Source organism: Petroclostridium sp. X23 (genome assembly GCF_030013905.1).
Classification (GTDB): domain Bacteria; phylum Bacillota; class Clostridia; order SK-Y3; family SK-Y3; genus X23.
In genome coordinates this window covers 5,072,643-5,130,313 of sequence record NZ_CP124862.1, presented here as the reverse complement: position 1 = coordinate 5,130,313, position 57,671 = coordinate 5,072,643, and the positions used below count along the sequence as shown (strand labels likewise).

General features: G+C 39.3%; 59 protein-coding genes and 2 riboswitches (1 of these 61 only partly in view). Of the genes, 6 read left to right on the top strand and 53 right to left on the bottom strand.

All coding sequences use genetic code 11. The annotated features are described in order from the left end of the window. The 18 genes from QKW49_RS24025 to QKW49_RS23940 form a co-directional block, all read right to left on the bottom strand. Positions 1-271 carry the 5' portion of a family 2B encapsulin nanocompartment shell protein gene (locus QKW49_RS24025; protein ID WP_282865162.1) on the bottom strand. 1,157 nt of this gene lie to the left of the window's left edge, so only the first 271 of its 1,428 coding nucleotides appear in the window; the start codon lies at positions 269-271; the stop codon falls past the left edge of the window. Between the two features lie 164 nt (positions 272-435). Continuing rightward, positions 436-651: a hypothetical protein gene (locus tag QKW49_RS24020; RefSeq protein ID WP_282865161.1), complete on the bottom strand. Its 216-nt coding sequence runs from the start codon at positions 649-651 to the stop codon at positions 436-438. A gap of 17 nt (positions 652-668) precedes the next feature. Continuing rightward, on the bottom strand, positions 669-1,415 hold the full coding sequence (locus tag QKW49_RS24015) for a hypothetical protein (RefSeq protein ID WP_282865160.1): 747 nt from the start codon (positions 1,413-1,415) through the stop codon (positions 669-671). A gap of 24 nt (positions 1,416-1,439) precedes the next feature. Beyond that, on the bottom strand, positions 1,440-2,552 hold the full coding sequence (locus QKW49_RS24010; RefSeq protein WP_282865159.1) for an ABC transporter substrate-binding protein: 1,113 nt from the start codon (positions 2,550-2,552) through the stop codon (positions 1,440-1,442). Between the two features lie 22 nt (positions 2,553-2,574). After that, entirely contained in the window at positions 2,575-3,387 is an 813-nt protein-coding gene (locus QKW49_RS24005) for an ABC transporter ATP-binding protein (RefSeq protein ID WP_282865158.1), read from the bottom strand. A 5-nt stretch (positions 3,388-3,392) separates the two neighbouring features. After that, complete coding sequence (locus QKW49_RS24000; RefSeq protein WP_282865157.1) at positions 3,393-4,409, bottom strand: iron ABC transporter permease; 1,017 nt, start codon at positions 4,407-4,409, stop codon at positions 3,393-3,395. Between the two features lie 29 nt (positions 4,410-4,438). Continuing rightward, positions 4,439-4,909 carry a molybdopterin-dependent oxidoreductase gene (locus QKW49_RS23995; protein ID WP_282865156.1) on the bottom strand — a complete coding sequence of 157 codons (471 nt, stop codon included), beginning with the start codon at positions 4,907-4,909 and terminating at the stop codon, positions 4,439-4,441. Positions 4,910-5,102: 193 nt separating this feature from the next. Next, positions 5,103-5,222, bottom strand: a riboswitch (molybdenum cofactor riboswitch). Between the two features lie 73 nt (positions 5,223-5,295). Continuing rightward, on the bottom strand, positions 5,296-5,976 hold the full coding sequence (locus QKW49_RS23990; RefSeq protein ID WP_282865155.1) for a HesA/MoeB/ThiF family protein: 681 nt from the start codon (positions 5,974-5,976) through the stop codon (positions 5,296-5,298). Positions 5,977-5,978: 2 nt separating this feature from the next. Further along, the gene (locus tag QKW49_RS23985) at positions 5,979-6,203 is read right to left on the bottom strand and encodes a MoaD/ThiS family protein (protein ID WP_282865154.1); all 225 of its coding nucleotides are present in this window, start codon (positions 6,201-6,203) and stop codon (positions 5,979-5,981) included. A gap of 380 nt (positions 6,204-6,583) precedes the next feature. Next, on the bottom strand, positions 6,584-8,542 hold the full coding sequence (locus tag QKW49_RS23980; protein ID WP_282865153.1) for a sigma 54-interacting transcriptional regulator: 1,959 nt from the start codon (positions 8,540-8,542) through the stop codon (positions 6,584-6,586). 117 nt (positions 8,543-8,659) lie between these two features. Beyond that, entirely contained in the window at positions 8,660-9,100 is a 441-nt protein-coding gene (locus tag QKW49_RS23975; protein ID WP_282865152.1) for an MOSC domain-containing protein, read from the bottom strand. A gap of 34 nt (positions 9,101-9,134) precedes the next feature. Continuing rightward, the gene (gene moaC / locus QKW49_RS23970; RefSeq protein ID WP_282865151.1) at positions 9,135-9,614 is read right to left on the bottom strand and encodes a cyclic pyranopterin monophosphate synthase MoaC; all 480 of its coding nucleotides are present in this window, start codon (positions 9,612-9,614) and stop codon (positions 9,135-9,137) included. A 1-nt stretch (position 9,615) separates the two neighbouring features. Next, complete coding sequence (moaA, locus tag QKW49_RS23965) at positions 9,616-10,575, bottom strand: GTP 3',8-cyclase MoaA (RefSeq protein ID WP_282865150.1); 960 nt, start codon at positions 10,573-10,575, stop codon at positions 9,616-9,618. A 4-nt stretch (positions 10,576-10,579) separates the two neighbouring features. Next, on the bottom strand, positions 10,580-12,499 hold the full coding sequence (locus QKW49_RS23960) for a molybdopterin biosynthesis protein (RefSeq protein WP_282865149.1): 1,920 nt from the start codon (positions 12,497-12,499) through the stop codon (positions 10,580-10,582). A gap of 55 nt (positions 12,500-12,554) precedes the next feature. Continuing rightward, positions 12,555-13,778, bottom strand: a complete 1,224-nt coding sequence (glp, locus tag QKW49_RS23955) for a gephyrin-like molybdotransferase Glp (RefSeq protein WP_282865148.1) — start codon at positions 13,776-13,778, stop codon at positions 12,555-12,557. Between the two features lie 6 nt (positions 13,779-13,784). Continuing rightward, complete coding sequence (locus tag QKW49_RS23950) at positions 13,785-14,486, bottom strand: ATP-binding cassette domain-containing protein (RefSeq protein WP_282865147.1); 702 nt, start codon at positions 14,484-14,486, stop codon at positions 13,785-13,787. Continuing rightward, on the bottom strand, positions 14,483-15,172 hold the full coding sequence (locus QKW49_RS23945; RefSeq protein ID WP_282865146.1) for an ABC transporter permease: 690 nt from the start codon (positions 15,170-15,172) through the stop codon (positions 14,483-14,485). The genes QKW49_RS23950 and QKW49_RS23945 overlap by 4 nt, the downstream gene beginning before the upstream one ends. 148 nt (positions 15,173-15,320) lie before the next feature. Next, positions 15,321-16,277 (bottom strand): substrate-binding domain-containing protein, encoded by a 957-nt coding sequence (locus QKW49_RS23940; RefSeq protein ID WP_282865145.1) that lies wholly within the window; start codon positions 16,275-16,277, stop codon positions 15,321-15,323. After that, a riboswitch (molybdenum cofactor riboswitch) is annotated at positions 16,270-16,391 on the bottom strand. (Overlaps the previous gene by 8 nt.) A gap of 168 nt (positions 16,392-16,559) precedes the next feature. Between QKW49_RS23940 and QKW49_RS23935 the strand changes: the two genes are divergently transcribed. After that, on the top strand, positions 16,560-17,051 hold the full coding sequence (locus QKW49_RS23935) for a MogA/MoaB family molybdenum cofactor biosynthesis protein (protein WP_282868229.1): 492 nt from the start codon (positions 16,560-16,562) through the stop codon (positions 17,049-17,051). Positions 17,052-17,244: 193 nt separating this feature from the next. Here the strand turns inward: QKW49_RS23935 and QKW49_RS23930 are convergent, their stop codons facing one another. After that, entirely contained in the window at positions 17,245-18,564 is a 1,320-nt protein-coding gene (locus QKW49_RS23930; RefSeq protein WP_282865144.1) for an ATP-binding protein, read from the bottom strand. Positions 18,565-19,142: 578 nt separating this feature from the next. On the opposite strand from QKW49_RS23930, the gene QKW49_RS23925 reads away from it, so the two are divergent. Next, complete coding sequence (locus QKW49_RS23925; protein WP_282865143.1) at positions 19,143-20,927, top strand: methyl-accepting chemotaxis protein; 1,785 nt, start codon at positions 19,143-19,145, stop codon at positions 20,925-20,927. A 159-nt stretch (positions 20,928-21,086) separates the two neighbouring features. On the opposite strand, the gene QKW49_RS23920 is transcribed toward QKW49_RS23925, so the two are convergent. Beyond that, on the bottom strand, positions 21,087-23,051 hold the full coding sequence (locus QKW49_RS23920; protein ID WP_282865142.1) for an HD domain-containing phosphohydrolase: 1,965 nt from the start codon (positions 23,049-23,051) through the stop codon (positions 21,087-21,089). Positions 23,052-23,303: 252 nt separating this feature from the next. Here QKW49_RS23920 and QKW49_RS23915 point away from each other — a divergent pair, with 252 nt between their 5' ends. Continuing rightward, complete coding sequence (locus QKW49_RS23915) at positions 23,304-24,248, top strand: ketopantoate reductase family protein (protein ID WP_282865141.1); 945 nt, start codon at positions 23,304-23,306, stop codon at positions 24,246-24,248. Further along, positions 24,248-24,643 (top strand): PaaI family thioesterase, encoded by a 396-nt coding sequence (locus tag QKW49_RS23910; protein WP_282865140.1) that lies wholly within the window; start codon positions 24,248-24,250, stop codon positions 24,641-24,643. The genes QKW49_RS23915 and QKW49_RS23910 overlap by 1 nt, the downstream gene beginning before the upstream one ends. 133 nt (positions 24,644-24,776) lie before the next feature. On the opposite strand, the gene QKW49_RS23905 is transcribed toward QKW49_RS23910, so the two are convergent. The 9 genes from QKW49_RS23905 to QKW49_RS23865 form a co-directional block, all read right to left on the bottom strand. Continuing rightward, a complete protein-coding gene (locus tag QKW49_RS23905; RefSeq protein WP_282865139.1) occupies positions 24,777-25,604 on the bottom strand; it encodes a sugar phosphate isomerase/epimerase family protein in 828 nt (275 codons plus the stop codon). Between the two features lie 129 nt (positions 25,605-25,733). Further along, positions 25,734-26,777 (bottom strand): transaldolase family protein, encoded by a 1,044-nt coding sequence (locus QKW49_RS23900; protein WP_282865138.1) that lies wholly within the window; start codon positions 26,775-26,777, stop codon positions 25,734-25,736. Positions 26,778-27,244: 467 nt separating this feature from the next. Further along, the gene (locus QKW49_RS23895; RefSeq protein ID WP_282865137.1) at positions 27,245-27,673 is read right to left on the bottom strand and encodes a hypothetical protein; all 429 of its coding nucleotides are present in this window, start codon (positions 27,671-27,673) and stop codon (positions 27,245-27,247) included. Positions 27,674-27,688: 15 nt separating this feature from the next. Further along, complete coding sequence (locus QKW49_RS23890; protein WP_282865136.1) at positions 27,689-28,621, bottom strand: bile acid:sodium symporter family protein; 933 nt, start codon at positions 28,619-28,621, stop codon at positions 27,689-27,691. Between the two features lie 170 nt (positions 28,622-28,791). Beyond that, positions 28,792-29,520 (bottom strand): QueT transporter family protein, encoded by a 729-nt coding sequence (locus tag QKW49_RS23885; RefSeq protein WP_282865135.1) that lies wholly within the window; start codon positions 29,518-29,520, stop codon positions 28,792-28,794. Beyond that, on the bottom strand, positions 29,495-30,412 hold the full coding sequence (locus tag QKW49_RS23880) for a DMT family transporter (protein WP_282865134.1): 918 nt from the start codon (positions 30,410-30,412) through the stop codon (positions 29,495-29,497). The genes QKW49_RS23885 and QKW49_RS23880 overlap by 26 nt, the downstream gene beginning before the upstream one ends. Continuing rightward, positions 30,409-30,831, bottom strand: a complete 423-nt coding sequence (locus QKW49_RS23875) for a DUF3574 domain-containing protein (RefSeq protein WP_282865133.1) — start codon at positions 30,829-30,831, stop codon at positions 30,409-30,411. The genes QKW49_RS23880 and QKW49_RS23875 overlap by 4 nt, the downstream gene beginning before the upstream one ends. Positions 30,832-30,877: 46 nt before the next feature. Next, positions 30,878-32,284, bottom strand: a complete 1,407-nt coding sequence (locus QKW49_RS23870) for a DUF3298 and DUF4163 domain-containing protein (RefSeq protein WP_282865131.1) — start codon at positions 32,282-32,284, stop codon at positions 30,878-30,880. 90 nt (positions 32,285-32,374) lie between these two features. Then, entirely contained in the window at positions 32,375-32,896 is a 522-nt protein-coding gene (locus tag QKW49_RS23865) for an RNA polymerase sigma factor (protein ID WP_282865130.1), read from the bottom strand. A 223-nt stretch (positions 32,897-33,119) separates the two neighbouring features. Here QKW49_RS23865 and QKW49_RS23860 point away from each other — a divergent pair, with 223 nt between their 5' ends. Further along, a complete protein-coding gene (locus QKW49_RS23860) occupies positions 33,120-33,818 on the top strand; it encodes a response regulator transcription factor (RefSeq protein WP_282865129.1) in 699 nt (232 codons plus the stop codon). 82 nt (positions 33,819-33,900) lie between these two features. Here QKW49_RS23860 and QKW49_RS23855 read toward each other — a convergent pair whose 3' ends face one another. From QKW49_RS23855 to QKW49_RS23840, 4 genes are all read right to left on the bottom strand, one after another. Further along, on the bottom strand, positions 33,901-34,155 hold the full coding sequence (locus QKW49_RS23855) for a hypothetical protein (RefSeq protein WP_282865128.1): 255 nt from the start codon (positions 34,153-34,155) through the stop codon (positions 33,901-33,903). Positions 34,156-34,170: 15 nt separating this feature from the next. Next, positions 34,171-34,524: a hypothetical protein gene (locus QKW49_RS23850; RefSeq protein WP_282865127.1), complete on the bottom strand. Its 354-nt coding sequence runs from the start codon at positions 34,522-34,524 to the stop codon at positions 34,171-34,173. Positions 34,525-34,716: 192 nt separating this feature from the next. Further along, positions 34,717-35,124: a Nif11-like leader peptide family natural product precursor gene (locus QKW49_RS23845; RefSeq protein ID WP_282865126.1), complete on the bottom strand. Its 408-nt coding sequence runs from the start codon at positions 35,122-35,124 to the stop codon at positions 34,717-34,719. Between the two features lie 77 nt (positions 35,125-35,201). Next, the gene (locus QKW49_RS23840) at positions 35,202-35,594 is read right to left on the bottom strand and encodes a Nif11-like leader peptide family natural product precursor (RefSeq protein WP_282865125.1); all 393 of its coding nucleotides are present in this window, start codon (positions 35,592-35,594) and stop codon (positions 35,202-35,204) included. 154 nt (positions 35,595-35,748) lie between these two features. Between QKW49_RS23840 and QKW49_RS23835 the strand changes: the two genes are divergently transcribed. Continuing rightward, positions 35,749-37,104, top strand: coding sequence for an IS4 family transposase (locus QKW49_RS23835; RefSeq protein ID WP_282863409.1), 1,356 nt, complete (start codon positions 35,749-35,751; stop codon positions 37,102-37,104). A gap of 152 nt (positions 37,105-37,256) precedes the next feature. Here QKW49_RS23835 and QKW49_RS23830 read toward each other — a convergent pair whose 3' ends face one another. The 20 genes from QKW49_RS23830 to QKW49_RS23735 all read right to left on the bottom strand — a co-directional run bounded on the left by QKW49_RS23830 (position 37,257) and on the right by QKW49_RS23735 (position 57,557). Next, positions 37,257-37,655: a Nif11-like leader peptide family natural product precursor gene (locus QKW49_RS23830; RefSeq protein ID WP_282865124.1), complete on the bottom strand. Its 399-nt coding sequence runs from the start codon at positions 37,653-37,655 to the stop codon at positions 37,257-37,259. Positions 37,656-37,701: 46 nt separating this feature from the next. After that, the gene (locus tag QKW49_RS23825; RefSeq protein WP_282865123.1) at positions 37,702-38,100 is read right to left on the bottom strand and encodes a Nif11-like leader peptide family RiPP precursor; all 399 of its coding nucleotides are present in this window, start codon (positions 38,098-38,100) and stop codon (positions 37,702-37,704) included. Positions 38,101-38,183: 83 nt separating this feature from the next. Next, positions 38,184-39,308 (bottom strand): ABC transporter substrate-binding protein, encoded by a 1,125-nt coding sequence (locus QKW49_RS23820; RefSeq protein WP_282865122.1) that lies wholly within the window; start codon positions 39,306-39,308, stop codon positions 38,184-38,186. A 16-nt stretch (positions 39,309-39,324) separates the two neighbouring features. Next, positions 39,325-41,514, bottom strand: a complete 2,190-nt coding sequence (locus QKW49_RS23815) for an NHLP bacteriocin export ABC transporter permease/ATPase subunit (protein ID WP_282865121.1) — start codon at positions 41,512-41,514, stop codon at positions 39,325-39,327. 26 nt (positions 41,515-41,540) lie between these two features. Beyond that, a complete protein-coding gene (locus QKW49_RS23810; RefSeq protein ID WP_282865120.1) occupies positions 41,541-43,688 on the bottom strand; it encodes an NHLP family bacteriocin export ABC transporter peptidase/permease/ATPase subunit in 2,148 nt (715 codons plus the stop codon). Between the two features lie 32 nt (positions 43,689-43,720). Further along, on the bottom strand, positions 43,721-44,614 hold the full coding sequence (locus QKW49_RS23805) for a biotin/lipoyl-binding protein (RefSeq protein WP_282865119.1): 894 nt from the start codon (positions 44,612-44,614) through the stop codon (positions 43,721-43,723). Positions 44,615-45,005: 391 nt separating this feature from the next. Next, positions 45,006-47,021: a proton-conducting transporter membrane subunit gene (locus QKW49_RS23800; RefSeq protein WP_282865118.1), complete on the bottom strand. Its 2,016-nt coding sequence runs from the start codon at positions 47,019-47,021 to the stop codon at positions 45,006-45,008. A 20-nt stretch (positions 47,022-47,041) separates the two neighbouring features. Continuing rightward, on the bottom strand, positions 47,042-48,499 hold the full coding sequence (locus QKW49_RS23795) for a monovalent cation/H+ antiporter subunit D family protein (RefSeq protein WP_282865117.1): 1,458 nt from the start codon (positions 48,497-48,499) through the stop codon (positions 47,042-47,044). Between the two features lie 13 nt (positions 48,500-48,512). Beyond that, positions 48,513-49,985 (bottom strand): proton-conducting transporter membrane subunit, encoded by a 1,473-nt coding sequence (locus QKW49_RS23790; protein ID WP_282865116.1) that lies wholly within the window; start codon positions 49,983-49,985, stop codon positions 48,513-48,515. Then, on the bottom strand, positions 49,933-50,349 hold the full coding sequence (locus tag QKW49_RS23785) for a cation:proton antiporter subunit C (protein WP_282865115.1): 417 nt from the start codon (positions 50,347-50,349) through the stop codon (positions 49,933-49,935). Before QKW49_RS23785 ends, QKW49_RS23790 begins: the two co-directional genes overlap by 53 nt. 1 nt (position 50,350) lies before the next feature. Next, positions 50,351-50,770 (bottom strand): MnhB domain-containing protein, encoded by a 420-nt coding sequence (locus QKW49_RS23780; protein ID WP_282865114.1) that lies wholly within the window; start codon positions 50,768-50,770, stop codon positions 50,351-50,353. A gap of 6 nt (positions 50,771-50,776) precedes the next feature. Then, on the bottom strand, positions 50,777-51,058 hold the full coding sequence (gene mbhE / locus QKW49_RS23775) for a hydrogen gas-evolving membrane-bound hydrogenase subunit E (protein WP_282865113.1): 282 nt from the start codon (positions 51,056-51,058) through the stop codon (positions 50,777-50,779). Continuing rightward, on the bottom strand, positions 51,055-51,294 hold the full coding sequence (locus QKW49_RS23770) for a hydrogenase subunit MbhD domain-containing protein (protein WP_282865112.1): 240 nt from the start codon (positions 51,292-51,294) through the stop codon (positions 51,055-51,057). Before QKW49_RS23770 ends, mbhE begins: the two co-directional genes overlap by 4 nt. A 6-nt stretch (positions 51,295-51,300) precedes the next feature. Beyond that, positions 51,301-51,600 carry a monovalent cation/H(+) antiporter subunit G gene (gene mnhG / locus QKW49_RS23765; protein WP_282865111.1) on the bottom strand — a complete coding sequence of 100 codons (300 nt, stop codon included), beginning with the start codon at positions 51,598-51,600 and terminating at the stop codon, positions 51,301-51,303. Next, entirely contained in the window at positions 51,597-51,869 is a 273-nt protein-coding gene (locus QKW49_RS23760) for a monovalent cation/H+ antiporter complex subunit F (RefSeq protein WP_282865110.1), read from the bottom strand. The genes mnhG and QKW49_RS23760 overlap by 4 nt, the downstream gene beginning before the upstream one ends. A gap of 4 nt (positions 51,870-51,873) precedes the next feature. Further along, positions 51,874-52,347: a Na+/H+ antiporter subunit E gene (locus tag QKW49_RS23755; protein ID WP_282865109.1), complete on the bottom strand. Its 474-nt coding sequence runs from the start codon at positions 52,345-52,347 to the stop codon at positions 51,874-51,876. Positions 52,348-52,575: 228 nt separating this feature from the next. Next, positions 52,576-54,588, bottom strand: coding sequence for a sigma 54-interacting transcriptional regulator (locus QKW49_RS23750; protein ID WP_282865108.1), 2,013 nt, complete (start codon positions 54,586-54,588; stop codon positions 52,576-52,578). A gap of 288 nt (positions 54,589-54,876) precedes the next feature. Beyond that, positions 54,877-55,263, bottom strand: coding sequence for a Nif11-like leader peptide family RiPP precursor (locus tag QKW49_RS23745; RefSeq protein WP_282865107.1), 387 nt, complete (start codon positions 55,261-55,263; stop codon positions 54,877-54,879). Between the two features lie 140 nt (positions 55,264-55,403). Then, positions 55,404-56,042, bottom strand: a complete 639-nt coding sequence (locus QKW49_RS23740) for a hypothetical protein (protein WP_282865106.1) — start codon at positions 56,040-56,042, stop codon at positions 55,404-55,406. Between the two features lie 159 nt (positions 56,043-56,201). Further along, the gene (locus tag QKW49_RS23735) at positions 56,202-57,557 is read right to left on the bottom strand and encodes an IS4 family transposase (RefSeq protein ID WP_282863409.1); all 1,356 of its coding nucleotides are present in this window, start codon (positions 57,555-57,557) and stop codon (positions 56,202-56,204) included. Positions 57,558-57,671 lie beyond the last annotated feature (114 nt).

Genomic DNA, 57,671 nt, shown 5'->3' with positions numbered 1-57,671 from the left:
CCTTAAAAAGAGGAATTTTGCATAGTTGTCCCGGGCCAACTGCTGTACAGTCCCGGTTATCAAATGGAACATTCTTTGAATCAACATAGCATTTCTTTCTTTTGTTTACACGATACACCCCTGCTTCTACCGGTACCCAGGGTAATAATGTCAGAAGCCATCGCGGTGTGATCTCTTCCATCATAGGCACCGATATGGTGGAATGAGACAAAACCTGCGCAGTATCCGGATGCAAACTGCGCTGAGTAATGATATCATTGTTGCTCTCCATCTAAAATCCTCACCCCTAAAAATATATTAAGTCTACTTTAATATATGTTATGTAAGTATGTGAGGTGAGCAATTTTATTTAAACTGTCTACAAAATAAAGTTTTGCGAATTGAGTTACTTACAACGTATATACTTTGCTTCTTTATAAAAAACACCAAAAGTCACTAACGCTTACAACATATAAATGATTGCATGGTCCAGCGCCGATACCGGCAGTTATAGCATGACCTGCTCTCATCTGCCACCCATTCATCTTCATCATCAGCAGAAAAGTTAGAGCAATTACCGGCCACTTGCGCTGCCTTTTCCCAGTCATTTTTACCCCCTGCAAACTCCTTCTTGCCTTTATTACCAATACACCAAATATTACTATTTCCCATTTCAGCCTCCTAAAGAATTAATACGCTCTCAATAGCTGCTTACTGCAGGTTTTCCATAAAGCTTTGCCGGATGCGTCTTCGGAAGGTATGACAAGCAGTGTTGACTTGCCATTCAATAGCACTGCCTTTAAATGTTCTCCTAGTATCACTGCTTCGTTATCATCCAATATTGTTCCATCTAGAGTTTTTACTACCTCAACATCCGATTGAGCATAGATGTCTTTTACTAATATAATGTTATTATCCGACTCTAATCGAAGCTTGCCTTTATAACGTCCGTCGTTTCCGCCGAGCCTTAAGCCTGTACCGGCAAGTGCGCCTATTACTCCTTGCCCTGTACCGCCATGCTCCGACAGATGTATATTCATCTCACTGGCAAAAGCATAGGCTTCCGCTTTGGTAAGAACCATTTCTTTAGCTTTTTTCCCAAAAGCGACCAACCTCTCAGGAGCCGGAAGCAAGTGAGGTACAACCACACACAATCCCGGATCGGAACCTTCGGCACTATTGGTTTTAAGCATTTCGCATGCACAGCTAATCAACGCTTCCAGACACAACTCATCAATATCTGCCTCAAAACACATGGCACTATTATGAGAAGTATAAGGAATATCCGGATGCACCAGCAATTGGTGCCTTGTAATTCCCCGGCACTTTCCCCATCCTTTCAATTGGATCTCTTTAGAGATTAAAGCCGCCAGTTCACCTGTCCCCATACTATCCAAATTATCGGTATCATCAATACATACAAGAACTTTCATCATGTGCTACCTCCTCTAGCTTTTACCCTATTTCGGGGCCCTCATGCCTTTGCCGTTTAATATTTGAATAATCTCATCATTGGTCAAAGAAAGGTCAAAAAATTCTCGGTAGTAATTTTTCACTTCTTCATTCATATTAATATCTTGGAAAGACTCCGGATATAAAGTTTTAGCCGTCCACAAAACTGCCAGCGGCGTTTCCAATGATCCCGGGTGCCCCCATCTTGAAATGCCTATAGGCATTTGAAAAACTTTTTGGTTTTTTACCGCCCCAAGTGCGGACCACTGCTTGTTGCTTTGAATATACTTTACCGCCTTTGGCTCATTGGCGATAATCATATCGGGATTCCATAGGAATATTTGTTCCAAGCTTGCAAAATACTTATCCTCAATCAACTTTAAATCCTCATCAAGTGAAACATTTATTGCTCCTGCAATCTGCAGCCAATCTGCCGGTAGGGTATTCTTCTCATCCGTTCTTGTAGCTTCGTTGACCGAATGATATATTCTGACTCTCTTGTCCAAAGGGATTTGATCTATTTTCTCTCGCACACGCTCAAGACAGCGTTGATAGTATTCGTTGTATTTCCTCGCACGCTCACCGGCCCCAATCGCTTTTCCAATGACTTCTATCGCATATTGCTGTTCTTCGATATTTTTGTAGTCGATCACAATATAGGGAATTTTACTCTTATTTATTTTATCTACTTCCCCGGCTTGATTTGCTGTTTCGCTTCTTATAAATATGATATCAGGTTTTGCTTTTATAAGTTCCTCAATATTTATTGCCCCGGCTTTTTGAGGTACCGCTGACTTGCTAATATTTGGGACCAATTGGTTCATAATCTTATCGCGTTTCAAACCCTCTACTACAGCAACAATCTGTAAACCTCTGCCAAGCATTGCTGTGACATGTCCGGAAAACGCATACAGACAACCAATCCTTTGAACATTTGCAGGTACGGATACTTCTCTTCCGGCATAATCGATGACTGTAACAGTCTCTACATCAGCTTCAGCACTATTCGTTGGCTTGATAGCGGTGTTTTGAGACGCACAACCTGAAAATAGTAAAGCCATTGTCAAAGACAAAATCGCAGTTACATGTATTTTTTTCAATAAATCTGATATTTTTGGCACAGGTTAATCTCTCCTATCTTTACTATTTTGAAGCGGCACTAATGGGAATAATCTGATTCAGCATTCTTCCTGTTTTAGATTTTAAAGAAATAATGGTAGACTGTATATTGTAGATGGATTGAATATTGTTTTGGGTCAAAACTGCAGAGGGCTGTCCTGCAATGGAAATGTCCTTGTTATCCATTAATGCGATGGTTGTAGGAATATCGTTGTTTTCAAAGTAAAAAGCATGATTTAAAAAATGTGTTGCCATGACAACAGAAATACCTGACTCCTTCACAAGCCGGACAATCATCTCCAAAACTGTTAACTCATGTTTAAAATCGAGATGTGCCGTAGGTTCATCCATGATGATTACTTTACTGTTTTGTGCAAGCGCCCGTGCTATAAGTACCATCTGTCCTTCTCCACCGCTTAATTGCGTATAAGGTCTATGCTTATATTTTGCTAAACCGACAGTTTCGATTGCTTGTTCTGCAATTTTCCGGTCCTCTCCGGAAGGCGACGAAAAGATACCCGTTTGGAACGCTCTGCCCATTAATACAATTTCCATCACCGTATAAGGAAATGTCTTTTCATGGGCTTGGGGTACATAAGCTACATAGCCGGCAATGTCCCGGGGCTTTAAACAGTTTATGTTCTTTCCATTGATCGACACTTTCCCGCTTTGAAGTTTTTTGACACCCAGCATACAATCAAGCAGTGTGGTTTTCCCACAACCATTAGGGCCTGCTATACAAAATACTTCTGCTGCACCAACCTGTAAGCCGATATGACTGAATACTGGTTGTTTTTCATAACTGAAAGACGCATCATGAACGCTTATCATTGCCATATGATTTACCATGCACTCCCTTTTGTTTTTTTTAGAAGATAAACAAAGAACGGTCCTCCAACCAGTGCTGTCAAAATACCTAAAGGTATCTCAGAACCGGTGATTATTCGCCCTATATTATCTACCAATATAAGAAAACAAGCACCAAGAGACAAACTTGCGGGTAAAAGTACTTTGTTATCGTTGCCAAACAACATTCTCCCAATATGTGGAATAACCAATCCAACCCAACCGATCATTCCGCTGATGCAAACAGCCCCTGCTGTCGCAAGGGTTGAACAGAAAATTACTAATCCCTTGTTAAAGGCCATATTGATTCCGAGGGCCTGGGCTTCTTTATCTCCCATAGAGAGTATATTAATTCTCCAACGGATGGCTACCAATCCCAAGATCCCGAGGATCATAGGAATACTTGCCGCTATCATATCCTGATAGCGGAGAGATGCAAGACTTCCCATCAGCCAAAACACAATGGTAGGAAGTTGGTCATAAGGATCGGCTACATACTTGGCAAAAGAAATCAACGCTGAAAAAACCGATGATACAACGGTCCCCCCTAGAACCAACATCACTGTCGGCGTAGTATTATAAACCCTACCGATCATATAACTCAGTAAAACAGCTATCCCGCCAAATACAAAAGCGAAAATATATGAAAATGCTGTTGACTTAAAAATTAAAATAGACAATGCTGCACCAAATCCTGCTCCCGAGCTAACGCCAAGGATCCCGGAACTTACAAGAGGATTTCTGAATACCCCCTGAAAAGAAGCGCCGCTAATCGCAAGGGAGCCTCCAACCAACGCGCCCATCACAGCTCTTGGAAAGCGCACATCCCATACGATGGTTTTGATTGTATCAGGGATTTCTTCACCGCCGATCCCGGTGATTTTTGCCAATATTACCTTAGCCATCATCCCAAAGCTTATCGGATATCTTCCCATAAACAGTGATACGGTTATAAAAAGTAAGGGAATCAATACTAACAGCAGCTTGTGTATATGAATACTACGAATCTTCATAAATAGTTACTCCATTCAAAACGATATCCTCATTTTTTCACAATGATTTTGGCAACATTCGGTATCCACCAATTTTTCCCTTTCCCATCCACAACCAACTTAACAGGCCCTTCTTTTTCATCAAGTGACTTCCCTTCCACCTTAACACCAAGAATTGTGCCTTCACTATCTACAAGCTCCGGAACATATTCTTTTGATTGTCCGTCTTTTGATTCTACAATAACGGATGAATACGCTTTCACACCTAGTGACTCCAGTACTGTTTTCAAAGGGATTCCCGTCCAACTTTGTGCCGGTTCACTGCTGTCCTTGTTCTTCATCGCTGCTTTAATTTCTACTGCTTCCATGTTGTTGAAGTCAGAACTTGTGAATGAAACCGCTCCATCCTTCACACCCTCTACCATTATTGTCCAAGCCGGGGTATTCTCTTTACTGCTGCACCCTACGAACATGACTGTTAATAAAACAGCTCCGATCATCATCATTATCCACTTTCTCATACTTTTGACCTCCTATATAATAACTATTTTTTTGTTTTAACTCCGACACCGATATGTTCAGGGCATTCGTCTTATGATCTAATCAGACAATAAAACAGCCTCTCTCCATGTGTTGGAAAGAGGCCAAAAAGCTGTACACTACTTTTAATAATTATCTACAAGATAATGATTACACCAGCAGCATATTCACTCTATGCTTGAAAAACAAACCCCTTTCCACATGGGAGGCACAACTGTTTCCAACTGTACCCTATCGGCTTATGGTTCATTAGCAACTACCTTTAGAACTATAAGCTCGGAGCTTTAACTTATTATTTTAATATTAATAGTTGATCATAAATAAATCAACATTTTTCATTACGATTGTCCATACTAAAAGATTATGTTTATAAACTCACCACTTCATATTCCTGCCTTAATAAATCTACAAAAAGCACTTTATTTCTCAACAATTCTCCTCTGCCGATCAGCAGCTTTAATGTTTCACTCACTTGAATGGACGCAACAAAGGCCGGCGTAAAGGATGGATTTCCCAATTCTTTTTCAATCCCGTCCGATTTATTTCTTCCATATAGGAATTTCAAGGTTGCATCCCCCGGTAAGACAGTTGTAACTTGTCCGTACCAACCGGCGATAGCACCATGAACCATCGGTATTCCCAACTTTGCAGCCCAATGCTGTAAAAGCAGACGGGTGTCCGTATTATCCACTGCATCTATCACAACATCATTTGCTTTCAAGATTTCAATTGCATTTTCTGCATTAAGCTTTTGGGATACAGGCACTACATTGATCAAAGGGTTCACAGAAAGCATTCTATTCTTTGCGGTTTCGGCTTTGCTCTTTCCAATTACACCGGTATCGGATAGCAACTGTCTGTTCAAATTGCTTTCATCGAATACATCCCCATCTACTGCCGTGATATTTCCTACGCCCAGCCTTCCCAGCATCTCAATCACATATCCTCCGAGCCCTCCGCAGCCTATTACACACACCTTGGAATCCCCGAGCTTCTGAATTTCCGTTTGAGAAAGCATATTCATATTCTTTTGATATCTGCTGTGCATTCTCATCCACCTCCTACCGGTGGAGATAATGAAATGGTGTCACCATGGGAAAGCAGTGTATCAAATTTTCCGTCTCTACCATTGATCAGCAAAATAGCTGCATTCCGTTGTTTTATTCGAATCATTTCCAAAACATTCAGTACTGTAGAACCTTCACTGAATTGATATTCAAGTTCCTTTCCTCTTCCATCTCTAAAAGTGGCAAATAACCTCACCTTTATTTTCATTCCCTATCACCTCCTAAGGGCATACGATGATTCACACTTATTGGTAAGTTCATAGAGGAAATCGGACTTGGGGACTGTCCGAAACCACTGATAAAGTCGGAATTTCTTGAGCAGAAGAAATCAGACTAGGGGACTGGTCTGCTGTCAGGCCTGGTTTTTGGCCGGACTGCGGCCCTGGGCCCCGCCCTTGTGTGATTTCTGACCAATTAAGCACTTTTCCAGTGATTTCGGACTGTCCCTGCTGTTTGACCGTTATGGATTATATTAAGCAAAAACTGTGCCAAAATGAAAAACCCTCTCAAAGAGAGAGAGTTCAATCATTACACGTTGTAATTTTCATTACCGTTCCATTTTTGATCGCTTAGTGATGTATTTTCGTGTTACATATTAGAACATTGATCCATTTCAGAACAGTCGATGCCATAGTTTTGCATCTTCCTATACAAGGTATTCCTGCCTATGCCTAAGGCTTTGGCACTCAAAGTGATATTCCTCTCATATAGACTCAATACTTTTAGTATATGAAGTTTTTCCATGCGTTCTAATTTAAGATCTTCGTCCGGCTCTCCATAAGCAATGATTCCATTAAAATTATTAACGTTTATGTTCGTTTTAGGAGTAACACCCGACCCGCGCTTTTCAAGACTATCGGGAATGGATTCGGTATTGACTATCAATTCAATCAGATTCTCCAATTCTCTTATATTGCCCGGCCATTCGTATTCTAAAAGCTGCTGCATAAATTCCTCCGGAATTTTCACACTTCTTTTATTTAATTTCTTAGTGATTCTATCCATAAAATATTGAATCAACAGAATAATATCCCTTTTTCGCTCCCTTAAAGGAGGCAGCCTGATGGGTAAAACATTCAGCCTGTAAAATAAATCTTTTCGGAAATTTCCTTTCCTGACTTCTTCATTTAAATCCTTGTTAGTAGCTGCAATAACCCTTACATTTACAACAATCTCTTTAATGCTACCTATCCTGCTTACCGTCCCTTCTTCAATGACACGAAGCAACCGGGTTTGCATATCTAACGGCATTTCCCCAATTTCATCAAGAAAAATCGTTCCTCCATCAGCGATTTCAAATTTCCCGGGCTGGCCGCTGGTTTTTGCTCCAGTAAATGCACCCTCTTCATAACCAAATAATTCAGATTCTATTAGGTTTCTGGGTATCGCACCACAGTTCAGGGCTACAAAAGGCTCCTCGCATCTGCTGCTGTAATTGTGTATCGCCTGTGCAAAAAGCTCTTTACCTGTACCGCTTTCACCCATAATTAAAATATTGGATCTGCTGTCTGCGACCTTTTTTGCAAATTCGATCACACGTAAAAAATTCTCGTCTTTGCCTACGATTTTATCAAAAGTGTAAATGGCTTGCCGACCCATAATTTTATTTGCCAGTTTTCTGACTTTTTTGACTTCTTTAAAAAGAAAAATAATATTCCTTATATTTTGCTGCTCGTCAAAGATAGGATACGTACTCAAGTTAAATTGAAGCTTATTTTTCCTCGCGTTAACAAAAACCTCTTCATCTGTTACACTCTTTTTATTGATAACAGCTGCTCTCACCCGGTTCCATCCTTCAAACAGCTCCCATATTTTCATCTTTTTCATTTCATTTTCATCATAGCCAAACATATCGGCCACATAGTGATTAATGGTTACTATATTTCCATCCATGTCAGAGGTGAGTATCCCTGCGATGATAGAGTCTATAACCGTTTCATTATATTTCTTGGCCAAAGACAGCTCGTCGGCATATTTTTTGATTTCCAGCATTTTTTCTATAGCATTTGCGGCAGCTACTACCATTCCAAGGGTATGGGAATGAACATATTCGCTGTAACCGGTTAAATCGAGAGATCCGATGATCTCACCTTCTGCATTCCTGATAGGTGAAGCAGAGCAGGTCCAGCGATGGTAAACCTTGATGTAATGTTCCTTTCCCGATACTTGTACCGGCCTGCCTTCCACCAGTGCCGTCCCCATGGCATTTGTTCCGATATCACGTTCATTCATAGATGCTCCGGAAATCATTTTGAAAGAAAACGCTTCGGATAATATTTCTTCATCTCCGATTACATTCAAAATACAACCTTCTTCATCGGTAAGTATGGAGAAAAAGTTTGACCCTTTTACAAAGTCATATAATTGGTTCATGAAAGGCGCTGCCGTTATAATTAATTCCTGCTTGGCTTCCAGCTTGCTGAAAAGCTCGTTTTCATCAATGATTCTGTTACTGAATACCCGCTCGGTGTCAACATTGTATTTTTTACATCTTTCGTGGGAATTTATGATATAATCCTTTATTTCCGATAACTTGTTTCTGTCCATTTAATACCCTCCCCTCCTTAAAAATATCAATCCGTACTAATAAGTAGGTATATATTTATTATATCATATGATGTGGTGTTATAGCTCAAAGATTCCCATAAAAAACAAAATAATGATTTACTCTGCAGGTATCACGGTGATTTCATCATTTGTGCGTACGATTCCGCCTTTTAAGACTTTTGCAAAAATACCCTCTTTGGGCATGACACAGTCTCCTACCAGTTTAAAAATCGCACATTTTTGATGACATTCTTTTCCGATTTGAGTCACTTCAAAAACAACCCCGTTAATATCGAATTTTGTGCCTATAGGAAGAGTGTATAGTTCTATACCCTCAGTAGTGATATTCTCAGCAAACTTGCCGGTGCATAGACCTTCTACCCCCAATGCCTTAACCTTATCAATACTTTCCTGCCCCAAAAAACTTACCTGCCTATGCCAGTTACCTCCGTGTGCATCTCCTTTGAGTCCGAAATCCACGATAAATTCACCCTCATTTATTGTTGTTTTTGGGATACCTTTCTTCTCACTTATATTGATAGCAGTTACTCTTGCCATAATTCGACCACCTTTTCATTTTATATTTATATGTTTAAACATCCTTTTTTATATATTCACCCGACTTGCCGCCTGTCTTTTTTATCAGCGTGATATCCCCGATTACCATTTCCTTATCTATCGCTTTGCACATATCATAAACTGTCAGTGCAGCAACCGACACTGCAGTAAGTGCCTCCATCTCTATCCCTGTTTTCCAAGCGCATCGTGCAGTTGCAGTAATATCTACGCAGCCCTCCTGCGGATTAGAAGCTAGCTCCACTTTGACAGCATCCAGCGGAACATTATGACACATCGGTATTAATTCCTGCGTTCGCTTTGCGGCCATAATCCCTGCTATTCTTGCGGTTGAAAATACGTCTCCTTTAGGCATACTGCCATCCATAATACTTGCCAGCGTACCGGGTTTCATATATACCTTTCCCGCAGCAACCGCTTCTCTTAAAGTGATGTCTTTTTGTGAGACATCTACCATACGTGCGTTTCCATTTTCATCAATATGCGTAAGACCCATATTATCCTCCAATCATACTCATATTCCTCGCGGAAGAGAAATCTTGTTCAAAATGATGACGCATTGGCTTTTCATAGATAATCCTCTGTATGAATTCATCCAGATGCTCAGGATTATTCCTCAATATTTCCATTACGTCCTCTTCTCCATTGCTTCCAAGGCAGGGTTTTATCTTTCCATCAGAGGTCAATCTGATCCTATTGCAGCGGTCGCAGAATTTATGACTCATAGGACTTATAAAACCTATTTTCCCTTTATATCCTTCAATCGTATAATAGGTAGCAGGATGTCCCTTGGTACTATCTTCACAGAAAATCAGCTCAGGCCGGGCATTGATGATCTCCGAGTTGTAGATGATTTTATCTGAATTTTGCTCACCGTACTTGCCAATGGGCATCAATTCAATAAATCTCACCTCCAAAGGCCTGGCTTTTGCCAACTTTATAAAATCATCAATCTCATCATCGTTAACACCCTTTATCAATACCGTATTGATTTTAACGGGATTCAAGCCCACATCCAGTGCTTTTTCTATACCTTTCAACGTATTCTCAAGCTTTCCTCCCCCGGTAATATATTCAAACTTATCTTCTTTTAATGAGTCCAAACTAATATTCAGCCTATTCAAGCCGGCCTCTTTTAGTTTTTCCGCCATCTTGTCAAGATTTATACCGTTGGTGGTCATCATCAAGTCCTCAATACCATTTATTCCGGCAATCCGTTGGATGATTTCGCATATATCCGCTCTGGTAAGCGGCTCTCCTCCGGTGACCCTTACCTTTTTAATTCCAACCCTGGCCATGGACCTTACAATTTGCTCGATCTCTTCAGGGGTCAGATAACTCGTGTACTCATGGACGCAACCACTCCCCCCCGGAGAACAATATATGCATTTGAGATTACAATTTTGTGTAATAGAAATTCTTAAATACTCGATTTCCCTTCCAAATCTGTCTCTCATATAATTATCCCACCTCCATTTTTCGTATCTCGCCTACATGCTCTACCTTATAGCCGCCCATGCATTCAAGCTGCTGTTTAAACTCTTCCGACTTTAGTATCTGAATAAAATGTTTCACAACCCCGTGCTCCAAGAAACGTTCGGGAATTATAAAATCATATTGCTCTTCGCATACCGGTATAAAGTCCAATCCATAAACTTTTGCCGCAGCATATATTCCCATTCCTACATCCCCACTTCCTGAAGCAACAAGCGCTGCAACCGCCATATGGGTGAATTCTTCCCGGTCATATCCGTAAATATCCTTGGTTGGAATATTACTTTTTCTTAACAGATAATCCAATAAGATTCTTGTGCCCGACCCCTTTTGCCGATTGACATACTTAAGCCCGTCTTTCCCAATATCGTTAAGACCCTTGATATTTTTAGGATTTCCCGGTGCCACCATAAGCCCCTGTACTCTTTTCACTCCATTCAGCAAAACAATGCTCTCATTACCAAGGTATCTTCGTATAAAGCTTGTATTATATTCTCCGGTTTGCTCATCCAATAGATGTATGCCGGCTAAATGCGCTTCCCCTCTCTTGATGGCCATAATCCCCCCCATACTTCCCACGTGTGCGGAGGATAAAAACTTGTCTGCAGCCCTCTTTCTGAGCAAATCCCAAACAATATCAATAAGCGGGTCATGGCTGCCTATCAATACCAACGTATTTCGAATTTCGTTCTCATCTTTCAAGAGCTCAACCTCTATCTCCTGACCCGCTTCATATCCTTCAGAGTTAATAGGGATTTCCAATATCCCGTCCGCTTTTGCAAAGGAGGTCACAACTCCGGCACCACGGTTTAAAGGTGTGGCAATCATCTTTCCGTCAACAATTCCCAACTTGGTCCGTATAAACTCTTTATATTTTAAAGATGATATGATCTTTCTGGAGAGCAATGCTTTAGCCTTTTTTCTGCTACCACAGTGAACATGTGTAAGGCTCTCCAATACTTTCTTAAATAGCTTCTCCATTACGATAATACCTGAAACCGGATATCCTGGTACACCCATGATCGGACGATTGTTGACCACCCCCAAAATAGTGGGTTTGCCCGGCCGTATCGCAATGCCATGTGCGATCACCTTGCCAACTTCACCTATTGCCTTTGAGGAAAAATCCTCTCTTCCTGCCGACGATCCGGCATTAAGGATAACCATATCACACTCGTCAGCTGCTTTTTTAATTGCATTTCTAATTAGGTCTAATTGATCGGGAACAATACCGTAAATTTTAGGAACAGCTCCCCATTCTTTAAGCATTGCTGAAAAAATGGAAGAATTGAATTCGATGATTTCTCCTTCCTTTGGACATCCGGTAGGACTGACAATTTCATCTCCGGTAGGGATGATGCCTACAACCGGCTTTTTCCATGCTTTTATATTTAAAACACCACCGGCAAGCATTGCCCCGATCGCTGCAGGTTCTATTCTTGTATTGGAAGGAAGGATCATTTCGGACGCGCATAAATCTTCACCAATTTGTCTCACATGCTGCCATGGAACCGCAGCATTTAAAAGCTTTATCTTGTCCCCTTCCAATCGGATAACATCTTCAATCATGACAACAGCATCAAAACGATCGGGTAGAGGATCTCCCGTATCGACTCTCTCAAAATCCTTACCTTCAGTGAGTACAACCGGTGTAGTATCGGTGGCTCCGAAAGTATTTTTTGCAAGCAGTGCAATGCCATCCATTGCGCACGCATTGTAATGAGGAGAAGAAATATTGGCATAAACAGCTTGCGCAGTGATCCGTCCCAGGCAGTCCTTCACAGGTACTTCTTCCTCTGCCAGTATCGTTCCTATGGATTGAATGGTATGAATATAATTGTTCAGCGCTTCCTCTAACTCTATATTTTCCAGATATGCGTACTCCATAATTACCTCCCTTGCATCATTTTTGCTATGTTAAAATTTATAAAATCATTCTCTGCTAAACCAGTATGACATCTATTTGAGCACCTTTATTAATTCCTTCACTTCCTCTGCTTATATGAACATAGCCTATAGCAGAAGTCAGCATGGATATCAGCCCTGATTTTCCAAAAACCGGATAAGCATACAACTTGCCGTCCACTTCCTCCAGTTTTACAGGCAAGAATTCCTCTCTACCGTTATTGGAAGGGTAATTACAAACCATTTCCGCTCTGATGGAGGGTTTTAGGGTTTGGTGTTTACCGCTTATTGCATTTAAAAGATGACATACAAAGACATTGAATATTGCATAAGCCGATGCCGGATGCCCTGGAAGACCGACGACCGCCTTATTGCCTACCTTTCCCAAAATGGTAGGTTTCCCCGGCTTCACCGCAATCCCATGAATGAGTACCCCGGGAAGGCCTAATGAATTAATTACTTTGTAGGTTTGATCTTTTATTCCCACTGAACTGCCTCCGGATATTATTACGACATCCGATTGGATCAATGCCTCTTCTACCGTTTGTTTAATACTTTCATAATCATCTTTAATAATCCCGTATCGTTTTGGCGACGCACCATTGCTGATTAATGCGGCATATAGCGCATAAGAGTTTATATCTCTGACTTGCGATCCCGTTGGCTGCTGATAAATATCTATGACTTCATCTCCGGTAGAGATGATACCTACACGGATTTTCCTTTTAACCGGAACTTGCGTATATCCCATTGCAGCCATCATCCCTATATCCTGAGGTCTTAAACAAGTTCCGGCTTTTATCACCGCTTTTCCCGATTTTACATCATCGCCTCTAAACACTACATGATTTCCCGGTGCGGAAGACTTATTTATATAAATATATCCATCATCGAAATTTTCCGTGTACTCTATCATTACCATCGCATCAGCATTGGCCGGCAATTGACCGCCGGTGGGAACATATGTTGATTGTCCCGCCTTAAGAAAAAACAGAGGTTTTTCTCCCATTTTCACCTCACCAATCAATTCCAGCTGCGCCGGGAGTGATTCGGAAGCTCCGAACGTATCGGATGAGATCACCGCGTAACCATCCACCGATGACCGGTCAAATCCCGGTATATCCTCAGGAGCTGTCAAATCAACAGCCGCAATTCTTCCAATCGCCTCCTCGATGCCCACAACCTCATCTTCTAACGGATAATCTGAGAAGTTACTATTAATGATTTGCATCGTATCATTTACACTTTTCACATCAAACATATGCGTCTATATCCTCCAGTTTTTTATAAAATCTTTTGTTTCTTTTTGCTGCGGTGAATGAAATACACTGGAAGGATTGCCCTTCTCTATAATCCTGCCCCGGTACATAAAAATAATTTGATCAGCTATTCGTACCGCCTGGGAAGGATTGTGGGTAGTAAAAACAATGGTTGACCTGCTTTGTTGGTTTACTTTTTTTATATAGTTTTCTATCAGTTCCATCCCTAAGATATCCGTGGCTGATGCAGGCTCATCCAGCAGTACAATGGATTTCCCCAGTACTAAGGTTCTCGCCACGGCTACCCTTTGTGCCTCTCCACCGGAGAGAGAGCGGGCTTTTGCATTGATAAAACTACCCATCCCTACACTATCAAGCGCCTCCTGTGCGCAATCTTTAGCATCACTTTGACTCACACCATGTTTCTGAATACCTAGCATTGCATTTTGCAAAACCGACATATCAAACATATATATGCTTTGCGGCATATATGCGATATGGCTGCTTTGTTCTCTTTCGACGCCATTATAGAGGATTTCACCCTCTCCCCCTCTATCAACGCCTGAAATAATACGGAGCATGGTTGTTTTTCCTGATCCGTTTGGCCCTAGTACAGCATAAATCTTACCACTTTCCAATTCAAGCCTATCTATATCAAGAATAACTTTACTGTTGAATATTCTTTTTACATTAAGCAGTTCTACCTTCATATTCCCTCCTGGATATACTGGATCATCCAATTAATAATAAAAGATATGGCAAGAAGTATAGCTCCTAATGCAAGCGCCTTATCGTAGTTTCCTTTTCCCGTTTCAAGTACGATGGCCGTGGTCATCACCCGGGTATTGTACTGTATATTTCCTCCTACCAGCATGATAGCACCTACTTCTGAAATTGCTCTTCCATAGCCGGCAATTATCGCTGATATAATGGGATATCTGCATTCATGAAACAACATGGCAAGGGTCTTTGTACTTCCAATTCCCAATCCCCTACAAGTTTCCTGAACAGGCCCCACTTTCAGCTTAACTGCTCCAATGGTCAATCCTGTTATAATCGGAACAACAATCACTACTTGGGCGATCACCATCGCACTGGGTGTAAAGAGCAGCTCTAACCTGCCCAGAGGCCCTTTCCGGGATAATAGCAGGTAAACTACCAATCCCGCAACTACAGGCGGGAACCCCATAAATGTGCTAATTAATCTTACCAATATGCTTTTTCCCTTAAATTCCTTGCTGCTGATAAGAATACCGGAAGGAACCGCTAAAACAGCAGAAATTACTGTGCTCATGATGGTTACCATTAGAGAAAGAATGATAATTCCGTATATTTCTTTATCAAATGAAATAATCAGTTTATACGCTTCTAAAAGGCTGTTTAGTATTTCTTTCAATTGTTTTGTACCACCTGTTCCGTTTTATAATAAATATGTGATATCATCCCTATAAAAATATACGCTTTCAAACCGTTATGTCTAGTTTTTAAAAGCGTACTTTATAAGTGCGACCCTTTATCACTTGTTTAAAGGATGCGATCCATCTTTAATTCTTTTTATAATTCACCTTAAATAAACTATCACCATACTTGTCCTTACCAAAGTCATCTATCATTTTTAGTACCTTTTCCGATGTCATCCACTTGGTAAAAGCATCTGCGCCTTCTTTATTTATTCCTTCATGCTTGTCAGGATTTACTTGTATGATGGTATACTGGTTAAACAAGTCATCCGAAGCGTCAACAACAATCTGAAGATCCAATTTATCCTTCATAGACAGATACGTAGCTTTATCGGTGAGGGTATATGCCTTTTTCTCACTTGCCATCGACAATACCGCACCCATACCTTTCCCGGCCGAAATATACCAGTTGTCTGCAGGTTCAATCTTTGTATTCTTCCAGATACTCAACTCTTTTTTATGCGTTCCGGAATCGTCTCCCCTTGATACAAAGTTTGATTTGGTTTGTGATATTTTTTCAAATGTTTGTGCAGCAGTATACTTTTCCCCAGAAGAGTTTAATATACCGGCAGGATCATCCTTCGGCCCTACGATGACAAAGTAGTTGTACATTAATTCAATACGTTCCAACCCAAAGCCATCGGCCACAAACTTTTCCTCAGCACTTTTGGAATGAATCAACAGAACATCTGCATTCCCATCTTCACCGGTTTTAATAGCTTGTCCGGTTCCTTGAGAAATTACTTTAAGGGTTATACCCGTATCCTTCTCGAATTCAGGTCTTAGATAATCCAGCAATCCCGTATCATTTACACTTGTAGTGGTTGCAAGCGTCAATGCTTTTTTTGTTTGATCCTTATTTTCTGTCTCAACAGCTGCTGTTTCTTTGGGTGCATCGGTTTTAGGCGCTGATGTCTCTTTGGTTTCGCCGGCTCCGCAGCCGGTAAAGGAAAATAATAAAATAGAAATAACGACCGCTAAAAAGCTCTTTTTTCGTAGAAAAGATACTACAGAATTAGTTAAATGAATATACTTTGACATGATAATTCCCCCTTTTCAAAATGGAAGGTAAGGCTGTTTCCGGCCTTGCCCTATCGGTCTGGAATCCATTGCACTAAAGCATCAGGCTTTCCAGACTCGGAGTTAATTTGTTACTATTCTATAACTTTTTTAATTGAAAGTCAATCATCTATATACAAATCCAATAACTATTTGATATTTTTTTCACTAACTTTAATGATTTCCATATTTATTAAATCTCTTTATTGTGCTAGAATAATGTTATTATTAATAACAAAAATATACCTTAAAGGAGGTCATCCAATGATAAAAGCCGGTATTATTACCGCAAGTGATAAAGGCTATGCAGGTGAACGAATTGACGAGAGCGGCAAAGTGATCGCAGAGCGTATGGGTGAAATAAATGCGGAAGTTGTTCGTTATATCGTCTCCCCGGATGAACGTGATGTACTATCGTCTCATTTGAAACACATGGCGGATGAATTAAGCATCGACCTAATCTTCACTACAGGTGGCACCGGATTTTCCCCAAGAGATATCACCCCCGAAGCGACATTGGATGTAATAGACCGTCATGTTCCCGGCATCCCCGAGGCGATGAGGGCAAAAAGCCTGGAAATCACCTCCCGGGCCATGCTTTCCAGGGCTGTATCAGGGATCCGTAACAAAACACTTATTATTAACCTGCCAGGTAGTCCAAAGGGAGTCAGTGAATGTCTGGATATCATACTTCCAGTTCTCCCCCATGCCATACAAATTTTAAAAGGTCAAACCGGAGAATGTGCCAGAAAATAGCTTATTAAGAGCTTAGAGATTGCTTCAGAGCGAAAGAAAGGTAACTTCCAAAGTTTCAGAGAAGCGAGTTTTGATGCATTTATCAGGGACATTCCTCCACTAGAGAGAGGTGTGTCCCCTAAACTTAAACGTAAGCAATATAAACGCTTAGACATGAGGTACCAGTTCATAGGATACTATTATAATTCTCAGATTAATTTTGACTATGTTCTTCATCCTTTGGCAATGATATATAAAATGTTGTTCCACCTTTCTTGCCTGACTGAAACCATATTTTTCCCCTATGCAAACAAGTAATCACCTGAAACACCATAAATAGGCCTAAACCCGTTCCACCATCGCGTCTAAAGGTAAATGCATTGAAAATCTCTCCTGTTAGCTCTTTTGGTATACCAGGGCCGGTATCACTAATGGAAATCAAGATATGATCATCCGTTTCTTCAGCCTTCACACTGATTTTCCCTCCATCAGGCATTACTTTAATCGAATTGTCCAGAATATTTTGTATTGCTCGCCTAAACAACTTTTCATAAAGAATTATCTTCGTGCTATTGTCCCCTTTAAATTTAATACTAATATTTTGTTGAATACACACAGGCTCTATATCGCTGATAATTTGTTGAATAACTCTTGATGGACTTCCCTTAGAGGATTGCTGCGGCCTAAAAATGTCCAAAAGGTCTATAAGCATTCGATTTAATAGATCCACTTGGTTGATTATCCTATTAAAATACTCTGAGCCTTTATTGGAATTTGATGTTAGTCTTCCCAATTCACTTAAGCCTCGGATAACAGCAACAGGGTTCTTAAGGTCATGAACTGCTGTGGCAATTAAGTCTGAGGTTGCCATAAGCATTGGCATATTATCTTTAGACATTTCCTTTTCTCTAAAATCAGAAATAGCCTGCTCAATAGAACTCACACACGCCTCAACAATGGTCATGCGTACAGGGTGAGCATGTTTGCTTTCTATTGTAATATTGAGAGCTCCGATAATTTCATTGTCTTTTTTTATGGGTACTCCTAAACAAGCATTATTCTTATATGAGCTAACATAATGTTCGATGCCATATACTAAAACAGGTTTTTGGACAATCAATGCGGTGCCGATACCATTATTACCGATTATTTTCTCATTCCAACTGGATCCCACACATAAACCTGCATCTCTTCCTCCCAGCATATCTGGCGTTCCATTAAGGCAAAGAACCCATCCGTCACTATCGGATAATACTATCAAATGCGGGATACCTGTAAGACTTAAAGAAAGATGCTTCATATACGGTTTCGCTGCCTTTATCAGATAGTCATATGCTTTTAGCTTATCTTTCAGTTCCTGACCTGTCAAAAATGAGCATTTTAATTGATCAGGTTGAATATTCCTCTTCTTGCATCTCTTCCATGCTTCAGCGGTTATAGGCCTTAATGTGGGTCTTCTGTCTACCTCTTGTTTAAAAAGATCCCAATCTTCAATCGGATCAATAACCTTTTGTGTATATTCGATCGGCTTCACTAGCATCCTTCCCCTCTTAATATAAGAATGAATTTGATACGGCGTTCACAGACCTTAAAATCAAATAACTTTTCCATATTATTAATAGCAGTAAATATTTTTGTCATTGGAGCTAATCTTTCAAACAGCAAAAGTAAACATTTTTATTGTTTTATGCTTTAATAAACATAAACGTATTTTTAAAAATATTATATATGAATATTAATGATTTGTCCAAACGTAAAAATCAACGCTTTAATTGAGATAGCATATGTCTTATCCAAGAAATCTACGTACCGAATTCATCCTAAAGCTATTGAATTATCTTATTTCATAGCTCATTTACACTATACTAATAGATATGTTCAAAAGCCGTAAAGAAGGAATAATTAAAAAATTGTTATATTTGATTGTATTAAATAAAATTATCTTACCTAATTTGTTTATTTTTTAACATAACTTTATTGATAATTCCTTTTTAAGTGGTATAATTTACATGTACAAGCTTTTTCTATCGTGGACTCATACATATTTGCCATTATTATTGTATCACAACCCTTTAGCCCAACAACATTCAATATCACAAGGAGGTAATTAACTTGAAAAGAATCCGTACACAAATTTTACTTAATTTTTTAGCTGCAGTTATCATAATTATTACAGTAATGGGCGCATATAATATTTTTAATATGGTGCAGCAGAACCAACGGAACTTGCGCTATATTGAGAATACACTTTTTAACGATTATGATCAAATGATTAAAAGTGAAGTGGAAACGGCCGCCTCTATCGCAAAATTATACTATCAAACATATAAAAGTGGTAAACTCTCAGAATATCAAGCAAAAGAAATGGCCAAGGAGGCCGTCAAAAACCTCAGATACGGGGAAGAAGGATACTTTTGGGTGGATGACACCAAAGGAATACTGGTGGCTCACCCTATGATTCCCGACCAAGAAGGAAACAACCGTATTGATATCGCAGACCCTAATGGTGTAAAACTAATCCAAGAAATTATTTCTGCTGCCCAAGATGGGAAGGATAACGGTTATACCAATTATATGTGGGAGAAACCGGAAGATGTAGGAACGGGTAACCTTAGCCCCAAGAGAGCCTATTCTACATTATTTGAAGAATGGGAATGGATTATCAGTACAGGGAACTATGTAGATAGTTTGCATCAAGCTGTCAATGATAAGAAAGAAGAGTTAAGCCAAGATTTATTTAATAGTATCATTCATACAGCTCTCTTTATGCTTCTGGCTGTCATTATATTCACAATAATAGGTCTATTTGTGAGCAAAAGAATATCCGGTCCTATTCATACTATGGTTAAAAGTATTGAAGAAGATGAAAATGGGCAAATTACCATCCAAACCATTGATATTAAATCTAAGGATGAAGTAGGCCAGTTGGGAAATGCTTTAAATAAATTAACATCTCAATTCAGAACTTTTATTGAAGAAGTAAATAAAAGTTCTGAAGGTCTGACGAAAAGTGCATATAGCCTGAATGAACTGGCTAATACCGTTGAAAACAGTTCAAAAATAACAACAGACGGAACAAGCGAAATAAGCGATGCAATTGAAGGAATTTCAAAAGCATTCCAAGAAATTTCAGCCGTAATGATAGAAGTCGAAAATGCTGTAAACTCAATAGCACGCCAAACAGAAGAAGGCGCTCTGTTATCCAACGAAGTCAGCACCCGCGCACAAGAATTGACAGAGAGGTCCACTGCTTCAAAAGAAAAGACAATAAATATCTATAATGAAGTAAAAGATGAGATTGAGAGTATTATGGAAGAAGTAAAAAAAATCGAGCAAATTACTGTTCTCTCGCATCAAATTGATCAAATATCAAAGCAAACCAATTTACTAGCGCTAAATGCCTCTATCGAAAGTGCCCGAGCAGGTGAAGCAGGCAAAGGATTTGCAGTTGTAGCCGAAGAAATAAGAAAGCTGGCGGAAAGTTCCGCTTCAGCAGTAAGTGATATTCAAGTGATCGCGCACCATGCTGCGTCATCAGTAAGTAATTTGGTAGCCAGCACCGACAAGATCTTTGAATTTATAGATCAGGATATTTTAAAAGAATATGATAATCTGGTTGAGGCAGGAAGACAATATTCAAAAGATGCAAAAAATATGAATAATATCGTATTGGAGCTAAGCTCCGTATCACAGCAGATCAGTGCTTCTACCAATGAAGTTGCAAATGAAACCAATCAAGTAACAAGTAATCTATTACAAAGTAACCAGCACCTGCATGGTATTGCACAGCAAGCCCTATTTACTTTAGAAAGTATAAAACAAATTCAAGAACACTCAAATAAGAATAAAAAGAGTGCAGCGAATCTTGAACAATTTGTGAAAAAGTTCAAACTTTAAGTAACCCCTTCTAAAAAATCCACAGTATAGAAAATTATTTTTCCATACTGTGGATTTTTCTTTTTGATCAGTTGTATTATTTAAATGCTTGCTAGAATATAATCCATTGTCCATTGTACACTGTACATTATTCACTATTCATTATTCACTGTTCACTATTTATGCTCGCCCATTATTTCTAAATTTCATATATAACTTATATATCCGGTTTCTATTCAATTCAAACACTCTCACAATTTCAGGATCAAAATGTTTTCTACTTCCATTGATAATAATATCAAAGGATTCTTTAAAAGGAAATGGCTCCTTATAAGGCCGCTTACTGGTTAGCGCATCAAACACATCGGCTACTGCAACGATTCTTGCACTAAGGGGGATTTCTTTACCGCTTTTCCCATAGGGATATCCCGATCCATCCCACTTTTCATGATGGCTTTCGGCGATTTCTACACCCATTTGAAACATGCGCCTTTTCTTTCTTGAAATACTTGATTCTGCTGCCTTTAGCACTTCTGCGCCATACGAGGCATGTTTCTTCATTTCTTCGAATTCATCAGCATCCAATTTTCCGGGTTTTAAGAGTATTCCGTCTCTCACGCCCACTTTTCCGATATCGTGCATCGGACTGAACCTCTCTATATCATTAATGTATTCAGGATTAATCATATCGCTGTATTTGCTGTCCTCGTATAAAAACTGTGCGATTGTCTTTGAGTAAATCTTCATACGTTCCAAGTGATCTCCGGTATCCTCATCCCTTGCCTCCGCCAATTTAACCAGGGCTAGAACACTGCTGTAAATCAGTTCTTCGGTAAAAACATTCTTTTCAAAGCTGATTGCAATACTATTTGCCAGCGTTTTTAAAAATTTTACATGTTCTTCAACATAAGCATTTTTTTCACGGCTTGAAAAAAATATGATACCTACAGGTTCGCCGTTTAGCTTTAACGGCAGTGTCAATGAAGACTTTATTCCCGCACCCAGTATAGCTTTGTTATAGTCTTTGGAAGGCTTGTCTGCTACATATGCTTCCAAATCATTAATGATTCTTGCATTGCCTGAATCAATCACTTTGCCAAGACTGGTATCCTTTATATAATATTTTTTCCCTATCAATTGCGCAGGCAGTCCTGTAATAGAGCCATCAGAGATTCCGTAAGATGCCTCCAGTACATTTCGGTTTTCTTTTATTAACGCAATTCCGATATAGGAATACGGCATAAAGCAAGAAAATTCATTGTAAATATACGTTAAGATTTCACTAAAAGATGAATTCATGTTAATATTCTCAATTAGTGCAATAAGCTTGTTAATTTTACCCAATATTCCATTTATCTCCACAATCACAGGCTTTACTTCCTTTTTTGTCGGCGTTGTCTTTTCATTGATAAGGTAGTTCAAGCCGATTCCTGAAATGCCCCGGTAAAATTCATTAAGAGGGTTAATAATATACTTGTATAGATTATGCAACATTATAATAATAACCGCTGATGAAATTCCCACCAAAACAATAGAAATATTCCTACTTCTTTCACTATTTTTCTCACCATATTTCAAGACTGATTGGGTAATGATATCACTATCATGTAGAAGCTGTTCATTGTTCGCATTAATATATATGATGGCCTTGGCAGTGTTTTCATTAATCTCTGATGCTTCTAGCAGATGGGTCACTGCTGTTTCAAAATTAATCCATATACTGTCGATATTTTGTAGATATCCAGCACTTTTTTCTATCACATTCTTAAAATTAATAATTTCAGTACCATTTTGGATATACCCATCATGCATAGCTTCCAATGTATTATTAAAGCTTTCTCTTGCTAGAGACAGATTATTCTTGGTATCAGCAATCTTATCCCTCAGAGATTGTTCGTCATCAACCATTGGACCAGTTTTAAGGGCCTGCATAAGAACATAAAGCCTATTTGCATCTTTGGCCATCTTCTGGGTAAGCATTCTTTGCTTACCGAATAAATTAACAATTACTTTCTCCTGATACTCGTACTTGCTAGACTGATAAAATAAATATGCAAAACAAAAAATAATAGCTAAAATCATGCACAAAATTAAAATAATGATTCTCATAACCGGGGATATAATCCCTGTTTTCTCTGACCTCACAAACATTCACCGCCTTTATTACATCTCTATTGCATACTATTTCACGATATTTCAAATTAAAAATCATTCATATCAAGAATTTATTTATACTGATTATATCATATAATTTTACATAATTTTCATCATGTAATATAAATCTTTTTGTATTTTTGTTTTCTTTTTTACAAAATTTGATATAAAATAGATAAAGATGACTAATCTAAAAAAGTATTAAAAATTATTATAAAAAAACTTAAGAAAGGGGAAACATCATTGAAAAAAATCAAAAAAATCTCCCTTGTAGGATTAGGTGCGATCGGATCAGCTTATGGAAGCTATTTGCACCAAGCTGCTCCGAACTGTCTTCAAGTAATTGCGAATAAAGAGCGCATTGAGCGCTTTAAAACGAACGGGTGCATAGTAAATGGAAAGAATTATGACTTTAATTATATTCAACCTGAAGTTGAAACCATACCCTCCGATCTGATTATCGTATCGGTAAAATACCATCACCTTGCGCAGGCTATCGAGGATATGCGAAATCATGTAGGCCCGGAAACTATCATTCTATCGCTCATGAATGGAATATCTACCGAAGAAATCATCGGAAGAGAATATGGAATGGAAAAATTATTATATTCATACAGCGTTGCAATCGACGCTATTCGCGAGGGAAATCATACCCGTTATACTAACATAGGAAAGATTGTATTTGGCGAAAAAAACAATACCTCTTTGTCTCCACGGGTTAATGCTGTGAAGGAGCTTTTTGAGAATGCAAAAATTCCTTACGAAATACCGGAAGATATGCTTAGGTCACTATGGTGGAAATTTATGATTAATGTCGGAATAAACCAGACATCGGCAGTGCTAAGAGCTCCTTACGGTGTATTCCAGCAGATGAAAGAAGCTAATGGTTTAATGAGACTTACCATGGAAGAAGCTATTTGTCTAGCGAATCGTTTAGAAATCGATTTAAGAAAAGAAGATATCGATAGCTTCCAAGAAGTGCTGCATACGCTTTCTCCAAATGGAAAAACTTCTATGCTGCAAGACATTGAAGCAGGCAGGAAAACAGAAGTTGAAATATTTGCCGGTACAATATCAGAGCTTGGACAAAAACACGGGGTTGCAACACCCGCCAATGATATTCTTAAAAGAATCATCCATGCGATGGAGCAAATCAACGCTGAAAATGAAAAAAGAGGACAATGCTGATGAATACAGATATAATCAAAATTTTTGAAAAAGATAAATTTGCCGCTTATATCGGGGCAAAACTTATTGAGGTTGAACCCGGATATGCTGTCGTACAAATGGAAATCAACGACTGTCATCTCAACGGAGTGAATTTGGTCCAGGGGGGCGCTATATTTACACTGGCAGATTTCGCTTTCGCTGCCGCTTCAAATTCCAAAGGATGTGTGACCTTAGGGGTAAACGCAAATATATCATATTTCAAATCACCCCAAGGGAAAGTGCTAACTGCTAAAGCAACCGAAATATCGTCGCATAAAAAGCTATGCGGATACAATGTAGATGTTTTTGATGAAAATGAAGATCTGGTTGCCCGATTCTTCGCAACCGGATATATCAAGAATCAAAGATTGTAATTTTGATTGCAATACATTCCATTTAAGAACTTTAATATGTCTAATAAAAATAAAATGCCGGAGATGATACCACCTCCGGCATTTTTCCTCTACTCAAAAATGAGTGTTTTCTATATGCTGCTATATTGATATTTTATGCTCCCCAGATGCTGCGCATCCATTCTATACCATACACTGCCGCCTGCTCCCCACTTGGATAAGGTACAACTTCAAGCGAAACAGCTCTGTCGTATCCGATCTCTTTAAGGACATCTCCCACTTTTGTGTAATCTACATTACCGCCCCCTGGGTATTGACGGTTACTGTCCGAGATATGCAGATGCGCAATTTTCCCTTTGCACATTCTAAAGGACTCAAACATATCCTTATCTTCAATAAACATATGGTGTGTATCCAGTAGCAGTTGAATTGTTTCCAAACCTGGTCTCTCCAAAAACTCTAGCGTTTCCTCTGTTGTATTTAATAAATTTGTGAGATAAAATACGATGGGTTCAAGACCAAGGATTACACCTCGTTCTGCCGCATAGGCTGCAATTGGGATGAACTCTTGTGCAAGCCTATCCAAGTATTCTTTACGCGCAGCGTAACTCGGTGCTTTACCACGTAATAATCCCAGGAACACTACCGCATTAAAATTTGCTGCAAAATCGATATGCTCTTTTAGACGTGCAGACATTTTCTCTCTCAAGCTTTTATCAGGTGAAGTAATGTTAAGACCATTTAACCCATACTCCAATCCTGTACCTACTGCCGCGATACGTATATTCTTTTGGTTTGATATGTCCAAAAGTTTTTGTACATCAAATTGTCCAGGTTCACGGATATGAAGCTCTGCACTGTCAAAACCCAGTTCGGACGCACGGATCATTGCTTTTTCTACACCACCCTGCAATAAGACCGGTGCACCTTCCCCCAATACCTCTTCAGAAATTGCTAAACCATAACTAACTTTTCTGCTCATATACTGCCCTCCATTAATACCAGTGAATAGTGAATAATGAATAATGAATAGTGAAGAGTAAAAAGTGGGAAGTGAGGAGTTTTTTACGTTCTCCCCACTATCCACTCCTCACTCCCCACTAGTGCATTATTAAAGTGTAAGAAGCTTCTGCCAGCCCGTTACATCAAAACCTTCCAAAGTCATTACAGTAGCTCCAAAAGTATCAAAGTCCTTAACGGCAAGGCCATCAGGTTCATAGGCAAGGGTGAATTCCGGTAATGCCTTACTTACACGTTCTAGCGCGTCTGCATCAACAGGTTTGTCTATTGATATCTCACGACGGATAGTCCCCTCTTCTTCAGCTTTTTTAACTGCTTCTTGATATTTAGGATGTATGGTCATCACCACATTGCTTCCTACCATCTCAGATACATGACGTGCACAGCGGAATGCGGCAGGCATCAATACAGTCTTGAAGCCACGTTCTTTGAGTATTTGATAGGAGCGTTTCGCAACCGCTAACGAAGCACATTCAAGATCATATGTTGAAACTCCGGCATTACGCTCTTTATTTAATGCTGCAAGATAGTCTTGGAGTCTTCCCATAACAATGGCGGCTGTGGATGGTGCCGGCTCTATACCTGCTTCAATGGCACGTTTGACACCACGTTCATGAGCTTCCGCCGCAGCAACAATTTGTGAAACACTTACGCAAACGGTTGGATTTGTCGGTATTCCCAATGCCGCAAGCTCTTCCAGTACCTCGATGCCTGCTGCTGTGCCCGGGATTTTTACCATGATATTTTTGCCCCATGATGCAAAAGTTTTGCCCATTCTAAGCATCGCCTCTGCGTTTGCAGAATCTTTAGGTTTAACCTGAGCACGGATATATCCTTTCAGTCCTCCCTCTTTTTCAAACATATCTGATAACATATTTGAAATATGTTTTACTACAGCACCAATTAACTCTACTACTCTGTCGTCTCCGGTAAGATCTGCCGGAATTTTCTCAACTGCTTCTTTAAAAATTTCTGATGTTTCTGTTAGTGCCTGATAAGAAAGAGGAGGATTTGACGTACATCCGATCGCTCCAATACTTAATGCGGCTTTCAGGTCCTCCACTAATGCCGAATCATTACACCACTGGGTATCTGTATTTTCTGCCATCCATTTTAAATATGTGTTTTCACTCATTTTTACACATTCCTTTCTGTTGATAGATTATTATTTTTAGAATTTACTATACCCGTGTCCATGTGAAATTAACCATTCTCCTCCTTTCAAAACGCTTGTTTAACGTTTAACATGGACACATCACAAGACCTCAAGTTAACTTGCTGTGCCGGTTTAGATATAAGAAAGAGCTGCTTGAGTATAATGCCTTAAGCTTAAGACTTTCCAACGCAAGCACATCATTAAATCGGCGCAACACGTTAAAATAACTTCAAGTGTATTACTCAAACTTTTCTTTAGTTATAGTTAGTTTAACGTTTAATATAAATATACTACAAAAATCTTAAATATCCTTCTTTTTTTCGAAAAATATTTAAGATTTTTTTATTTTTAATAATTTATTCACTTTTAAAAACAAATATAACCATGTTATAAAAGCTTAAAAGCACTGATATCTCTTGCTTTTGACGGCCAATGGAACATATTTATTAAACCGTTCGGTATCCCATCTTGGTACAACGTCTAAGCAACTGTGGATCTTGTTCAAAAGATATGTAATGTTCACACACATAACATTCTGCTTTATAATGTGCAAAAAAAAGACCGGAATTAAGCCTTGTAAATCCATTGGGACAACCCTCGACCGGATAATATGAGCTCCCCCAGCCTCCTGTCACCAGATCGAGCTCAGCATCAGATAATTTTTCATTATCCATTAAACACTCTTTTACATCTATTTTATACTGTGAATAATCTCTTATCTCGTTCAGCAGCCATTGAATCTCTGTAAATTCCAGCTTCACCTGTTTCTCTGCTAAATGCTTTTCGAGTTTTTCTGCAGTATTCATGGATGTGATGCTCTCTAACCACGTACTATCTTGCCCTGCTGCTTTCTTGATTTTCTCTAAAATTTCCACGATGAATATTCCCCCTTATTCTTCTAGGACTTTTTTTGACCAATAGGATGCCAGTCCGGGGCCTGAGATATTATGCCATACACTAAACAGCGCTGCGGGTACTGCAGTATTAGGATCAAAATAGTTACTAGCCAGAGACGCAGCCAATCCGGAATTCTGCATACCCAACTCTATGGATATTGCCCGCCTTTTTGCTTCACTGACATGAAACAGCTTACCGATAAAAAACCCCAGCAATAATCCCATGCAGTTATGCAATATGACACCGGCAAATACGACCGGTGCTGTGTCAAATATTTTCTCTGCACTAGCACCGACGACAGCACCTACAATCAGCGTAACAGATAGAACCGAAATGATAGGAAATACTTCCAGAACCTTTTCTGTTGTATCTTTTAGCAACTTTTTTACTATGATGCCTATCATAATAGGTATAAGAATGGTGTTAAATATGGATAAAAACATATCTTTAGCGGGTACATCAACCCATTGATGTGCCAGCAGCAATGTAATGACCGGTGTAACAATCGGCGAGATGAGTGTCGAAACGGATGTCATTCCTACAGATAATGCTACATCACCTTTCGCAAAATATGTAATCACATTTGAAGCCGTCCCTCCCGGACATGCTCCAAGCAGAACAAATCCAACCGCCAGCTCTTGAGGGAGCTTAAAAATGAGACTGATCGCGTACGCCAGCAGCGGCATAATTGTAAACTGAGCCGCACATCCGAGTATGACTTCACCGGGTCTTAGAAATATTATTTTAAAATCTTCTGCTTTTATGGTCATGCCCATCCCCAGCATGATCACTCCCAGCAAAAGTGATATATGCGGCATCACCCATTCAAATTGTTCAGGCTTAAATAAGCCTATTCCTAAAGCAATGATTACAATCACAGCAAAATAACGCCCCATGATTGTACTGATATTTTTTATGATATTCATTGGTTTTACGCTCACTTATTATATATATTTTGCATCAGCAATTATTAAGTGAGGAGTGGATAGTGGGGAGTGGGGATCCTTTATACGCTCCTCACTATCCACTCCCCACTCCTCACTGCAGCAATAGATCTCCTGTAACATCTTTAATGCATTTAATATAGACTTGCTTGTTACCCTATGATGATAGCAATCAATGATACCACAAAGATTATTCCTGCTATTATCATAAGCAAAGATGCGGACATTACAAAACCCAGTGTAATCATAATACTTATTAATAACGAACTGCATATCAACATGGACAAAGCCGCCCATTTTATCTGTCTATGTCTTGAAGGAACTGCAGGCATGGTCATATCTATATGTATATCATCACATGTAAGTACAATAAATACCGGAAGACCCAAAAATATCGGAAAACCTAAATTATTAAACAATATGATATAATAAATCTGTCTTGACCAGAAATTCAAAAATATATCTAACGAACAAGCGATCAATATAGCCACAGCGAGGGATGAAATGGCTGACAGTATTACATATCTAAAAATATTTTTATATGTTTTTACATTGGGTCTTTCGCCCTTACTCCATAAATGCCAAAGTTTATAGGGAAGATATGCAGCAATAAAATTGCCGAAAAACCCAAAGATAGAACCGTAGCTGAATGTGCCGAACAAGTCGCTGATGATATTTCCGAATGCACATCCCCATGCCCCTGCAGGGCCAAAGATAAGACCGGCTACAACCGGTACGGCATTTACCGGACGCACCTCGGTAAAGCCTTCAACCAGTACCATTACTTTAAAGGGTATCGCCATTCCGATAAAAGCAAGGGCGCACACAAGAATTTGCAGCAGTGTTTGTTTTGATCTAAGCGGAGATAGTATCTCTTGCATAAGATGCTGCCTCCTTTTTATCCAAAAAGTTTGTACCGGCGCAGATAGCACCCATTACAATAACGGCCGCACCTACTATCTTAATAAACGTTAATGCTTCTGTTTGTCCGAATGTATTGGGGATAAGCACCGCAAGCACCATCGTTACTACAGGCTCTGTAGAGGCAATCACCGTAACGCTGATAGGATTTGCGTATTTCTGAGAGTACATTAACATGATATACGCATAAGCTTTCGAAAAAAAAGCCAATAAAAAGATGTTTGCAAGCATTTCATTTGAATATTGAACAGAAAAAAATGTACTAGGCTCTTCAATAAACCATAGGATGAAAGAAAAAATCGCTGTAAAAAACATCTGCCCCACACCTAATAGCAGCGGATCTGCCTGCTTTGTAAATATGTCGGTTATAACAATGTACACAGCCATTAATATACAACCTATCACCATATATAAAATACCCGGATTCATTCCTTCTCCAATATTTACTCTGCTGGTCAGTGTGAGCCCGGTAAGAATAAGCATAATGCCTAAATAGTTATTTTTCGTAGGTTTCTTTTTAAGAAATAGTAGAATAATAGGTACAAATACAACAGTCAAAGATGTAATAAAACTCGCCATTGATGCAGGTATTTTAGATATCCCTGCCCTCTCAATCAAGAGCATTCCACAAACAAGAGTGGCCATAACAGCACTTTTTATGAGAGTATTTCGGCCAAATTCCCGCAGCTTTCTAAAAAAGATAATGACAAGAATAACACTTGCAATTCCGGCAGTAATTGTAAGATACGCAAATGTAGACAACGTATCCGGAAGATTTTTTATAAATATATAAGATGACGCCCAGCAAAGTGTGATTGAGAATAGTACAATATTAGATTCTGCATGTGTCATGGCTCTGCTCCTTCATAAAATTCATAATTTACATCGTTTTTTTCAACCAGAATTGCATTTTGATTAAGTTCTTTAAGAATTTCATCCATGATTGCCTTGATTTGCTCTTCGGAAGCAAAATAAAAAGAATAGATAAGGCTGTTTTCCTTAGTTATAATTTCTTTTTTATCTTTATATGCGCCCTCACCATACGCAACGGTATACCCATCAACATACTTAAGACAAATGTTTGATATTTTTTCTTTTGCCGTTTCGGTGTCAAATGTCTGTTTATATCCGTCTTGGTCATTCAGACCGATATAAAGTGTGTATTTAACTGCTTTACTCTTTACCAGGCTTTTTTGATTTTGTCTGTTACACCCGGCAGATACCACAAGCAGGGTTACAATTAAAAAAGATACCAGAATACGCTTGTGCAAATTCTCACCAGCTTTCAAACTTGTATATTCAACATCTTAGGCATGGTTAATACACCATTTTATCCAACAGCCATAACCCGTCTTCTTTAATCATTTTCATGGATAAGGAAGTGTCTTTAAGGGTATTTGTACCCATATCTTCTTCTTTGAGATAAACTGTCAGCTTCGCGCTGTCTTCGGTAATATCGGATAACTCAAACATGTAAGTATCCCATTTTTTATAATATCCTACACCCCCGCTTTTACTGATATCCACATGGAGTTTTCCATCTTTGTCCATGTACTGCGGGCCTCCCCAAGTCTTGCCGGAAAGCAGTGCATCGGCTTCCTCTTTTCCATACGTATTTCTTACATATCCTTCAAGCTCTGCAAATGTTGTGAAACGCTTATCTTTAACCGGATAAATAGTATTTCCATCGACTAGGCCGCCTTCCGGCATATCAGCGGGTAAAGTATTTAGATAAAACATCTCGGAAAAAGCGATATAGTTGCACCCAATGAGTTCTCTTGCTGCGTATCTGAGATCTTGATCCGCATTGTACACATGGGCATTGGAAATATCAACATCCAATATGTCTTTTACACTGTCATATGGTAATAAAAACTCAGGGAAACCTGCGGCATAAGGTGCCAGTGTATACAACTGATAAAAAACATTGATCCCCTTTTCAGTTAAGATAAAATCCGTATCCTCATAGTATTCTTTTACCGCTGTTTTATAATCATCGTTATAAACATTCTCCTTTTTTTGTTGATTTTGCTCAATCTGCTTAAAAACAGCTTCATATATGTGCGCTAACACCTCTTCTTTTGGGATGCTAAAAATATCGGTAAGCGCCATCTTCTTTCCGCTTCTGATATCAAACGTTTCAGCACTCCAAAATGTATTCGGATGGGCCCCTCCGGTATATGCGTACTGTACATTTAATACCGAAAGTAGATTATTACTATTATAATGAATATGGAATTTGCGGTCAAACATATGCGTATTAAAATCGTAACCATTCTTTTTGGCATCTTCATAATTTTCCGCAGCCGCAGCAAACCCTTCCCCCTTGACTTCTTCAAAAAAAGTTTCAACTTCATTCTTATAATATTTGTTTATTTTTTCAATTTCAGGTTGATTCTTCGGATTTTTTAGTTTGGGTATGATGATGCTGGCTTCAACCAGAACAGTCCCATCATTTTCATCTACTAACTTATTAGTATAAACTGTATCAATAATTTCAATAGGTACGGAAGTTTCTTCTTTTTTAGAAGAGTTCGTTGTTTTATTAGTATCTTCCTTTGAAGGCTCTTTTTGATTTTCCGCTTGTTTGTGACTACCGGATGAACTCTCATTGCTATTCTCGGACCGCACGGGTGTTTCAGTCTTACCGCATGCCCCAAACAAAAAAGTAGTAATCATAAAAACTGCAATGACTGCAATGAATTGCTTAAATATTTTTTTCATGCCTAATACCTCCTGATAAACTTATTCCAAAACGATTTTATTTTCCTATCTATAATATACGAACAACATTAAAAACCAGCTCAGTAGGCTTCAAGAAACTTCCATTCCTATCAAGAGCTCCTTCATCTTCTTTTTTCCCCTCACAAAGATGGTGGATACCGTACTTTCATTGATTCCGGTCACCTTAGATATTTCTCTATTGTTCAACTCTCCAAAATATTTGAGGTACAAGACCTGCCTGGTACGGTCATCGAGCTGAGAAAGTGCCTTGTAAAGAATTTTTCTATCTTCGTTTACAATTTCTTTATATTGTTCTTCGAAATCCACCGTAATAAGCACGCTATTGGTGCTATCATCCAACGATACGCACTTTTTCTGTCTCCGAAAGTAATCTGTAAGTGTATTTTTAGCAATCACGAAGATCCATGTATTAAAAGAAGCTTTGGACGCATCAAAAGAAAATATTTTTTGTGTAACTTTTAAGAAAATTTCGCTGACCAAATCCTCAGTCTGCTCCTTGTTCAGCAAACGGAAAAAGATATAATTGTATATCTTTGGAAAATATTCTTCATACATCTTCTCAAAATCCGAAAAATTTTTAAAGTCACACATTGAATCACCTTTCCACTATATAAATTAAAGTTTTTTACTCGTAAATCCTTTGCTATTCCCCAAAATTAGTTTGAATTATTCATAATTTTACAGTATAATTGTAATAGCCGTTCGGTATTTTGTAATGATAATGTTAAGGAATGTAAAAAATATATGACAATTTGTTGAATCGTGGGACAACATACTTCTTTGCAGCACATTCATTAAAGGGGGGCTATAACATTTGATTAAAAAAAGCATTCTACTTGTAGATGATGACCCTTCTATACATAAACTATTAAAAGCGGCTTTAGAAAAAAACTTATATACCGCCATCTCGTGTAATTCCGGCGAAGAAGCCCTTGAAGCCCTTGACCGATATCCTATCAGTGCAATCATCCTTGATGTAATTTTACCTGGTATGGACGGACTGGAAACGCTAAAAAGAATTAGAAATCATCCGTTACATCACCATATTCCTATCATCATGCTTACTTGTAAGAATAGCGAAATCGAGACGGTTGTAGGATTAGAAATGGGAGCTGATGATTACCTTGGCAAACCGGTTAGATACTATGAACTTCTAACAAGACTTAAAATGATATTTAAGAGAAGACCTCATCAAACCGGAGATGAACCTAAAACATTATCGATGCACGGTATAGAAGTGGATGTTGATACACGTACCGCATATATTAATAAATTACCGGTAGTATTGACTTACAGAGAATTTGAGCTTTTAACACTCCTGGTGAGAAATCCCGGAAGAGTTTTTTCAAGAGATATGCTGCTTGATGAAGTGTGGTATGACGAACAGTTTTTGGAGACCCGTACGGTAGACGTTCATATCCGGGGACTTAGAAAAAAAATACAACATCACGGTTTGAATCCTAACATTATAGAAACCATAAGGAGCGTCGGCTACCGCATGACATTACCGTAGGCATTTTAATCGCTCAATATGTTCTATTTGTGTTTGAAATAAAAACCGCAACCCAATTATTTGCATTCTAATACCACCTACATTACTTTTGATCCTTTATATATCCTGCTGTACAGCGGCCAAACGTATATTCATTGCATAATTCGCAGGATTTGTCCGGAGTCGGACATTTTTCACCGTTGGAATCATTTCCCGCAGCTGCTACCATATCCAGATCATCATCTGCAAGAGGCATGGCTTGACCTCTTGCTTTCTTATGTTCTGATTTCAATCTTTCTAAAAGCTTGTATTTCAGCTCCGATTCCAGTGAAAAATCATATTTTTTCGTATCAAACATATCGAACACTCCTATTCACACCTTACCTTGCCTATTTTTTGCGCAGTCAAAAGCTCCGGCAAACATAAGGATAATGCTGAGGGCTGTCAATAAAACCGTAATCTCCATTGAAAGCAGCATAAACATCATAAGTAAGAAATAAAGTAAAGTTATCACTCCTGCAATTATAAATAACACCTTTGCTCCTTTAGGCTGATTTATTGCAACGATTGCAGCAATCACCGACAGCAGCATGCCAAGTGCAAGCAGAATAAACAATGTAATAAGCGCCGCATTCCAGCCGGCCGGACTTTGGAAAATCATTAATACACCGGGAATAAGAATTACTGCCGCAGATACTCCCGATATGAAGCTTATATATTTTTTCATGATGGTCCTCCTATCTTAGCATCAAATTCAACCCGGAACTATGGTCTCTTTATTGATTCCATTATATATACGGAACACTTTGAAAAGTAGCTCAAAAAATTTAGCCCTGTATAAAAAACATATTTTATACACGACTTTGATAAAAATACTAAAAACTTATCCATTGTGATGCGTTCCAGTCATACACAACAGTTAGTGCCCCGCACCTTGTAGCGTATATTGCTCTCTCCATGGGGTTTTGCAGTGATCGCAATATCTTACATATATACTGTTACCTTTTCCGTCAGGTCCCTTATATTCTTTACGAAAGTGAGGACATATCGCAATAAGGGTGAGTTCGCACAGGAAAAAATTATACCTGTTCTCGCAAAGGTCAATACCAAAAAGATTCCCTCCTGTTATTCCGTCAAGCTCATCATCTGTCAACTTTACACCTTCCTGCTTCCGGATCTCTTTCAATTCATCAAGATCAAACTCAAAGCCTGCTTCTTTGGCAATCGAGGCAACTTCTTCGTATGTTTTTGCCTGATAGAGTTTTGCTTTTAGCGCTTCATCTTGTTTAAATGTTGATAAAAACATCTGTATGCTTTCATTTGACATACTTTTCTTCCCTCCCATTTCATCAACCGTCTGCCGGCATTTTTATATATTTTTATATATAATATACGTTCAACAGCCTATTCATCTTGCCCATCCCAGAACCCCTTGCAGCAGTACTCATAGCTTCCAATGGGAGTTCTATAAACAGGATGGTACATTGTCTTTTTCTTTACATTCGGACAGTAGCTCAACTTGCACAAAAGCCAGTCATATCTTTCAGGACATTTAGTGATTCCAAATAGTCCTCCCCCCGATATATTATCAAGCTCGTCATCGGTCAGCTCCTTCTTTTCCTTTCTCATATCATTCAAATACTTGCTCCATTCTTCCGCAGTAAACCCAAATCCCGCCTCATTGGCAATTTTGATGAATTCTCTCTCATCCTCCTTTTTTATTGATTTTAGTTTATGCTGCAAATCCGGGTTTGCTTTGATCTCATTTAGGAAAAATACTATTTGCTCTTTTGACATTTCTGTTCCCTCCTTTACTTCTTCCGGTTTTTCTTTATATAAATATCATACGCGTTAAGCTAAGCCATGTTATGGTAAACCAATAATTGCATTTGCAAAAAAGAAAAAAACATGAGAACCTCAAAGTAATAGAGAAATGAAAGGTGAGGTTCCCATGTTTCAAGTTCCCATATCACTAATTATAAGCTTTATTTGCTTTTTAGGAAAGACAAAAATACTGGAAATTTCTAAGGACACAGGGTTTACGGTGCGCCGCTCTAAGCTGCTGCCAGATACTATAGTAAAAGTATTTACATTCGGCTTATGGGACACCCCTAATCCATCCTTACGTCAAACTGCTTCTAAATGCGAAAATATTCAACGCGGACTTAGTATAACACGCGAAGGACTTTTTCAACGTTTGGCTACAAGTGCTTTATTGCTAAAACAAGTATTCCAGTCAGCAGTTGAGTATTCTGCCAAGAGAGCAATAACTGTCCAGAATCTCGATGTGCTCCAAGCTTTTACTGATGTAAAAATATGTGATAGCTCTAAAGTTACTCTTCCGGACAAATTAGCAGATGTCTGGAAAGGTCTTGGTGGCAATAATGCAAAAGCTGCTCTAAAAATCCAGACTATATATAGCCTTAAGTCCAGAACTATCACAAATATGGAGTTGACAAAGGCGCCTGGTCCAGATGCCGGCTATAAAGATGAACTTCTAAAACACATTCATCATGGTGAGCTGTTAATTACTGACTTAGGATATTACAGTAAAGATTTGTTTAGGAAAATAATATCCAAAGGTGCATATTTTCTTAGCCGAATTAAATCAAATACTGTTTTTCAAATACAAAATTCTGACACTAAATCTTTTAAAGCCTTAGACCTTTTAAGTGTTTTAAAAAACAGCTCCAGTGTTGATATAGATGTATACTTTGGCACCAAGTATTCTAAATTACTACAATGTCGGCTGATTGGTGTACGTTTACCTGATGAAGTCGCTAATGAACGTAGGCGCAAAGCAAATAAAAAAGCAAAGTCACAAGGCAAAACACTGAGTGACTATGACTTAGAGTTATTAGGATGGAACCTTCTAATTACTAACGCCCCAGCACATATGCTTACTCCAAAGGCAGCCTGTGAATTGTACAGAGCTAGATGGCAGATAGAGCTTTTATTTAAGGCTTGCAAAAGCTATCTAAACCTTGGCAAAGTAGGCAACTGTGGTAAAGAGCAATTAGAGTGTCTTCTATATGGAAGGTTAATTGCCATTATACTAATTTTCACAGTCTACTCAGCACTGTATGCCCTCATGTACCAACAAAAAAACAGATGCATTAGTATGATGTCGTTTATCAAACTAATTGCGACAAAGGTGGAAAAAATATTTTCAAGCCTTTATGCAACCACTGAAGCAATATCGGAACTGCGACTGATTCTTAAAAGAGCGGCCGAACAAAGCTTACATGATAAACGTAATCGCAAAACCACGGTTGAGCGATTGCAGGAACACTATTTGCTCAATTAAATTGGTAAAAAATAGCTTAACTTAACGCGTATGATATAAATATATACGAACTGCCATCAAAAGTGGCTCAAAAGAAGAGCCATGTACAAAAAAATGAATTTCATACACGGCTCTTTTATGTGCGGTATTTTATTTTTATTCTAATAGAGCAGCTAGCGGTGATGCCTACTCTTACTTACTGTGTACTTCTGTTCCCATGGCGGGTTGCAGTGATTGCAATAGCGTTTGTATGTTTTCGAAAAAAGATCAGATGTTATCAAATCCACTTGGTAGTGCGGACAGAAAGATAATTGGCAGAATATCAACGAGTAGGCATTCTGACAAAGATCCCCAAATATGTTTCCTCCCGATACCCCGTCTAGTTCATCATCAGTCAGTTCCACGCCTTCCTGCTCTCGAAGCGCTTTCAACTCATCAAAGTCAAGCTCAAAACCCGCTTCTTTTATAACTCCCATAACCTCATCTTCTGTCTTCACTTTATGAAGCTTTTCTTTTAGTGCATCATCTTGTTTCAAGACAGATAAAAACATTTGTAGACTTTCCTTCGACATAGATTCTCCTCCATTCTGCCGACGTTTTTAATCCCAGTATATGGAATTAATGAGCCAGAGGACTTTTGGTATATGTTTCTTTCCATGGTGGATTAGAGTTATCGCAATAGCGTTTATATGTTCTATTGCCATGTATATCCCTATCTATCAGCTCCTTGCGGAAGTGTGAACAGAAAGATAGCTCGCATAATATATAGGAATATGTATTCTGACAAAGATCAATACCAAAAAGGCCCCCTCCAGATACGTCGTCCAGTTCGTCATCTGTCAGTTTTACGCCTTCCCGCTTCCAAATTTCTTTTAATTCATCAAACATCAAATCAAAACCCGCTTCTTTTATAACTCCCATAACCTCATCTTCTGTCTTCACTTTATTAAGCTTTGCTTTTAACGCTTCATCTTGTTTAAAGACAGACAAAAACATCTTTACACTTTCCTTTGACATTTGTTTTCTACCTCCGTTTCTCAACGATCTATCGACATTTATATATACGCATATTAACGAAAGGTAGCCCAATATGATACGTTTTATTTTTCTTTAAACTTCCCATCGCGGCAGATCAGCATGGGCAGCCGGGATATATCCACTTTTAACGCGCCGCCTTTCTCAAAGGCAATATGCCGTCCCACACCGCTATATCCTTTTTCATCATGCAGTGCCGCTGCAATTTCCATCGGATCGTTTGTGTTAAGCCGTACTGCCGTATCTACCAGCATCCGCATCATATCATACCCCTGCACTGCCCATACATCCGGCATACTTCCGTATTGCGTCCTGTATCGAGATTTGAATTGGTCAAGCTTTTCACTTTCTTCCAATACCAGTGTAGAAGGGACGACTAAACCTTCCGCAAGATCTTTCTTTTCATTCAAAATGCTCGCTGAATTAAGAATCGCTTCTCCTATGATAGGTATATTTTTATTCTTTTCTCTGATCATCTGCACAATTTCATAAGAACGTTCCAAACCATACTGCGCAATCACAATACAATCAGCCGAAAGTGCTTCCCAGCGGCTGTAATATCTATCGAAATCGTTTTGTGATGCAATAACCGGCACATAATCAATCACTTTGGCACCTCTTCCCTGGAGCGCAAGCTCCAAGGCAGAAACCAACGTATCCTGTGCTTCTGTTCCATTCACATAGACCGCAATGCGTTTATAGCCTTTTGCAACAACATAGTCTGCCATTACCTTTCCAACATCGGTAGACGAAGGAAATGGACAAAATATATAGGGATTATCTTGTTCCATTAAAGCATCATAGGCGCCATAAGGTAAAATAACCAGCTTTCCGCTGTCGGTCAGCATATCCGCCGTTGTGTTTGAGACATCAAAATTCTGAAGATTAAAAACTGCGGTAACCGCTTTATCTCGGGATAGTTTATCTGCTAATTCGACACCCGCTTCATAAATATCCTGGTCATCCTCCACGCCTGTTCTTACAATAAAACCTTTTTCACCATATTCATTATTCAAATCCTCTACTGCCAGTGTCACACCATTTAGAAATGCAGCATCTTCATGAATCCACTGGGCATCCCCCAAGATTGGAACATAGATTTCTTTCATCTGCGCCGATTCCGCACCGCTACACCCGTATAAAAACATAAACAATACCGCATAAATGCTCAAAAATAATCTTTGTTTCACATACTTCACCCCCATACTATGCTATCTGTCTGCTTGCAAACTCAAAGAAAAGCCCTCTTTTTTCCATGAGTTCTTCAAAACGTCCTTCTTCAACAATCTCTCCTTTATCCAGTACAATAATCCTGTCACAGTTTTTTATGGTAGATAGTCTATGAGCAATGACAAGACGTGTACAATTCAAGTTTGCGATTGAATCAGCAACATGCTTTTGCGTAATATTATCCAGTGCGCTGGTTGCTTCATCAAAATATAGAATCTTAGGCTTGGATATGATTGCTCTTGCAATCAGCATCCGCTGCCGCTGTCCTCCCGATATGCCGCCGCTTCCCTCGGAAATCATGGTATGCATCCCCATCGGCATCGCTTTGATATCCTCTTCAACGCCTGCCATACGTGCGGCTTCCCACGCATCATTCAGAGTTTTCCAAGGAGCCGTGATGATGATGTTGGAATAGATATCCCCTGAAAATAGTTTTCCATTTTGTAAAGCCACACCGATACATTGACGTACCGAGCGTACGTCCAAGCCTTCCAGGTCTTCTCCGTCGTAATAGACCGCCCCCGATTCGGGTTTTTCAAAACCCAGCAGCAGCCTCATCAGCGTGGATTTCCCGCAGCCTGTTCTACCCACTACCGCCACATATTCACCGGGCTTTATCTTAAGACTGACATTATTTAAAACCGTCGGCCCCTCTTTGGTATACCGGAAAGTGAGATTGCTCACCTCAATATCGCCCGAAAGGGAAGTCACCATCTTTTTACTTTCATCTACCTCTGGAACTTCTTCCAGGATCGGTTTTACCATTTCAAGCAATGGCTTTATATTTGCCGCAGTCATCGCCACACCGGAAAGAGACATAATGGCGCCGCTTACCGAACCGTATGCCGTATTGAATGCGATATAATCGGATATTGCAATTTTGTTTACCGCTGCAAAATAATATAGAATCAGGCTGCCTCCTAATGAAAGAGCGCCTGATAATGCCGAATTTATACGCAGAATAAACGGTGGAGAATAGGTCAGCCGACCGCTCTCTTTGTAAGATGCTGCCCATTTTGCAAAAGCTCTCTTTTCCGCTCCGGCCAGTTTAATTTTCTGAATACCGCCAAAAAGTCCGAATATCAGACCGCTCAGCTTGGCTGAAAGCTTCATTTGTTTCCTTGATATGCTGAGTTGAAGAAACGTCATTGTGATTGAAAATATAAGCATCGCAAAAACAATCATTAAACCTGGAGCAACAAGATCGCTTGCATAATTGTACATCTGAAAGATATATACGAAGGAAAACAGTGCCGATAAGCCGGAAGTAAGCAACGTATCCGAAAGCATGGTACAAAGCTGGTTGATGCTCATGACCCGGCTGGATAGCTCCCCTGCCGAATAGTCCTTAAAAAAAGTGGCCGGTAGTGAAAAAACACGCATCATGGCCGCACTTTGAACAGACATGTTGATCTTATTCCGAAAACGGGTTAATATAATACTTCTGGTAACTCCAAATAGCGCAGAACCGATAGCAGCCCCTACCAGAAGCCCTCCTATCGGCAAAATATCATTCTTGGTACCGGAAGGAATGACATTGTCGTAAATCTGCTTGTTAATAAAAGGCGTAAACATGCCCAAAAGGCTTACCAATAAACTTGCACCTAGTACAAGGATAATATCATTTATAGTGATACATCGGAATATATAAAGACCCAAATCTAATAATGACAATTTTTTTTGCGGCAAGGGACGATAAAAACAAAAAGCATCTACATTTATGCCTTTGGCTGTTTGTTCATTCACCCTGATTCTTTTGCCGGTCTGAGAGTCTATATATTCATACCCTCTTAAATGTGAAGGTAGTACGGCAATAACATTTCCATCATTCAGGCTTGCCAACATAGGCCCCAGCGCATCTTCCCACCAACGGCCTTTTAGTTCTACACGCCTCCTCATCACCCCCGACGGACGCATCATGTATTCTAACTGCTCGTTTAAACCATCAGCCTCCATCGGCACGTTAGGACATTTCAAACCTAGTGAAGTAAAAATGCTTTCAATCGCACCGTGAACCGCTTCCTTTTGGGCAGATGTTCCCCTATGCTCACCTTCACCAAGAATGGTTATCAAATCTTCATATGCATTCTTCATTGCGCGGCGATCATTGTCCATCCGCTGTTTTAATTGGCTTTCAAACGCTTGATTCGTATAAGTATCCGGCATGTCCATTCTCCATTCCATTTGCTAGATTATTCGGTAGCAATCAACTTTGCATATGTGCCATCTTCTGCATACAACTGCTCATGAGTCCCCCGTTCTACCACTTTCCCCTTATCAAGTACAATAATTTCATCACAATCCCGTATGGTAGAAAGCCGATGAGCTATGATAATACATGTAATCCCTCTTGCCTTGATGGCCTCCATGACTGCCAACTCTGTTTTTACATCCAGCGCACTGGTTGCCTCGTCAAGTATGATCACCGACGGTTCCTGCGCCAATGCTCTCGCAATCTCAAAACGCTGGCGCTGTCCTCCGGAGAAATTTTTTCCCCCTTCTTGAATAACATGGGCATACCCTCCCTCTCTTTGCATGATCTCTTGATGAATTTGAGCATCCTTTGCAGCGGAAACAACTGTTGTTTCCTGAATTGATTGATCCCACATGGTAATATTATCCGAAATACTATCTTCAAAAAGAACGATATCCTGATCTACAACAGCTAACGATGCAGTAAAAAGACCTCGGTCTATTTCATCTTTTTTCTTGCCATCAAAATAAATTTCACCCGACCACGGGCTATACAATCCCGATAAAAGCTTTGCAACAGTGGATTTCCCACTGCCACTGCCTCCTACCAAAGCTAACCGTCCCCCTTTTTTGATATGAACACTGAAGTTTTCTATCAACGGCTCCGCCAGCCTATTATAACCGAAAGTAATATTGTTGATCTCTATCTCACCGCTCATCTTCCCATATGCAGTATTGTGGTCCGACACCTTTGTCTCCTCTTTCACATCCGGTTTATAGTTCATAACATCTTCCACTCGCTCCATGGAAGAACGCATAGTAATAAAGGCTTGTCCTACTCCGACAAGCTCATTGACCGGTGAAAGGAATGAAGATAAAAATCCTTGAAAAGCCATCAGCATACCAATGGTAAATTCCCCATCCAATATCAAATAAACACCCATCATCAAAACGACAATATTGGCAAGTTGCTGTAAGAACGAGGGAATCATACCATAAAACTGATTGAACCGGGCGATCTCTACCTGCGAATTGTTTTGCTTGGCATGATATCCTGCCCACCGTTCAAAAAAACCGTTTTCAGCCCCGGAGGCCTTGATAGTTTCTATCATCTCAATCCCTGACATGGTAATACCCGAAAGTTTACCGCCATCCCGCTGCATTACCCGGCTCATATTGACCTGCTTTTGGGATACGTACCTCATCACAAACATATTGACAAAAGCTGCCGCGATACCGACAACGGCCAGCATAACATTATATTTCAGCATAATTATTAAGTACAGAAATAATAAGCAGATATTCATGAATATCGGCGCCAACTGTTTAATAAGCGTGGATGCGATTTGTTCATTAGAACCCTGCCTTGCCGCAATATCTCCCGCAAACCGTTGCGAAAAAAAATCAACCGGCAGCCGCAGGACGTGCCACATGAATTCGGCATTCGCTGTGATTGCAAACCGCCCTTCTATTTTAAGCCAGTATACTGATTCAATAACAGCCACAATGAATTGGAATAGTAACGTAGCACCCATCGCAAAAACAAAGGATGAAAACCATTCAGGATTTTTTCCGGAAAGGATATTATCTATAAATACACGTGAAAACAACGGTGTGATCATACCTACCAATGCGGTCAGTATGCCTGTTAAAACAATAAAAACAAATGGCACAAGCGTGCCTTTCAATCGTTTTTTCGCAAATGCCCACACACTGGGCGGCTTCCCTTCCGCTGCAAAATCTTCTCCTTTTTCAAAACGCAGCACAATCCCGGTAAAAGCCCGGTCAAACTCTTCCATATCCACTTCGACGGTTCCTCTTGCGGGATCGTTAAGAACGGCTTTATTTCCTTTAAACCCATTCAGCACTACAAAATGATTAAAGTTCCAATGAAGGATTGCCGGAAGCAAAATATCATGAAGGGCTGACGGTTCCATACGATAACCCGCGGCTTTAAGACCATAAGCCCTTGCTGCTTTGAGCAGATTCTTGGCGCTGCTGCCATCCCGAGATACACCGCAGTCGGTGCGCACCTGCTCCAGCGGCAGCCATTTTCCATAATATGCAAGCACCATGCATAACGATGCCGCCCCGCATTCCAAGGCTTCCATCTGCATGATGACAGGTACTTTTGCAACTTTTGACATTGTTTTTACCCCCATTCCTCTGCAATTACATTCTATTGAAAGACCAACTCATAGGGGCGCCGTTCATTGACTACAATGAGCAGATTGCAGTTTGTTCCAATAGAAAGCGGTATGCTTTCTCCTTTTTTGTTTGACCATTTGATCTTGTTATCAGCATCCGGGTCAATCACAAGTGTAATCTTTACTTCCACGCAATTCCCTGGCGGTAAAAGTCCTTCCGCATATTGTGTACTGCCAATGGCTGACAGCACATCGGCTTGTGTCACGGGATACTTTCCTATGCTCGTGATGTGTCCGTACATAAAGCCATACTCCTCCCGTGGCGCAAAGTCAGGAGATACCTGCACCCCCATCCCTGTACTCAGTTTTTTGGCTTCGGATGTAGGGATATAACAGATTACTTGTTTGTCGTCAGCATACTTTTCCTGCTTTACAATTTTGGCAACGGCATCACTTGAGGATACCATTTCATTCTCTCTTCTCGCCTCCAACACAATGCCTGAAACAGGAGAAACAATAATGGAATGACTTTCATAACTGGAAATAAGAGATTTCACATTCTTTTGATCTGCATTTTGGTCATGCTTTAGTTCCTGAATCTGCTGTAAGATCTCTTCCTGCGGTATAATAGCAATGATTTGTCCTGCTTGGACAAAGTCTCCTACTTTAACACGTATATCGGTAATTCGTCCACCACTCAAAGGGTTCACCGCAATGACGCCGTTTTGAGGGAAGATCATCCCTTTTGCCGAAACCGTATCGGAAACAGTACCAAGAAACGACCAAAAGCCGACAGCAGCCATCAATGCAAGCAAGCCTGCCAGAGTACACCATATGCCGGGATTTGTTATCTTGATATATTCATTCAATTGTTCAGGCGAAGATATTCTTTCAAGTGAGCTTTTACGAAATAGATCATTTTCCATTATCTATTACCCCCATCTAACATGATGCTTACTGCATAAATAGTCATAAAGCGTTTACATCAACAATTACTACTGATAGTACTATTATAATTATTGAGAAGATTTTGTACAACTTTAAGATCATTTGAGTATGACCTCGATTTTTCCGTTTATCCTCCAATTCCTCCCACATTCTATCACTCCCTATTTCTATGGTATAATTTTCAGTATTTGTATGTGTAAGAGTGTATGCTCCTACAAAAACTCGCATAATTTGTTATCTTGCAAATGATATACGTACCATGCCTATTTTATATACGCACTACATTTAAATGTAGCTCAAAATTCTACAAAAAAAATAAAAAAGGTGTGATAAAGTACCAAATCACACCTCACTAAGCATATCGGGTATTTAAGTAAACAATACCAATAGCACCATTACTAAAATTGTAGCGAATATATATATGGAGTACGTTATGCTGTTCAAGCTGCTGCGCAGTCTACTCAAGGCAGCAGCAACATTATACATTTCCAAATTTACATCCTCACGCAGCCTGTCAAAAGAATAGGTGCTGCTTTTCTCCGTGCCAAACAACCCATTCATCTGCATACGTATCTTCTGCCGGATATGATAAATATATTTCATTTCCATTTTCATCACTAGCTTGATGGACTTCATAATACCCCGAACCATATTTATCATACTTTGATCGATTATATGAAGAATAGCGGAGCTAAATCCAAATATATGTTTTATAATGGGAATATACATATTCCTCTCAATATTAAACCATTGAAGAGAAGGGTTGATATACAGGATTTCTCCGTCAACCTGCTTTCTCAAATATTTTCTGACCATCAAAACATATATCAGAAATCCTATCGCCACACTGGAGAAAACGGCTTTGATATTATGCCATGTATAAAACTTTATGCTTATACTCTCGTGAACGCCAAAGGTCTCTAATGATCCATTGATTACATGTATTAAAGCGCCCGGCCGAATACCCATATAAATGATTACACCGCTTAGTATGACCAAAGGAACTTTTACCCTTTTGTAAATATGGTTTCTATACTGTCCCCAATACCTTTGATTTTTCTCCATGAATACCGCAACAAAAATCTTTAGCAAATACGCTGTCGTTAATCCGCTGCTTATGGTAAATATCACTTCTGCAGCCTGAAACCATCCGTTATGATAGATGTGCCGGGCTTCCAATAATGCTTCATGTAAAAGTGTTTTGCTCGCAAAACCGTTAAATCCCGGCATCCCGGCTACTGCAAAAATACCGATTAAAAATAATGCCTTCAATACGGGTTTATGCTTGCCAAAACCCCTTATTTCATTAATACTCAAGTCATGCAGCACCATATAGATAATCCCTGCTCCCAGAAACAGCAAGCCCTTATATATGGCATGATTGACAATATGATACATGGTACCGTAAGCCGCAATCGCTTTATGCTCTCCTAAGAAACCCATAAGGCCTATCCCCATTAAGATATATCCTACCTGGCTCATGCTGCTGTATGCGAGAATTCTTTTGATATTTCTTTGAAATATCGCTAAAACACCTCCTAGAAGCATGTTGATAAGTCCCAGTATAAATATTGCTGTTGAAAGGATCCTATCATCTTTCATAATGATTCCTACAACTATAAGGATTCCGAATACACCCGTCTTCAATAATATTGCCGATAAGACGGCACTGGCCGGTGCGGGAGCTGCGGGATGAGCTTTAGGAAGCCATACATGCAGCGGGACCATACTTGCCTTTACTCCAAAACCGATAATAATTAATGTACTGATGATATATTTCATTGAACCGATTTGATCCATTCGCAGCGTAAGTTCACCGATCATCAGCGTACCTGTATAATCGTAAAGCAGGAATAACCCCATTAACAGCACCAGTCCGCCTGCAATCGCCATACCGATATATGACCTGCCCGCCTCATGCGCATATTGATCCTCGTCGTGAATGACAAGAATATATGAGGTAAGGGACATGATTTCAAAGAACGTAAAAAGATTTAACAAATGCTCCGACAAAAAAATCCCAATGGTACTGCTGAGTGTAAGCATAAAAAACGCATAGTATCTATTTCTGTTCTTATATTTAATCAAATACTTTGTAGAATAAATGGTAGCCAGCAGCCAAAGAAATGCGGTAATCCATATGAAAATGTACCTAAACACATCCAGTTTGAGATACAATCCCGTACCCATAATATCCGGAATAAATACCTTAATGGTTTGATTGCTTACCGGTTGGTACAACGCGGTAACCACTGCAAAAAGTATAACATTGACGATAATATTAAATATATTCCTATGATACTCACTTTTTCGCCCGATCATAAAACTAATGATCGAACCTACTGCCGGAAGCAGCAGAATACCTAACACATACGCTTCATACAACAAGGATGATCACCTTCCTTTCAAATTACTGCCCGCACCATCTTTTCTACATAGTTTAAGATAAAGTTCGGAAAAACGCCCAAAATCACTACAATCGCTGTTAACATCACAATAGGAATGAGCATCTTAAGCGGTGGTTCTGTTTTCTGTTGATATTCCGCACTTTCTTCGCCCGGAAAAAACGCAGTAATAATAATAGGCAGCAAATAGGCTGCGGTAAGAAATGCGCTTACCAGCAGTATGACTACAAATAGTATCTTATTCGCATTCAGACCTCCAAGGGCCAAATACCACTTACTGACCGACCCATTGGTGGGAGGGATCCCTACCAATGAAATAGCGGCAATACTAAAGCACCACATGGTAATAGGCATTTTTTTGCCTATCCCCTTAATATCACTAATATTCTTTTTGCCTGTTGTAAAACAGATGGCTCCTACACAGAAGAAGAGCGTGATTTTTATAACTGCATGATTTAACAGATGCAGCATTGCCCCCATTAACGCATTCTCATTGAGCAAAACAACACCCAATAAGATATACCCCAACTGACTGATTGTAGAATACGCCAGGCGCTTTTTCAGGTTTCCCTGATTCAGTGCGAGAAGCGACCCTAGAAGGATCGTAATCACGATCAAAATACTTAAATAAATATGATCATGTGTGGCTCTTATCATTTCAGCTCCAAAAACGAAATAGGTCACGCGTATGATGGCAAAAATACCTGATTTGACTACCGCCACCGCATGCAGCAGCGAACTCACCGGCGTAGGCGCCACCATCGCGCCCGGCAGCCATGCGTGAAAGGGTACGACCGCCGCTTTTACACCAAAACCCAGAAACATCAACACATATATCACGGAGATCCACTGCGGTCTTTGTAAGGCTGCCGCACTTAACACCCCTTGAGCTGCGAAATCCATATTGCTATTGATATTGAACAGTAAAATCATGCCAAGCAGTACCAGCGTAGCCCCTCCAAAAGAATAGATAAGATACTTCTTTCCGCTGTCCAGTGCTTCTTTTGTGCCGGAATGAATCACCAAAGGAAAAGTCGCCAGCGTCAAAAGCTCATAGAAAATATATAATGTGAATAAATTCCCGGAAAAAGCAATGCCCATCGTGATTCCAAGTGTAAAAACAAAAAATATGAAGAATATCTTTTCCCTTCCTTCATGCTTCATATATTCAATGGCGTAGTATGTTGTAAATATCCATAGTGTCCCTGCCAGCAACGAAAAAAAGATGCTCAGTTCATCAATCTTAAAATATATATCTAAAAACCGGTTGATGGTCCAGAGATGAAATGAGCCGGATTTCTCTACGTTCAAAATATATATCAAAGCGATAAAATTAATGATCACCACAGATATTGCAAAGATATTTCTCCACTTTGCTTTTTCAAGTTTAAAAAATGCTGCTATGATTGCTGCTATAACCGGAAATAGTACCGGAAATAGTACAAATGCATTGCTCAATCCTTTTCCCTCCTCATATTAAACCCAAATCGATCATGTTTATAATGCTCTTTGCTGCAGTGCCTACATAAAGCATTGCCGCGATCAAAAGAAATATAGGAATCAATTGTCTGTACGGTTTGTGTTTTGCATTAAATACTTTATCTCCCAAGTTTTCTTCACCGAAAAATGCGTTAATAACAATAGGAAAGTAGTATACCGCGTTTAATAAACTGCTTAATAATATCACACCCACCAAGATGGGTTTTTGCCCCTCTATGGCTGCCAGGGCAAGGTACCATTTACTGATAAAACCCGGTAGCAGCGGAAGACCGACCATGGACAAAGCACCAACGGTAAATATCCCCAGTGTTACAGGCATTTCTTTTCCGATTCCCTTCAAATCCTCCAGCTTCCTATAACCTGTTTGTTCAATGATCGCACCCACTGATAAGAATAATGTGGATTTCGTCACCGCATGGGCAATAATATGAAAGACAGCCATCATTAACCCTTGCTTGTTCCCCAGGCCGATTCCTAAAAAGATATATCCCATTTGCGCTACACTGGAATACGCGATGACCCGTTTGATATCTTTTTGAATAATAGCCAGCACAGATCCCATAATCATTCCGGCACTGCCTAATATCAGTATCAGGTGTAAAATGGGGAATTCGCTTACAACTTCCAATCCGAATACTCTATAAAATATTTTAATCAGCAGAAGTACAAATGCCTTTAACACAAGCGCCGATAAAATAGCACTGGATGTGGACGGTGCACTGGAGTGCGCATCCGGCAGCCAGGTATGCAGCGGAAACATCGCACTTTTCACCCCTAATCCTACCGTAAACAATCCCAATGTAATTAAAACGGTTTGTCGATACGCCGTATACACGTTCACTATTTCTTTATGTGCAAAGGTCATATTCAAATTACCGGTGATGGAATACAGGAAAGCAATACCCATCAGCACAAGACCGGAACCTAACGTACTCAATACCAGATATTTTAATGTCGCTTTAATATTCTCTTTTTTATCCTTCACTACCACAATCCCGCATGATGCCAGCGTACTTAACTCCATGAATACAAAACAATTGAATAAATCATTTGAAAAGATGATGCCAAGCAGCGACCCCACCAAAATATTGATGAGCAGATAATAAAAAGCAACTTTGCTATGTTTAATATCTTTTTCAATGGTGTAAACCGAATACCCCATCACCAACAACGATACCATTGTAAACAACAGTGCCATGATCACTTCAATCATACCAATTCGAAATTCAATTCCCCATGGTGCCTCCCAATGACCTATTTGATAGATAAAATGTCCGTTCTCTTTCACATAACCCAAGGTAAATACCGCTAATATGACAGATACACCCATGGATGCCAAACTTAATCCTTTAACCATTCTCGCCTTTTTAATCAATGGCATAAAAAGCGCGCTAAGCAGAAGTATCAGAATAATCACTAACGGGAAACTTCGAATATCCACCATGTTCATCCTCCTTCATTCTCATGATTTCATCCAACTCTATCGTGCCATATTTTTTATAAAGTTTGACCGTCAACGCGAGGGCAAAAGCCGTGACACTGACCGCCACCACAATACCCGTCAGCATTAGTGCCGTAGGAATGGGATTGATATACGCCTCTGCTCCCTTATGTGTTCCTCTAATAATAGGTGCCTCCCTTCCCTCTATATAACCTTGGGTAATAAAAAACAGGAATACCGCCGTATCCATGATATTCATGCCTATTATTTTTTTAATTAAGTTACTATGAAGCAGAAGCGTTACAAAACCTACCCCAAATAAAACGATTGCCCCCACTTCAAAATATTTCGTTGTCAACATTTCCATCTTACACTTCTCCCTCATAGAATAATGCGAAAAACAAATACATGGTCATTGAAACAACAATTCCTACAGCAATATTTAACGGCAGCAAATATCCCGCGCTTAGGATATGCCCGGGAGTTCCCAATGGTACCTGAAATACTTCAATGTGACTCCCTCCCGTAATAAAGCTGTATCCTTTCAATACGCCATAAAAGATCAATGAAATACACATATACTTCATTAACTTTCCGTACGATATTTTCTGCTGAGCCTTATTCTTTCCGTATACAATCCGATACACGATCAGACTTGCTCCAAAGATGGTTCCTCCGGCAAAGCCTCCTCCCGGTGAAAGATGTCCATGAAATATTACGTAGAGGGCAAATACCTGAATGAAGGGGATAACAACTTTACCGACTTCCTTTAGAATGATATTTCTCATTGTCTTTCACATCCGTTCATCTTCTTTTTTTAGAACCGTTAACACCACCACAGCAGCGGTAAACAGCACGATGGACTCTCCAAAGGTATCAAAAGCCCTGTAATCCAATATGATTCCGGTCACAATATTTAAAGCCCCTGTTTCTTCCACACCCTTTTGAACATATCTCTGTGCTACATAATTATTCGCAGGATGATCCGGTTTGCCGAAGGCAGGAAGATCATATACCCCTATAAGCAGAACCCCTATTAAAATGCCCGTTAATAAAACAGCTAATATTTTCTTCATTTTCCAATCCCTCTAATTGTTTTTAAAGTAAATACAAACAATAATGTGGTAATGCCTGCACCTACCGCCGCTTCAGTAATGGCTAAATCCGGTGCATTAAGCTGCTGCCACAAAACCGCCATCACAAGACTGTAGACCATAAAAACGATTATCGCCCCCAGCAGGCTTCGTATAGCTGATACCGCAATAGCGGCACCGATTAAAAACACCATCATCATTACACTAAACATTTCCATAATGACTCACTCCGTTATATTTTTTCTGTTCTCTTTTTTAAGGAATACCGCTTTTGCAATCAAATGCGTGGCCGTGGGATTTGTGGTCCATAAAAAGATCAATACCAACAGCAGCTTTAAGCTTGGGTAATTCCAGCCGCTATATATCATCAGTGCAATTAAGCTTAGAACCGCCCCAAGAGTATCACACTTTGCCGCACTATGGGCTCTGGTAAATAAGTCAGGAAACCTTAAAAGTCCTACAGTACCTACACTAAAGAAAAACAAACCACCTAATAGAAAAATACTCATTAACGCTGCCTTCATTCTTCGCTCCCCCTCGACTTTTCAATGAACTCGGATATCGCAATGGAAGCAATAAAACTGATGAGTGCATAAACCAATACAACATCGATAAAATACGTTTCATTTAATATGAATGAAACAAAAGAAATCAACACAATCACCTTTGTCCCGATTACATTGATGGCTAGCAATCTGTCTCCCGCACTCGGCCCTTTTATAGCTCTCACCACACATAAAATGATGGTAAGCGATAAAAATACAATTGCAAAGATCAATAATCGTTTTTCCATAACTCTACTCCTCTATTTTTAAAAGTATTTTCTCGAATTTTGAATTCAAAACATCTTGCGCATAATCTTTTTGAAGACAATGGACCGTTAAAAGATCTTGTTCCATTAAGACCGTCAGTGTTCCCGGAGTAAGCGTAATAGAGTTTGCAAGTATTGTCTTAGTCAGCTCCGACTTAAGTTTTGTTTGAAACTGTATCACATCCGGGGTAATACTGATGTTACGACTTAATACAACCTGAGCAACCTGGACATTTGCGGTAATAATTTCTCTAGACAACACGAATAAATATACAAACATATATTGCATACCCCTCAGTGTGAAAAATTTCTTTGGGATTTCTATTGGGTTTTCTCCATTGAAAAAGTACGTCCACAGACAGATTCCTGCACCAATACATACGGCCTCTAAAGTTATTTTTTCTGCTAATACCAGCCAAAAGCTCATCAGAAATATCATGCTTATCATAAACCTCTTCATCACTTATTCACCTGCTTTCACTTATATATAGAGCAATAACCATGCCAAGATGTCTTTTATCCATCTACCTCTGAATATGCTGATATTACTGGGTTACAGATATCACTATCCGGGTACAAAAAAAAAGGATTGAGTAAATACTCAATCCTTTTTTTTGAAATGTACCATGTTGATACATTTTCTTGATACTAACCCCAATGAACCATGTACCACAATGAAACACATGTATCATTTCAATACATCATTTAATTCATATTTATCCAGTTTTCGGTATAATGTACTGCGGCCTATCCCTAAAATTTTTGATGTTAATACAATATTACCTTCTACAGCTTGGATCGTTTTATATATAGCCATTTTTTCGATTTCTTCCAGAGTCATAAGTTCTTTACTTACCTCATTATCTTGAAGCATTTCCTTTGAAAATTCCTCTGATTTTATATTCGCAGGCAAATGCTCATATGCCAAAGTAGTATTATCGTCAACAATATTAATTACCATTTGTACGACATTCTGAAGTTCCCGAACATTCCCCGGCCAGTTGTAGTTTATCATGCCTTCATAAAAGCTATTGCTTACACCTACAATCTTCTTTCCCAGATTTATACTCGTTTTGTTTATAAAATAGTCAATAAATACTTTAATATCTTTTTTTCTCTGCCTTAATGGAGGAATATGAATTGGCATCACATTTAACCTATAATATAAATCCTTCCTAAAATTACCCAGCTCTACTTCTTTATTCAGATCCTTATGGGTTGCCGCGATCACCCGTACATTTGTAGGAATGACATCATGTCCACCTATCCTTACAATTTCCTTGGTTTCCAGTACTCTCAGCAAGCTGGTCTGCGTTTCCAGCGGCATGTCACCGATCTCGTCCAAAAATATGGTTCCTCCGTCGGCAAGCTCGAATTTCCCCGGATGCCCGCCTCTTCTGGCCCCTGTAAATGCCCCGTCAACATATCCGAAAAGTTCGGTTGCTACCAAATCCCTGGGAATGGCTGCACAGTTTAAAAATACAAAAGGTTTGTTTCTCCGAGGACTCTTATTATGTATGCTGTGCGCAAACATTTCTTTTCCGGTTCCGCTTTCTCCCATAAGCAATATGGTGGAATCGTTATCGGCAGCAGCAGAAGCTATTTTAATAGTATCCTTAATCTTTTTACTTTCACCTATAATATCATCAAAAGTGTAGATCGCTTCTGCGCCCACAATTCTATTTACCAGCTTATGTACTTTCCGGGCTTCCTTAAAAGTGATCACGATGCCTTCTACCTGCTGAGTGGACATATCTTTGATAGGTGTTACACTAATGATACATGAGATTCTTCTTCCATCTTTATTTTTGAAATATACTTCCGATTCTTCATATTTCTTGTGACTGTTGATGATCTTTAAAATCCTGTATGTCGCCGCCTTATCCAAAACCATCCGAATGCTTTTTCCAACAATATCTTCTTCATTCAAGGATAAAAATCTTCGTGCGAATAAATTGATATCCATAACAATGCCTTCGTTATTGATGGTAATTAACCCTTCCGAAATGGATTCCATGATCGCATAAAAATGTTTATTTGCGGTTTGCAGCTGCTTATTGGTCTGCTCCAGCTTCATTTCATTTTCAATGGCTTCCGCGGCTGCAACAACCATCCCTAAAGTATGGGGGTGTACGTTCTCATAGGGCCCGGTCATACTTATTACCCCCATGACCTCATCATTTTCATCTCTAATCGGGGACGCGGAAGAAGTCCACTTATGATACTGCTTACAGTAATGTTCTGCCCCAAGTACTTGTATGGACTGACCTGTAGCCAATGCTGTCCCTATCGCATTGGTACCGATGGACTCCTCTTTCACATTACAGCCGATATATAGATTCAGGTTGCCACATTGCTCAATCAGTTCTTTATCCCCGATAAATTCTAAAATATAACCGTCCTTGTCTGTTAACCTTACAATTAAACCGGTACTCCCTACAAGCTTGTGCATGCTTTCCATAAAGTGTTTTGCAGTTTTGATCAGAAGGCTGAATTGCTGCCGCTTTGCCGCCAATTGCTCACTCGTTAATTGTATCTCAATTCTATCGGTCCACGGGTCAACATCATAGTTCTTGCTGCGCAGCCATGAGTCTGCTATGATGTCCCTCACCAGCTTCCTGTTTATCGTTCCTTTAGACGTAAACAATTCCCATGCTTTGATAAAACCTTGATTTTGACTGAGAAGCTTTTTACCTGGCAAACGAATCCCCCCTTCCAAGTACTATTATAGTAATTTGTGTACAAAAACACAACAGATATTTATTTTCAATTTAGTATATATTAACAATAACATGATTTATCTTAGTATTATATGAGCGTTTAAAGGAATCAAGGCAGAATTAGGAGACATTTCTTGTCTCCTAATTCTGCCTTACGAAATATTTTTATTAAGATGGAAAATTTAAATAAAACCCATAGACTTTCGCTATGGGTACACATTAGAATATGCTAATTTTCAAAATATAATTTTAATCCTCATTTAACAGTCCTAAATGGACGGTGATTCATACACTATTGTTTTCCAGCCATGTAACGTACAAGACTTTTCTACCTCATAAGCTTTCCCTGTCGGCCTACTTTGAAGATGACTGCAAGGTATAAAGAAAATTAGATCCGGGTTTTCGCATTTGATATGGTCATAATGTCCTGGGCAACCCCATAACAATGCTCCGCCTGCAACCCTGTCAAGATCATCATCCGACAGCTCCCCACCCATATGGTTTCTCAATGTGCCTGAAATCCTCTTCATTTCTTCTTCAGTGACCTCAATACCGTTTTCCTCTGCAACCATCTTGAATTCTTCGATGGTTTTGCAGCTTCTCATCTTGTTAATTAAAGTTCTATCGTTCTTTTCCATTACCTCTTTGATTGTCATTGTTCTATCTCCTGTTTCATTATATTAAAGTTTTTTAAACATATCTTAAGCAACTTTGTTTACCACTGAAAAAACTCTTTTATTCATTATTCCGCCTCTTGTCTTTCTATATATTTATACGAGAGATATTGAAACATAGCTCAATCTTTTTCATCATTCTTTTTCCACAGTATGTTTCTCTTCATCGTAATAAAGATGAGTAAGGATATCATCAAGGTTACATTGGCAGTATAAATCAAAGTACTTCGCATACGTCTGAAAAACACATCATAAAAATCTCCAACTTCTATATCGGTTCCTACCGCTCCTATGATGTCCCCGTTTTTGTTGATCAGAGGACTATAGCCGGTAATAAATGTCCCCCATTTTTCATAACTCTTGATGCCGGTATGCAAGCTGGTGCCATTGGTGTATGCCTCGGGTGTGAACAGGTCATCCGGCTCACCCAGTGAATCTTTATCGGAGTCGTAAATATATTCAATCTGGGACTCTGAAATTTTATGTTTTATATACAGGCAATCTACCCCGGTTTCTTGCTGTACTTTGCTAAAATAGTCCTGCATTTGGTAAAAATGATCATTACGGTCTTTGGTTCGGACAATCTCTTCATACCGCTCCAAATCAATGGATCTTGCAACCACTTGTGAGATGGTTATGGCTCTTTGGCCAACATCATCCGCCGTTTTATTATATAAAGATTGAATGAATATTCCTTGTACAGAAATAAAAAGTATGATAAGACCTGCATAAATAATAATTAATCGTGTCTTTATTTTCATCAGAATCAGCTCCATTCCTTTTTGCTATATTGCTTTAGTGAGGAGTGGGGAGTGCATATGACTCTTCACTACCTACTATTCACCCTTCACCAAATAACTGTTGATTTGAATTCTTTATCGCAATTTCATACGCGTTAAGTTAAGCTATTTTTTACCAATTTAATTGAGCAAATAGTGTTCCTGCAATCGCTCAACCGTGGTTTTGCGATTACGTTTATCATGTAAGCTTTGTTCGGCCGCTCTTTTAAGAATCAGTCGCAGTTCCGATATTGCTTCAGTGGTTGCATAAAGGCTTGAAAATATTTTTTCCACCTTTGTCGCAATTAGTTTGATAAACGACATCATACTAATGCATCTGTTTTTTTGTTGGTACATGAGGGCATACAGTGCTGAGTAGACTGTGAAAATTAGTATAATGGCAATTAACCTTCCATATAGAAGACACTCTAATTGCTCTTTACCACAGTTGCCTACTTTGCCAAGGTTTAGATAGCTTTTGCAAGCCTTAAATAAAAGCTCTATCTGCCATCTAGCTCTGTACAATTCACAGGCTGCCTTTGGAGTAAGCATATGTGCTGGGGCGTTAGTAATTAGAAGGTTCCATCCTAATAACTCTAAGTCATAGTCACTCAGTGTTTTGCCTTGTGACTTTGCTTTTTTATTTGCTTTGCGCCTACGTTCATTAGCGACTTCATCAGGTAAACGTACACCAATCAGCCGACATTGTAGTAATTTAGAATACTTGGTGCCAAAGTATACATCTATATCAACACTGGAGCTGTTTTTTAAAACACTTAAAAGGTCTAAGGCTTTAAAAGATTTAGTGTCAGAATTTTGTATTTGAAAAACAGTATTTGATTTAATTCGGCTAAGAAAATATGCACCTTTGGATATTATTTTCCTAAACAAATCTTTACTGTAATATCCTAAGTCAGTAATTAACAGCTCACCATGATGAATGTGTTTTAGAAGTTCATCTTTATAGCCGGCATCTGGACCAGGCGCCTTTGTCAACTCCATATTTGTGATAGTTCTGGACTTAAGGCTATATATAGTCTGGATTTTTAGAGCAGCTTTTGCATTATTGCCACCAAGACCTTTCCAGACATCTGCTAATTTGTCCGGAAGAGTAACTTTAGAGCTATCACATATTTTTACATCAGTAAAAGCTTGGAGCACATCGAGATTCTGGACAGTTATTGCTCTCTTGGCAGAATACTCAACTGCTGACTGGAATACTTGTTTTAGCAATAAAGCACTTGTAGCCAAACGTTGAAAAAGTCCTTCGCGTGTTATACTAAGTCCGCGTTGAATATTTTCGCATTTAGAAGCAGTTTGACGTAAGGATGGATTAGGGGTGTCCCATAAGCCGAATGTAAATACTTTTACTATAGTATCTGGCAGCAGCTTAGAGCGGCGCACCGTAAACCCTGTGTCCTTAGAAATTTCCAGTATTTTTGTCTTTCCTAAAAAGCAAATAAAGCTTATAATTAGTGATATGGGAACTTGAAACATGGGAACCTCACCTTTCATTTCTCTATTACTTTGAGGTTCTCATGTTTTTTTCTTTTTTGCAAATGTAATTATTGGTTTACCATAACATGGCTTAGCTTAACGCGTATGATCGCA

Coding starts and splice junctions, on each gene's coding strand:
- QKW49_RS24020 (WP_282865161.1), bottom strand. CDS start 651: ATGGGAAATAGTAATATTTGGTGTATTGGTAATAAAGGCAAGAAGGAG.
- QKW49_RS24015 (WP_282865160.1), bottom strand. CDS start 1,415: ATGATGAAAGTTCTTGTATGTATTGATGATACCGATAATTTGGATAGT.
- QKW49_RS24005 (WP_282865158.1), bottom strand. CDS start 3,387: ATGGCAATGATAAGCGTTCATGATGCGTCTTTCAGTTATGAAAAACAA.
- QKW49_RS24000 (WP_282865157.1), bottom strand. CDS start 4,409: ATGAAGATTCGTAGTATTCATATACACAAGCTGCTGTTAGTATTGATT.
- QKW49_RS23995 (WP_282865156.1), bottom strand. CDS start 4,909: ATGAGAAAGTGGATAATGATGATGATCGGAGCTGTTTTATTAACAGTC.
- QKW49_RS23990 (WP_282865155.1), bottom strand. CDS start 5,976: ATGCACAGCAGATATCAAAAGAATATGAATATGCTTTCTCAAACGGAA.
- QKW49_RS23985 (WP_282865154.1), bottom strand. CDS start 6,203: ATGAAAATAAAGGTGAGGTTATTTGCCACTTTTAGAGATGGAAGAGGA.
- QKW49_RS23980 (WP_282865153.1), bottom strand. CDS start 8,542: ATGGACAGAAACAAGTTATCGGAAATAAAGGATTATATCATAAATTCC.
- QKW49_RS23975 (WP_282865152.1), bottom strand. CDS start 9,100: ATGGCAAGAGTAACTGCTATCAATATAAGTGAGAAGAAAGGTATCCCA.
- moaC (WP_282865151.1), bottom strand. CDS start 9,614: ATGGGTCTTACGCATATTGATGAAAATGGAAACGCACGTATGGTAGAT.
- moaA (WP_282865150.1), bottom strand. CDS start 10,575: ATGAGAGACAGATTTGGAAGGGAAATCGAGTATTTAAGAATTTCTATT.
- QKW49_RS23960 (WP_282865149.1), bottom strand. CDS start 12,499: ATGGAGTACGCATATCTGGAAAATATAGAGTTAGAGGAAGCGCTGAAC.
- glp (WP_282865148.1), bottom strand. CDS start 13,778: ATGTTTGATGTGAAAAGTGTAAATGATACGATGCAAATCATTAATAGT.
- QKW49_RS23950 (WP_282865147.1), bottom strand. CDS start 14,486: ATGAAGGTAGAACTGCTTAATGTAAAAAGAATATTCAACAGTAAAGTT.
- QKW49_RS23940 (WP_282865145.1), bottom strand. CDS start 16,277: ATGTCAAAGTATATTCATTTAACTAATTCTGTAGTATCTTTTCTACGA.
- QKW49_RS23935 (WP_282868229.1), top strand. CDS start 16,560: ATGATAAAAGCCGGTATTATTACCGCAAGTGATAAAGGCTATGCAGGT.
- QKW49_RS23910 (WP_282865140.1), top strand. CDS start 24,248: ATGAATACAGATATAATCAAAATTTTTGAAAAAGATAAATTTGCCGCT.
- QKW49_RS23905 (WP_282865139.1), bottom strand. CDS start 25,604: ATGAGCAGAAAAGTTAGTTATGGTTTAGCAATTTCTGAAGAGGTATTG.
- QKW49_RS23900 (WP_282865138.1), bottom strand. CDS start 26,777: ATGAGTGAAAACACATATTTAAAATGGATGGCAGAAAATACAGATACC.
- QKW49_RS23890 (WP_282865136.1), bottom strand. CDS start 28,621: ATGAATATCATAAAAAATATCAGTACAATCATGGGGCGTTATTTTGCT.
- QKW49_RS23885 (WP_282865135.1), bottom strand. CDS start 29,520: ATGCAAGAGATACTATCTCCGCTTAGATCAAAACAAACACTGCTGCAA.
- QKW49_RS23880 (WP_282865134.1), bottom strand. CDS start 30,412: ATGACACATGCAGAATCTAATATTGTACTATTCTCAATCACACTTTGC.
- QKW49_RS23870 (WP_282865131.1), bottom strand. CDS start 32,284: ATGAAAAAAATATTTAAGCAATTCATTGCAGTCATTGCAGTTTTTATG.
- QKW49_RS23865 (WP_282865130.1), bottom strand. CDS start 32,896: ATGTGTGACTTTAAAAATTTTTCGGATTTTGAGAAGATGTATGAAGAA.
- QKW49_RS23855 (WP_282865128.1), bottom strand. CDS start 34,155: ATGTTTGATACGAAAAAATATGATTTTTCACTGGAATCGGAGCTGAAA.
- QKW49_RS23850 (WP_282865127.1), bottom strand. CDS start 34,524: ATGAAAAAATATATAAGCTTCATATCGGGAGTATCTGCGGCAGTAATT.
- QKW49_RS23845 (WP_282865126.1), bottom strand. CDS start 35,124: ATGTCAAATGAAAGCATACAGATGTTTTTATCAACATTTAAACAAGAT.
- QKW49_RS23840 (WP_282865125.1), bottom strand. CDS start 35,594: ATGTCAAAAGAGCAAATAGTATTTTTCCTAAATGAGATCAAAGCAAAC.
- QKW49_RS23835 (WP_282863409.1), top strand. CDS start 35,749: ATGTTTCAAGTTCCCATATCACTAATTATAAGCTTTATTTGCTTTTTA.
- QKW49_RS23830 (WP_282865124.1), bottom strand. CDS start 37,655: ATGTCGAAGGAAAGTCTACAAATGTTTTTATCTGTCTTGAAACAAGAT.
- QKW49_RS23825 (WP_282865123.1), bottom strand. CDS start 38,100: ATGTCAAAGGAAAGTGTAAAGATGTTTTTGTCTGTCTTTAAACAAGAT.
- QKW49_RS23815 (WP_282865121.1), bottom strand. CDS start 41,514: ATGCCGGATACTTATACGAATCAAGCGTTTGAAAGCCAATTAAAACAG.
- QKW49_RS23810 (WP_282865120.1), bottom strand. CDS start 43,688: ATGTCAAAAGTTGCAAAAGTACCTGTCATCATGCAGATGGAAGCCTTG.
- QKW49_RS23805 (WP_282865119.1), bottom strand. CDS start 44,614: ATGGAAAATGATCTATTTCGTAAAAGCTCACTTGAAAGAATATCTTCG.
- QKW49_RS23790 (WP_282865116.1), bottom strand. CDS start 49,985: ATGGTGGATATTCGAAGTTTCCCGTTAGTGATTATTCTGATACTTCTG.
- QKW49_RS23785 (WP_282865115.1), bottom strand. CDS start 50,349: ATGGAAATGTTGACAACGAAATATTTTGAAGTGGGGGCAATCGTTTTA.
- QKW49_RS23780 (WP_282865114.1), bottom strand. CDS start 50,770: ATGAGAAATATCATTCTAAAGGAAGTCGGTAAAGTTGTTATCCCCTTC.
- mbhE (WP_282865113.1), bottom strand. CDS start 51,058: ATGAAGAAAATATTAGCTGTTTTATTAACGGGCATTTTAATAGGGGTT.
- QKW49_RS23770 (WP_282865112.1), bottom strand. CDS start 51,294: ATGGAAATGTTTAGTGTAATGATGATGGTGTTTTTAATCGGTGCCGCT.
- mnhG (WP_282865111.1), bottom strand. CDS start 51,600: ATGAAGGCAGCGTTAATGAGTATTTTTCTATTAGGTGGTTTGTTTTTC.
- QKW49_RS23760 (WP_282865110.1), bottom strand. CDS start 51,869: ATGGAAAAACGATTATTGATCTTTGCAATTGTATTTTTATCGCTTACC.
- QKW49_RS23755 (WP_282865109.1), bottom strand. CDS start 52,347: ATGAAGAGGTTTATGATAAGCATGATATTTCTGATGAGCTTTTGGCTG.
- QKW49_RS23745 (WP_282865107.1), bottom strand. CDS start 55,263: ATGACAATCAAAGAGGTAATGGAAAAGAACGATAGAACTTTAATTAAC.
- QKW49_RS23740 (WP_282865106.1), bottom strand. CDS start 56,042: ATGAAAATAAAGACACGATTAATTATTATTTATGCAGGTCTTATCATA.
- QKW49_RS23735 (WP_282863409.1), bottom strand. CDS start 57,557: ATGTTTCAAGTTCCCATATCACTAATTATAAGCTTTATTTGCTTTTTA.